Annotated in this window: 43 protein-coding genes; 14 read left to right on the forward strand and 29 right to left on the reverse strand. The window is 38.8% G+C overall.

Annotated elements, in window-relative coordinates; translation table 11 throughout:
- Positions 1-418 precede the first annotated feature (418 nt).
- Entirely contained in the window at positions 419-1,735 is a 1,317-nt protein-coding gene (gene envZ / locus DO88_RS08560; protein WP_007376426.1) for a two-component system sensor histidine kinase EnvZ, read from the reverse strand.
- 5 nt (positions 1,736-1,740) lie between these two features.
- Positions 1,741-2,460 (reverse strand): osmolarity response regulator transcription factor OmpR, encoded by a 720-nt coding sequence (ompR, locus tag DO88_RS08555; protein ID WP_007376425.1) that lies wholly within the window; start codon positions 2,458-2,460, stop codon positions 1,741-1,743.
- A 195-nt stretch (positions 2,461-2,655) separates the two neighbouring features.
- Here ompR and greB point away from each other — a divergent pair, with 195 nt between their 5' ends.
- From greB to DO88_RS08535, 4 genes are all read left to right on the forward strand, one after another.
- Complete coding sequence (gene greB / locus DO88_RS08550) at positions 2,656-3,135, forward strand: transcription elongation factor GreB (RefSeq protein ID WP_007584978.1); 480 nt, start codon at positions 2,656-2,658, stop codon at positions 3,133-3,135.
- Positions 3,136-3,251: 116 nt separating this feature from the next.
- Entirely contained in the window at positions 3,252-3,563 is a 312-nt protein-coding gene (locus tag DO88_RS08545) for a hypothetical protein (RefSeq protein WP_008138735.1), read from the forward strand.
- A gap of 50 nt (positions 3,564-3,613) precedes the next feature.
- Positions 3,614-4,195, forward strand: a complete 582-nt coding sequence (locus DO88_RS08540) for a CBS domain-containing protein (RefSeq protein WP_007376422.1) — start codon at positions 3,614-3,616, stop codon at positions 4,193-4,195.
- 167 nt (positions 4,196-4,362) lie between these two features.
- A complete protein-coding gene (locus DO88_RS08535) occupies positions 4,363-6,669 on the forward strand; it encodes a Tex family protein (RefSeq protein ID WP_033039592.1) in 2,307 nt (768 codons plus the stop codon).
- A 72-nt stretch (positions 6,670-6,741) separates the two neighbouring features.
- Here the strand turns inward: DO88_RS08535 and DO88_RS08530 are convergent, their stop codons facing one another.
- The 3 genes from DO88_RS08530 to bioH all read right to left on the reverse strand — a co-directional run bounded on the left by DO88_RS08530 (position 6,742) and on the right by bioH (position 8,737).
- Entirely contained in the window at positions 6,742-7,596 is an 855-nt protein-coding gene (locus DO88_RS08530) for a putative metalloprotease CJM1_0395 family protein (protein WP_007376420.1), read from the reverse strand.
- 4 nt (positions 7,597-7,600) lie between these two features.
- Positions 7,601-7,909, reverse strand: coding sequence for a hypothetical protein (locus DO88_RS08525; RefSeq protein ID WP_007376419.1), 309 nt, complete (start codon positions 7,907-7,909; stop codon positions 7,601-7,603).
- Positions 7,910-7,999: 90 nt separating this feature from the next.
- Entirely contained in the window at positions 8,000-8,737 is a 738-nt protein-coding gene (gene bioH, locus DO88_RS08520; RefSeq protein WP_007376418.1) for a pimeloyl-ACP methyl ester esterase BioH, read from the reverse strand.
- Between the two features lie 74 nt (positions 8,738-8,811).
- Here bioH and DO88_RS08515 point away from each other — a divergent pair, with 74 nt between their 5' ends.
- On the forward strand, positions 8,812-9,489 hold the full coding sequence (locus DO88_RS08515; RefSeq protein WP_033030239.1) for a ComF family protein: 678 nt from the start codon (positions 8,812-8,814) through the stop codon (positions 9,487-9,489).
- Positions 9,490-9,502: 13 nt separating this feature from the next.
- On the opposite strand, the gene DO88_RS08510 is transcribed toward DO88_RS08515, so the two are convergent.
- A complete protein-coding gene (locus DO88_RS08510) occupies positions 9,503-12,052 on the reverse strand; it encodes a M14 metallopeptidase family protein (RefSeq protein ID WP_033039619.1) in 2,550 nt (849 codons plus the stop codon).
- Between the two features lie 148 nt (positions 12,053-12,200).
- Between DO88_RS08510 and nfuA the strand changes: the two genes are divergently transcribed.
- Positions 12,201-12,776, forward strand: coding sequence for a Fe-S biogenesis protein NfuA (nfuA, locus tag DO88_RS08505; protein WP_002959571.1), 576 nt, complete (start codon positions 12,201-12,203; stop codon positions 12,774-12,776).
- Between the two features lie 9 nt (positions 12,777-12,785).
- On the forward strand, positions 12,786-13,055 hold the full coding sequence (locus tag DO88_RS08500; RefSeq protein WP_007376414.1) for a hypothetical protein: 270 nt from the start codon (positions 12,786-12,788) through the stop codon (positions 13,053-13,055).
- Positions 13,056-13,068: 13 nt separating this feature from the next.
- Here the strand turns inward: DO88_RS08500 and dinF are convergent, their stop codons facing one another.
- Entirely contained in the window at positions 13,069-14,403 is a 1,335-nt protein-coding gene (gene dinF / locus DO88_RS08495) for an MATE family efflux transporter DinF (RefSeq protein WP_084166028.1), read from the reverse strand.
- Between dinF and DO88_RS08490 the strand changes: the two genes are divergently transcribed.
- The gene (locus DO88_RS08490; protein ID WP_033039597.1) at positions 14,383-15,414 is read left to right on the forward strand and encodes a polysaccharide deacetylase family protein; all 1,032 of its coding nucleotides are present in this window, start codon (positions 14,383-14,385) and stop codon (positions 15,412-15,414) included. The two genes, dinF and DO88_RS08490, sit on opposite strands and share 21 nt — an antisense overlap.
- Here the strand turns inward: DO88_RS08490 and DO88_RS08485 are convergent.
- From DO88_RS08485 to DO88_RS08425, 13 genes are all read right to left on the reverse strand, one after another.
- The gene (locus tag DO88_RS08485; protein WP_033030244.1) at positions 15,411-16,442 is read right to left on the reverse strand and encodes a protein-glutamate methylesterase/protein-glutamine glutaminase; all 1,032 of its coding nucleotides are present in this window, start codon (positions 16,440-16,442) and stop codon (positions 15,411-15,413) included. The genes DO88_RS08490 and DO88_RS08485 overlap by 4 nt on opposite strands.
- A gap of 8 nt (positions 16,443-16,450) precedes the next feature.
- Complete coding sequence (gene cheD, locus DO88_RS08480) at positions 16,451-17,068, reverse strand: chemoreceptor glutamine deamidase CheD (protein WP_007376410.1); 618 nt, start codon at positions 17,066-17,068, stop codon at positions 16,451-16,453.
- Positions 17,052-17,882, reverse strand: coding sequence for a CheR family methyltransferase (locus DO88_RS08475; protein ID WP_033030247.1), 831 nt, complete (start codon positions 17,880-17,882; stop codon positions 17,052-17,054). The genes cheD and DO88_RS08475 overlap by 17 nt, the downstream gene beginning before the upstream one ends.
- A 74-nt stretch (positions 17,883-17,956) precedes the next feature.
- A complete protein-coding gene (locus DO88_RS08470) occupies positions 17,957-20,263 on the reverse strand; it encodes a methyl-accepting chemotaxis protein (protein ID WP_033039620.1) in 2,307 nt (768 codons plus the stop codon).
- Between the two features lie 55 nt (positions 20,264-20,318).
- Positions 20,319-20,804, reverse strand: a complete 486-nt coding sequence (locus tag DO88_RS08465) for a chemotaxis protein CheW (protein ID WP_033030249.1) — start codon at positions 20,802-20,804, stop codon at positions 20,319-20,321.
- The gene (locus DO88_RS08460) at positions 20,801-22,888 is read right to left on the reverse strand and encodes a chemotaxis protein CheA (RefSeq protein WP_033039601.1); all 2,088 of its coding nucleotides are present in this window, start codon (positions 22,886-22,888) and stop codon (positions 20,801-20,803) included. The genes DO88_RS08465 and DO88_RS08460 overlap by 4 nt, the downstream gene beginning before the upstream one ends.
- Positions 22,889-22,902: 14 nt before the next feature.
- A complete protein-coding gene (locus DO88_RS08455) occupies positions 22,903-23,265 on the reverse strand; it encodes a response regulator (protein WP_007376405.1) in 363 nt (120 codons plus the stop codon).
- Between the two features lie 8 nt (positions 23,266-23,273).
- The gene (locus DO88_RS08450) at positions 23,274-23,546 is read right to left on the reverse strand and encodes an STAS domain-containing protein (protein WP_007376404.1); all 273 of its coding nucleotides are present in this window, start codon (positions 23,544-23,546) and stop codon (positions 23,274-23,276) included.
- A 165-nt stretch (positions 23,547-23,711) separates the two neighbouring features.
- On the reverse strand, positions 23,712-24,329 hold the full coding sequence (locus tag DO88_RS08445) for an SCO family protein (protein WP_007376403.1): 618 nt from the start codon (positions 24,327-24,329) through the stop codon (positions 23,712-23,714).
- Positions 24,326-25,255 carry a heme o synthase gene (cyoE, locus tag DO88_RS08440; RefSeq protein ID WP_008138705.1) on the reverse strand — a complete coding sequence of 310 codons (930 nt, stop codon included), beginning with the start codon at positions 25,253-25,255 and terminating at the stop codon, positions 24,326-24,328. The genes DO88_RS08445 and cyoE overlap by 4 nt, the downstream gene beginning before the upstream one ends.
- A 12-nt stretch (positions 25,256-25,267) precedes the next feature.
- The gene (locus DO88_RS08435) at positions 25,268-26,257 is read right to left on the reverse strand and encodes a COX15/CtaA family protein (protein WP_033039603.1); all 990 of its coding nucleotides are present in this window, start codon (positions 26,255-26,257) and stop codon (positions 25,268-25,270) included.
- 28 nt (positions 26,258-26,285) lie between these two features.
- On the reverse strand, positions 26,286-26,780 hold the full coding sequence (locus tag DO88_RS08430; protein ID WP_033030257.1) for a hypothetical protein: 495 nt from the start codon (positions 26,778-26,780) through the stop codon (positions 26,286-26,288).
- On the reverse strand, positions 26,770-27,510 hold the full coding sequence (locus DO88_RS08425) for an SURF1 family protein (protein ID WP_033039606.1): 741 nt from the start codon (positions 27,508-27,510) through the stop codon (positions 26,770-26,772). Before DO88_RS08425 ends, DO88_RS08430 begins: the two co-directional genes overlap by 11 nt.
- Before the next feature lie 14 nt (positions 27,511-27,524).
- Between DO88_RS08425 and DO88_RS19215 the strand changes: the two genes are divergently transcribed.
- The gene (locus DO88_RS19215; RefSeq protein ID WP_081824568.1) at positions 27,525-27,833 is read left to right on the forward strand and encodes a DUF2909 family protein; all 309 of its coding nucleotides are present in this window, start codon (positions 27,525-27,527) and stop codon (positions 27,831-27,833) included.
- Here DO88_RS19215 and DO88_RS08420 read toward each other — a convergent pair.
- From DO88_RS08420 to lexA, 5 genes are all read right to left on the reverse strand, one after another.
- Entirely contained in the window at positions 27,736-28,611 is an 876-nt protein-coding gene (locus tag DO88_RS08420; RefSeq protein ID WP_002959610.1) for a cytochrome c oxidase subunit 3, read from the reverse strand. The two genes, DO88_RS19215 and DO88_RS08420, sit on opposite strands and share 98 nt — an antisense overlap.
- Positions 28,612-28,646: 35 nt before the next feature.
- The gene (locus DO88_RS08415) at positions 28,647-29,177 is read right to left on the reverse strand and encodes a cytochrome c oxidase assembly protein (protein WP_033030262.1); all 531 of its coding nucleotides are present in this window, start codon (positions 29,175-29,177) and stop codon (positions 28,647-28,649) included.
- On the reverse strand, positions 29,177-30,769 hold the full coding sequence (gene ctaD / locus DO88_RS08410; RefSeq protein WP_002959615.1) for a cytochrome c oxidase subunit I: 1,593 nt from the start codon (positions 30,767-30,769) through the stop codon (positions 29,177-29,179). Before ctaD ends, DO88_RS08415 begins: the two co-directional genes overlap by 1 nt.
- Complete coding sequence (gene coxB, locus DO88_RS08405; protein ID WP_033039608.1) at positions 30,769-31,911, reverse strand: cytochrome c oxidase subunit II; 1,143 nt, start codon at positions 31,909-31,911, stop codon at positions 30,769-30,771. Before coxB ends, ctaD begins: the two co-directional genes overlap by 1 nt.
- A 468-nt stretch (positions 31,912-32,379) precedes the next feature.
- Positions 32,380-32,997, reverse strand: coding sequence for a transcriptional repressor LexA (gene lexA, locus DO88_RS08400; protein WP_007376396.1), 618 nt, complete (start codon positions 32,995-32,997; stop codon positions 32,380-32,382).
- Between the two features lie 263 nt (positions 32,998-33,260).
- Between lexA and DO88_RS08395 the strand changes: the two genes are divergently transcribed.
- Both DO88_RS08395 and DO88_RS08390 read left to right on the forward strand, forming a co-directional pair.
- The gene (locus DO88_RS08395) at positions 33,261-34,751 is read left to right on the forward strand and encodes a M12 family metallo-peptidase (protein WP_007376395.1); all 1,491 of its coding nucleotides are present in this window, start codon (positions 33,261-33,263) and stop codon (positions 34,749-34,751) included.
- 234 nt (positions 34,752-34,985) lie between these two features.
- Positions 34,986-35,426: a PaaI family thioesterase gene (locus DO88_RS08390; protein WP_033030264.1), complete on the forward strand. Its 441-nt coding sequence runs from the start codon at positions 34,986-34,988 to the stop codon at positions 35,424-35,426.
- A 10-nt stretch (positions 35,427-35,436) separates the two neighbouring features.
- On the opposite strand, the gene DO88_RS08385 is transcribed toward DO88_RS08390, so the two are convergent.
- Complete coding sequence (locus tag DO88_RS08385) at positions 35,437-35,817, reverse strand: hypothetical protein (RefSeq protein ID WP_007376393.1); 381 nt, start codon at positions 35,815-35,817, stop codon at positions 35,437-35,439.
- A 423-nt stretch (positions 35,818-36,240) separates the two neighbouring features.
- On the opposite strand from DO88_RS08385, the gene DO88_RS08380 reads away from it, so the two are divergent.
- Positions 36,241-38,952: a TonB-dependent receptor gene (locus tag DO88_RS08380; protein ID WP_033039611.1), complete on the forward strand. Its 2,712-nt coding sequence runs from the start codon at positions 36,241-36,243 to the stop codon at positions 38,950-38,952.
- A 192-nt stretch (positions 38,953-39,144) separates the two neighbouring features.
- Complete coding sequence (locus DO88_RS08375) at positions 39,145-39,798, forward strand: endonuclease (RefSeq protein ID WP_033030270.1); 654 nt, start codon at positions 39,145-39,147, stop codon at positions 39,796-39,798.
- 95 nt (positions 39,799-39,893) lie between these two features.
- Here DO88_RS08375 and hmpA read toward each other — a convergent pair whose 3' ends face one another.
- From hmpA to DO88_RS08360, 3 genes are read right to left on the reverse strand one after another with little or no spacing between them, the layout of a single operon-like run.
- Positions 39,894-41,075 carry an NO-inducible flavohemoprotein gene (gene hmpA / locus DO88_RS08370; RefSeq protein WP_033039613.1) on the reverse strand — a complete coding sequence of 394 codons (1,182 nt, stop codon included), beginning with the start codon at positions 41,073-41,075 and terminating at the stop codon, positions 39,894-39,896.
- A gap of 21 nt (positions 41,076-41,096) precedes the next feature.
- The gene (locus DO88_RS08365; protein ID WP_033039615.1) at positions 41,097-42,329 is read right to left on the reverse strand and encodes an NnrS family protein; all 1,233 of its coding nucleotides are present in this window, start codon (positions 42,327-42,329) and stop codon (positions 41,097-41,099) included.
- Positions 42,329-42,598 (reverse strand): hypothetical protein, encoded by a 270-nt coding sequence (locus DO88_RS08360; RefSeq protein ID WP_007584928.1) that lies wholly within the window; start codon positions 42,596-42,598, stop codon positions 42,329-42,331. Before DO88_RS08360 ends, DO88_RS08365 begins: the two co-directional genes overlap by 1 nt.
- A 160-nt stretch (positions 42,599-42,758) precedes the next feature.
- Here DO88_RS08360 and norR point away from each other — a divergent pair, with 160 nt between their 5' ends.
- Entirely contained in the window at positions 42,759-44,315 is a 1,557-nt protein-coding gene (norR, locus tag DO88_RS08355; RefSeq protein WP_033039617.1) for a nitric oxide reductase transcriptional regulator NorR, read from the forward strand.
- Positions 44,316-44,362 lie beyond the last annotated feature (47 nt).

Here is a 44,362-nt window from a genome sequence, read left to right on the forward strand (position 1 = left end):
TTAATCTTCGTAATACCAATCTGCTTAATTAAGTAAGCTATTTTGAGGTAAGAAAACAGTGTCGATAATAAGGCAAAAATTCGTTATTTAGTTGTTCTATATAAGAAATATTTAACACAGTTAGCGTCAAGTTTAAGCTCTCAAATTGCTCAAAGATTATTACGAATTGGTATTAATGTATTAATGATGTAACAGCTCAAAAGCATGCTAAGAAGCGATACAAACACTCTATTTTGCTCCATTATAAAAAGCTCTACGAAAAAGCTGTATACAATACCCTAATAAAAACGATTAATGCCTGACCGTACATAGCACATGTATTTTGAAATATGTGGAGGTAATCATATGGCTTATACCTTGTAAGTCCATTTGGTATTAAACACTTAGTTTACAGTTAGTAACTACACAGCTATTCGCTTTAAACAGCTTGGTTAGTTACTTTTATAGGCAAGTATATTTGCGCACTTAGCCCGCCTTCGGGACGATTTTCAAGCATCACTTTTCCATCGTGCATATCTACTATACGCTTGATAATTGCCAGCCCTAAACCACTGCCTTCGCTCCCTCGAGCAGCATCACCTTGCTTAAATGGTTCGAACACAGACTCTAACTCACTTTCAGGAATGCCGGGGCCATTATCGTTTACTGCAATAACGACATATTTTTTATTTGGACTAAAATAACTAAGTACTTCTATATCATCTTGTGAATAACGCAGCGCATTACCAATCATGTTTGTTATTACACGCTTAATAGCCACAGAGCTTAGCGGTATATTACCAATACTTGGGTTCTCTTTAAACGTAATTACACGTTGATGCTTTAGCTCCGAATGAATAACTTCAGCCACCAGTGCATTTATATTTTCACAGGTTAGTTCTTCACGCTTATGATGGCGTAAGTACTCGATAAACTGGTCGATAATACCGTTCATGTCTTCAATATCGTAAATGATACCTTCGCGTAAGTACTCATCAGCTTCAGCCATCATTTCAGTCGCTAAACGAATGCGTGTAAGCGGCGTGCGTAAATCATGTGACACACCAGCCATTAATAAACGGCGGTCATTCTCAAGTGCAGCAATACCCCGCGACATCTGATTAAACGCGCGCGTTACTTCTATCACTTCTGTTGAACCCTCCTCTGCTAACTTGGTAGTAAAATCACCTTTACCAACTTTTATTGCGGCTTGTTGTAACGCTTTAAGCGGCCTATTGAGGTGCCTTGCAAACAACCACCCACCTAACACACTTAAAAATCCGATGCTTGATAAATAAAAAGTTAAAAATTCTAAATTATTCTCTTGGAAACCAGTTAACGGTACTTTAACCCAGTAACCTGGGGCTTGAGGGGCTTCGACCCAATATATGAGTGGACCAGTTTGGCTAATGCGCACACGCGAGAAGCCATTTAACTGTTTCGTCATACTGCGCGATAACCCTGAATACTCACGAGTTTGCCCTAGCCCATTACGCATTGCCTCACGTTGAGTCATTACTTCAATTCCAGTGATTTCAAAAAACTTTTCTGAAACCTCGTCGTTTATCTCAATGCCGTCTTCCCAATCTATAAATACGGTTTTTATTTGCTTTGCGAGCATTAAATTTACTTGCTCAATTGTAGGCTTTACAACGTATAAGCTTACTGTAACGTAAGACACTATTTGGTTTATTAGTAATAATGCGGCTACCAAAAAAACCGTTTGTCCAAACGCACTACGCGGAAAAAATCCCATATAAATTACTTTTCACCATCAGGAACAAATACATACCCCAAACCCCATACGGTTTGAATATAACGCGGATTGGCAGCATCAATTTCAATCATGCGTCGAAGTCGCGACACTTGCACATCAATACTTCGCTCAAGCGCACTGTAATCACGCCCACGCGCTAAGTTCATTAGCTTATCGCGGCTAAGTGGCTCTCGTGGATGCGAAACAAGCGCTTTAAGCACGGCAAACTCACCACTGGTAAGCGATATTGTTTTGTCCCCTTCACTCATTTCGCGCGTTGCTAAATTAAGCGTAAATTTACCAAAAGCGATCAAATTTTCTTCAGCAGCTGGAGCACCTGGCACTTCTTTTGCGCGGCGGCGCAAAATTGCTTTTATGCGAGCAAGTAGCTCACGTGGATTAAATGGTTTTGGAATGTAATCGTCAGCGCCAAGTTCAAGACCAATAATACGGTCTACTTCGTCGCCTTTAGCGGTGAGCATAACAATAGGGATTTCATTTTCTTTTTGGCGTAACCTGCGACAAATTGACAATCCATCTTCACCTGGAAGCATTAAATCGAGAACCATTAGATGAAAATTTTCACGTTCAAGGAGCCTGTCCATTTGCTCCGAATTTCCTGCGGTTCTAACAATAAAACCTTGCTCTACTAAGTAACGTTCAAGCAAACTGCGTAAGCGCATATCGTCATCAACAACTAATACTTTTGTGGTTTCGTGTCCCATTATCTCTTTCTTATTTTTATATCCAATTACTAGTTAATATAAATGAAAAACTTAATAATCAAAAACTAATTACTTGCTTAGATTGTTACTGAACATTTCAAAGCTTACTTGCTCGTACTTTATTACATTTTACGCTCGACAAGTTTTGGCAAATTTAATAACGTGCACACCATTAGAGTTAATAAAGAATTGGCCATGAAAACAAATTTAGTTACCCGCGAAGGTTACTTACAATTACAACAAGAACACGACCAACTATGGAACGTTAAACGCCCAGAAGTAACAAAAATAGTCAGCTGGGCGGCCAGTCTCGGAGATCGCTCTGAGAACGCTGACTATCAATATAACAAGCGTTTGCTACGCCAAATTGACCGTCGTGTACGCTATTTACGCAAACGCATACCTGATTTAAAAATCATCGACTACTCTCCCGTTCAAGATGGAAAAGTGTTTTTTGGTGCATGGGTCGAAATTGAAAACGAAGAAGGTGAAACTAAAAAATTCAGAATTGTCGGACCTGATGAAATTTACGACCGAAAAGATTACATATCAATAGACTCACCTATGGCGCGTGCATTGATTAAAAAGCAAGTAGATGACGACTTTGAAGTACCTACTCCTCAGGGTAAAAAGCAATGGTATGTAAACAGTATTGATTACCAAAAAAAGAAATAAAAAGTTTTGATTCAGATCATGTTAACTTTTGATTGTGTAAATTAGGTCAATAAGCTATAAATGAATTATTCAAGTTGATTTGTTTAATTTGAAAGCAGTTAATTAAGGTCGTGGTTATGTCAAACATAGTACAGCGCATATTAAATAATGCCGTATTGTTTGCACTTTTAATGAGTGTAAGTTTGACGCTGCATGCCAGCAACACTGACGTAAACCTTGATAACGCTAAACTATCTAATCACTTTATTGCTTGTGACATTCCTGACCAGGCAAACCTCGATTTTGACGTAGACTCTCACGTTAATACTATTACCTTTAGGTCGCCTCAACCACTTCCTAATGTCGTAGATTCTTTTTATAAGAGCACTAATCTAAACAGACCTTTTAGCACTGCATACCAACGCGGACCACCTAGCTATTTAATTTAATTCATTATTTTACAACTTAATTAAATTTTATAACGACTAAGGTGACTACTATGTCTAACTTTAAAGAATTACGTACTCAAAGCATTTCTCACGGCGTTATTGCAAGCACATTTGCAGATGACCAACCATTAATTGATTTAGCCTCTCCGGCATTAAAAGTGGTAAATAATTTCACTCAAAAAACACCTGTCCGCGCCCAGTATGAAACAACAATTGAAGCAGCACTAAAACAGATTAGCGCTCAACAATCTGATTTTGTCTTAGTAACGGACGACAACCAAAAATTAATTGGAATAGTTTCAAGTGCTGATTTACAAAGCTCAAAAATCACGATTATTGCCCAGCGTTTAAATACACCGCGTAATGAAGTTAGCTTACGCCACATAATGACACCAATAAGTCAGTTAATGAGTGTAAGTATGCAAAGCTTAAGCTACGCATGTATTGGTGATGCGTTGCAAACAATGGAGCATCAAGGGGTGATGTTTTTATTAGTGACTACAACTGACAATGAAATTTGCGGTTTAATCTCAGCACGTCAAATTACTAAAGCGCTACATATCCCTCTGCATATTACCCCCATAGCTAATTCATTCAGTGAAGTATTAGAAAACATAGAGCACCCTCACTAGGGGCTCTTTTAACGCTATAATTACCCAATCAAGCCAACCATCTTAAAGCAAGGAAAATAGCTTGCTTTAAGAGCTTTTTATTACAACCTCGTGTGATATTATTCAAGCAATTAGTCGTATCAGTTAACTTACTAACTGGTCTTATTTTTGTTTAAAAAGGTTTTTGCATGAGCGATATCTCTGCACGTTTAGCCGGTGAGCTAAATGCACAACAACAGCAAGTTGTTGCTGCAACAAAGTTACTTGATGAAGGTGCTACTGTGCCTTTTATTGCTCGTTATAGAAAGGAAGTAACCGGTGGCTTAGATGACACCCAATTACGACTTTTAGAACAGCGTTTATCATATTTACGTGAACTAGAAGAACGCCGCAGCTTTATTTTATCAACCATCGAATCTCAAAATAAATTAACAGCAGAGTTAAAGGCAGATATTAGTACTGCGCAAAGCAAAACTGAACTTGAAGATTTATATCTCCCGTATAAAGCGAAGCGCCGTACTAAAGGCCAAATAGCAATTGAGGCCGGATTAGAGCCACTTGCTGATGCACTGTTTAAAAATGCTAACCTTGATCCTGAACAACAAGCTGAACAGTTTATAAATATCGAAAAAGGCTTTGCTGATATAAAGGCAGTGCTTGAAGGTGCTAAGTTTATTTTAATGGAGCGCTTTGCTGAAGACGCAAAACTACTTGCTAAATTTAGAAGCCACATTAGCCAAAATGGCGCAATTCAAAGTACCGTTATTAAAGGCCAAGAACAAGCTGGCACTAAATACCGTGATTACTTTGAACACCAAGAGCTTCTAAAAAAAGTACCTTCGCATCGCGCACTTGCAATGCTGAGAGCTCGAAATGAAGGTGTACTTCAGTTAAATGTTAACCCTGAGCCTAGTGCTGAAAATTCAGCGCAACTTTGTGCCAACATGATTGCTGAGCATTACCGTTTAGATATTAAATATAAAGCGGCAAGTCCTTGGTTATTAAACGTTGTGCAATGGGCGTGGAAAATTAAATTAGGGCTGCATTTAGAAAACGAATTTTTTGCAGCCATGCGCGAAAAAGCAGAAGCTGGTGCAATCGACGTATTTGCTAAAAACTTAAAAGATTTATTAATGGCAGCACCTGCAGGCCCTCGTACTACTTTAGGTCTTGATCCAGGCCTTCGAACTGGCTGTAAGATTGCCGTTGTTGATAGCACAGGTAAATTACTAGCTACACAAACTATTTTCCCTCATGCACCACAAAATCATTGGGATAAATCAGTGCGTACGTTAGAGCAACTTTGTCGTCAGCATAAAGTTGAGCTAATTGCGATTGGTAACGGTACTGCATCACGCGAGTCAGATAAGTTAGTTGCTGAACTTATCAAAGCAAACAGCGAACTTAAACTTAGTAAAATTATGGTTAGCGAAGCGGGTGCATCGGTTTACTCAGCTTCTGAATTTGCAGCTAATGAATTTCCAGATTTAGATGTTTCTATACGAGGCGCTGTTTCTATTGCGCGCCGCCTACAAGATCCTCTTGCTGAACTTGTTAAAATTGAGCCAAAATCAATTGGTGTTGGCCAATACCAACACGATGTATCGCAAAGCCAATTAGGCCAAAGCCTTATCTCCGTTGTTGAAGACTGTGTAAACTCAGTAGGCGTAGATTTAAACATGGCATCGGTACCGCTACTTACACGCGTATCTGGTTTGAACAAAACATTAGCGCAAAATATCGTTAATTATCGCGATGCTAACGGCACATTTACTAAACGTAGTGAGCTTAAAAAGGTTGAGCGTTTAGGGCCAAAAGCATTTGAACAAGCGGCTGGTTTTTTACGTATTAACAATGGTAGCGATCCGCTAGATAACTCATCAGTTCACCCTGAAGCTTATCCTGTTGTTAAACGTATTTGTGAACGCAATAGCGTCGATGTCAGTAACCTAATTGGTAACAGCGACTTTTTAACTAAACTTGCTGCTAACGATTACACTGACGAAAAATTTGGCTTACCAACCGTTACCGACATTATTACTGAGCTTGATAAACCAGGTCGAGATCCTCGTCCTGAATTTAAAACAGCTGAGTTTAAAGCCGGTGTTGAAAAAATTAGTGATTTAAAACCAGGTATGATTTTAGAAGGCGTGGTTTCAAACGTTGCTAATTTTGGTGCGTTTGTTGATGTAGGTGTTCACCAAGATGGTTTAGTGCATATTTCAGCAATCACGAATAAATTTATATCAGATCCGCGCGAAGTAGTTAAAGCTGGTGATATTGTAAAGGTTAAAGTAGTTGAGGTAGACGCTGCACGTAAGCGCATAAGCTTTACTATGCGCTTAGATGACGAAATTGACACAAGTAATAAGTCAGCAGCTCCAGCTACGCAAAAGCCACAAACTCGTGCTGCAAAGCCTAAACGTGACAATGGTAATGCGTTAATGGGTAATGCATTTGCCGATGCGTTCGCTAATGCTAAAGTAAAAAAATAATAGTTGTACAGCTAAGCTAAAACGAAAAAAACCGCGTAAGCGGTTTTTTTGTGGTTATGTTTTGCTAGATTATTAACTTAACGCTGAAAAACTACTTTGGCTCGCTGGCGATGTCGCCATTTGATAAAAGTTAGCAATACGCCCTGCACGTGCCTCAACATCGGCATCACGTGTTTGCTCGTCACTTTTAGCTGTTTTTGTATCGCTGCTTTCATCGCTAGAGAATGAAGCTTCAAGTTTACTTTTTGCGTCTTCGTCATCTTCTTTTTCAGGTTGTGCAAGCTCAGCCTGAGCCGCTGCTAGCTTTTGCGTAGCATCTGCAGCAATAGAGCGATCAGCTCCCGAAGGCTCAGCAGGTGCTAATGCAGCAGCGCGCACCGTTTGCATTTTATCAATCGTCGCTTGTGGGTCGCCGGGTATTTCTGATACATCAATTTGTACTTCTCCGCCAACTGCGTAATTAGTACCATCGGGCCCGCGTTGATATTCATAACTTGGCGAACCTGCATGTTGTCCACCTACAGAGGCATGCGCTTGTTCGTGTATTCTGACTTCGGTATCTCGAGCCTTTAGCTCTTTAATTTGTAGCTGTTCTTGCTCTAATTGCAGCTCTTCTTGCTCTAATTCTTGTTGCTCACTTGCTTCGTTTTCTTGTTCAGAGCCTTCAGGGTTTTCTGAGTTTTCATCGCGTTGTTGAACTGATTTTTCGTCTGTTGTTTTTCCCGTTGCATCATATGTTACGCTATCACTTCCACCTGGCAACTTCGCTTTTTCAGCGTCACTTTGGGCTTTAGTTTCGGTATTACTTGCGCTACTTGATGCTGGTGCAGGAATGACTTCGCGTAGTTGGTTGTCACGTCGTGCAGTTTCCGTATAAACATTTGCAGTGTTTATATTGATAGATGGAAATGGCGTGACAATATTCATAATACTAAACTTTAATATCGATTAACGTGCCAAGTACATCATCGGCGGTTTGAATTGATTGCGTATTTGCCTTGGCATTAAACTCTTCAACTTTTAAGTTAACAAGCGCTTCATCAACACGAGCAGGCTGTGCTACAGGTGCAGTAATAGCTTCTTCAGGGCGTGCTGCCGTAAGCTGACGTTGCTGCGCTAACTGCGCGTCGTCTTGCTGTTCAATATTGGCACGATTAATCTCAGCACTGGCCTTTTCGATACCTTGGCTAGCACGATTAAATCCTTCAACACCGTTATTAAATACAGATCCGATTGGCATATTAAAACCTCCACCAAATTAACATTGCTTAATTATCGCTCAGGTTATGCACAAAATAAAGCTTTAAACTGCGCTATTTTCAGCTCAATTTTAAAGCATTGATTTAACGACAGATAAAAACTCTCTCTTATGAGAAATAAATGGGGCGTGCGATGCTTTATCAAGCACTTCATATTCAAACTCAGTATTTAGTGCTGATATTTCCGCAATCACTTTATAAGGTACAAGTGCATCTAAACGCCCGAATATACCTTTAATAGAGACCGGGCAACGAGTAAATAACTCACGCAAGTCTTCGTTTTTTAAAATATCCAAACCTGCCATAAGCGCTTCAGTATTTGGTGCGCTGTACTGATTTAGTAATAGTTTAAGTTGCTTTATATCATCCCTTGCCGACTCACTTCCCATCGCTTGAATTGCTAAAAATCGCTCTATCGTTTTTTCTCTATGATTAACTAGTTGGTCTTTAAATTGTTCTAATACTTTGGAATTAATACCAGGCCAATCTATTTGCTCTGCAAAAAATGGCGTTGATGCAACCAATATTACTTTTGACACTTTTTCAGGCCAATGCTTAGCAATATACAGTGCAAATAAGCCTCCTAATGACCAGCCCATTAAAATTGATTGTGGTTGTAGTTGTTCACTCAAAAGTGCGGCTGCATCATGGAGTGTATAAGGGCTTGGGCAAGCAATACTATTACCGAACCCAGGTAGGTCAAGGCTGCGTACATTCCCTGAATATAAAAATTCAAGCTCTGGCTGAACCAACTGCCATACCCCCTGATTCATTCCCCAACCATGTAATAACACTAATTCGTTTTGCATATTTGCCTAACCTTTACCAAACTTAAGCTCATAATAACGATTAAAGAGATGATTGCAATGTACGGTTCAAATCAATGAATAAAGCCATTTTTGATTGGTTATTTCCTACTTATTGCGTTCAGTGCCAGTGTATTATTAACGCATCATTAGGACTGTGTGAACATTGTTTAGAAGACTTGCCATTGTTTAATTTAAACGAGCATACCAATTTACTTCATCGCCCCGATATTGTTGAAATGTTTCCCAATTGTGAGTTTGATATGTTATTTGCATGCGCATTTTATCAACCTCCATTTGAGCACTGGCTTAAGCAACTTAAATTTAATAACCAAATTCATTATAAAAAGGCATTGCAGCAAGTCATTAAAAAACAGCTTGTACAACTGTTTGCTCAGAGCCAAAACTTACCTGATGCTTTTGTTATTTTACCACTGCATAAAAATCGTTTTTTGGAGCGTGGATTTAATCAAGTCAGCCAAGTATGGTATCCATGTTTAACTAATTACTTACCATTGAGTAACGTACTTATTCGCGACAAAAAAACACAGGCTCAGTCAAAACTATCAAAAGCAAAGCGTATGAAAAATTTAAAAAATGCCTTTATTTGTACACAGGATATGCGCGGTAAAACCGTCGCTATTGTTGATGATGTAATGACAACGGGCGCTACATTAAATGCAGCGACTCATACATTAAAACAAGCTGGCGCTAAACAAGTATGGGCTTTTGTAACCTGTTTAACGCCAATTTAGTAATTAAAAAATACTACCCACCATTTGCGCGAAACGTGTGACCAAAAAATAAAGCATTGCTTAGCAGTCGACTAGTACCATACCAGTAACCTCTAAATACAGGATCGTCGGTCATACCTATCACTGTACCTCGCCCGTATGAGTGTGCAATTAAACCGGCGCCGCCGGAAACTTGCTCAACATTAACGGCATCAGTAAAACCTGCCAATAATGGTTTTTTAGTGTAGGTAAGTACATTTACGAACGGCGCATCGGAAGCTTCAAGTAACCATGTGCTGTTTTTAAATACCGGTAATTTATTACGATTAAGTGAAAAACTAAGTGGGTGAGTTAAATCTACATGGGTATTAAAAATGGCACCTGCAATGCGCTGACGTCCAGCTAAATGATCTTTGTCGCCATAACTTAAACCTGTCGTATTAAATGCGCTCGCTACATCTTGTCGTGATAGATAACTTGCTTTAAGAATTTGCTGATCAACTAAAAATTTAGCGCCGCCTTTGTGACCCCAAATAACACCACCTTTTCTTACCCAGCTTTTAATTGCCACTTTATCAGTGTCAGATAAGCTATTGTAATTGCCATGAGCAAGTACAATATGGCTGTAATCACTTAGCTCAAGTGAGCTAAAGCGGTTCATTTCAACAATTGTTGGCGCTGCGCCAACAAAGCGATCTAGGTAATACCACACTTCGCCTACTTCGTACTGGCTCGCGCCCTGCCCACCAATAAGCAGTACCTTTGGCGCACTAACAACGGCCATTGATCGTGAACCTAAATCAGCGCCTTTACTTGTTAAACCTGATGTAATTGGTTTAATTGCAATACCAAATTCACTTTGTGCTTTACTAAGCTGGGCAACCCAATCGATATTTGTTTGTAGGCCAGCTGGAATAATAATACTACCTGGTTCGAAGTTTACTTCCCCCGATGTTGATTTAGCAGTTAATGAGCTCAATGCAACGCGTGCTTTAATACCTTGTTTAAGTAAAGTATTGAGCATTTTAGGGGCTAAATAATCGTCCCATGCAAAACCAAAGGCATAACCATTTTTTAAATCGGAAAAAGATGTTTTTACCGCTTTATTCCAAGCAGTATCTGCAACATCTAAGCCCCAATTGCTTTTAACTTTTGCAAACGGTAAATTAAAAGCATGCGCTAGAGTCCAACCCGAAACATCATAGAATGTATTATCAGCAAAGTTTTTTTGCTCACTAAAAATAGCTTTTACTAAACGGTATTGCGGTTGCGCTAATGGCACAAAATAACTATGAGTACTAAAACTTTTTCCATTTGCTTTTAATGGTTTAGTAAGTGGGTAAGCGTTAATTTGATGCTGTTTTAGTAATTCTAAAAAGTGCTTAGTACGGGTGTTGTCGCTCGCGCCTTCAACAACATAACCTTCAAAGCTCTCGTCACTGGCTAAATCAGCTGCCTGATTATAAAACTTCGCTTGGTAATCTAGTAACGCCTGGCGATTATCAATGGCTGCTTTAAAGGTTGATAAGCTCGTTAATAGCTGATTTTTAATAGTAAATGCAAAGCTTAAAGGTCCGTTTATAGTTTCTTGAATATGCCCACGAGAACTCGCTTGCTCGAATAAAATGCCTACACCACCATTTACGTCGGGATAAGTTGAGCCTTTTCCGTAATAAAAATCGTCAAAACTTTCTTCTGTAAAATAAAGTGCGTTATTTTCATCTAAAGTTTTTGCATGATAGTTGGCAATCGCTTTCGTTAAAGTTACATTTTCATCTGGTGTTATTGGGTGTTTACGACTTGGGATACCTGGCTGAAAAAAGTAACTGCTATTTGGCCCCATTTCATGAAAGTCAGTTAAAATATTTGGTTTCCACTGATGAAATTTGGCAATTCGCGCGCGCGATTCAGGATGCTGTAGTAATAACCAGTCACGATTTAAATCAAACCAATAATGGTTAGTACGGCTACTTGGCCAATTTTCAACATGTTCACGGGTCTTAGGATCAGACGATAAGTTCATACCTCGGTTACTGTTGGCCCAATTAGCAAAACGAGCAAGCCCATCAGGATTAAGTGAAGGGTCGAGTAAAATAACCGTATTATTTAATAGCTCATCTATTTCAGCACCTTGAGCAGCTGCTAAATAATAGGCTACCAATAATGAAGCGTTGCTGCCCGATGATTCATTGCCGTGTACACTATAACCCATCCAGACAACAGCAGGTTGGTCTTTAGTTTTGTCACTGTTGTTACTTAAACGCGCCAAATGAGCTTGGCGAGTTTGCTCTATGTTTGGCAACTTGTTGGCGGCAGTAATTGTTAGCATCACAAGCGGGCGTTGCTCATGTGTACGGCCAATAATTTCAAAGTTTATGCGGTCACTTTTTTTCGCAAGTACCTCCATATAGCGCACTAACTGGTCGTGTCTTACATGCCACTCCCCCACTTGATAACCTAGCACTGCTTCAGGGGGGGGAATGGTAGGGTCAAATTGAACATCTTGCTCAAAATAATAAGATAGTGGCTTTGCCATACTTGAAAAACTCAGTAGTACCACCATTATTGTTAACATGAACCGCATATAAATCACTCTAAAAATGTTTGTTAATTGCACGCTACCATTGCTTAAAATAGATGCCAACTTTTTACGCTCAACACTAGCCGCAACACGATGAGCGGAGTATGATATGCAGTATCCGAGTAATTTAGTCAGGTATAAAGCCGTTTTTATGATTTCTATTTCCGAAACAGCGCAAGCGCATTTTGCTAAACTATTAGCAGATCAATCACAACAAACCAATATTCGTGTTTTTGTTGTAAACCCTGGTTCATCACAAGCGGAATGTGGTGTGTCTTATTGTCCAGAAGACGCTGTTGAAGCCAGCGATATTCGTCTAAATTTCAATGGTTTTGATGCTGTTGTAGATGCAGAAAGTGCGCCATTTTTAGAAGAAGCCGAGATCGATTTTGTTACTGACAAAATGGGCACTCAATTAACGCTAAAAGCGCCGAATGCTAAAGCTCGTAAAATTGGTGATGATGCATCATTAAATGAACGCGTGCAGCACATGCTTGAAACTGAAGTAAACCCGCAACTAGCAAACCATGGCGGCCAAGTAAGTCTAGTAGAAATAACAGCTGCAGGCATTGCTATACTTCAGTTTGGTGGTGGTTGTAATGGTTGCTCTATGATCGATGTAACGCTAAAAGAAGGCATCGAGAAAGAAATGATCGCTAAATTTGAAGAAATCACCGGTGTTGCTGATATCACAGAGCACGAAGCGGGCGATCACTCTTACTATTAATTATTATAAATGCTAAAGCCACTTATCTATCGTTTAGGGAGTAACCCTAAACTTAGCTTAAAGCGCTTTTTTCGCGGCTTAGCACTATTTGTGCTAGCCGTGGTATTTATCTCCCTTGGGTATTACACTCACTACAGTTTGCAAATAATTGGCGTTGCAATTTTAGTCCCTGCACTGTTTTTTGCAGCTTGGGGTTATTGCGGGATTTTTGCTAACCGCTTTTCACAAGTCATTAAAGGCATTGGCCCAAAAAATCACGATCCCGATTTATGGAAATAAATAATCATCGCACTTAATCTAATAGTTTGTTATTTTCTTTAAGCCTTTGGTATTTAATAATCAAAGTCACGCCCCGCATTAACATAAAACAGCTCATAGCTAACCATAGTCCGTTATTTTGTAATTCGTTAAATATCCAAAACACCCCAAAAAATCCAACTGTAGCCGAAAAAAGCATACTATTACGCATATCTTTTGCACGTGTTAAACCCACAAAAACACCATCAAATAAAAAACAACTCATAGCAAGTAATGGAAGTGCAATAACCCAAGGCAAATAAAGCCTCGCCTCATTAATAACCTCTGGCACATTGGTTAAAAGCATAATAATTTGGGCACCAAAAACGGCAAAAAACAGGCTATACAACAATCCAAACAACATTCCCCAAAATACACTGATTTTTACCCATAACTCGATATTACTTACACTTTTCTGGCCTTTTGCTTGCCCTACTTTTGCCTCACTAGCATATGCAATACCATCTAAAGCAAAACTAACTAACATTAAAAAGTTAAGTAGCACAGCGTTAGCAGCGAGTGTCGTTTCGCCAATACGTGCACCATAAAATGTCATAAAGCTAAAACATAATTGCAGTATTAAAGAGCGAATAAAAATATCGCGATTCAAACTCAATAATTCAGCCATTTTGCTAATACTCAACCAATTCGGTACATTTAGCTCAATATCTTGTTTTTTAGCTAGTTTAACCACTAAAAAAAGTGCAAAAATTAGTGCGGTATAGTCAGCAATAAGTGACGCCCATGCAGCACCAGCAACCGCCCAATCAAGGTAAACAACAAAGTAAATATCGAGTACTATATTGACTATGTTTGTTACTAATAATAAATAAAATGGCCCTCGCCCGTAATGTACACCAAGCATCCAACCCAGTAACACTAAATTACACAATGCTGCTGGAGCACTAAAAATGCGGATACTAAAATACTGATATGCTTGTGTGAGTACATCGCTATTAGCAGCAGATAAAAATGCAATAGCATGTTTTATCAAAGGAGATAAAGCGATAAGTATTACAGCAACAAGACTTGCAAGTAATAAGCTACGTTTAAGTAAGGCGGCTAATTGAGTTAAATCATTTTCTCCGTAAGCCTGAGCGACCATGCCAGTCGTACTCATTCTTAAAAATCCCGCTAGCCAAAATAAAATAGAAATAACAGCAGAACCAAGCGCAATACCCGCTAAATAGTGAGCGCTCCCTAAGTGCCCAATGACAGCAGTATCAACAATTCCTAACAGTGGTACTGTGATATTTGATAGAATCATCGGACCGGCTAACAACAACAAGCTTTTATGGTGTGCTTTATTATGTATAAGAAATTGTTTCATTTAGTATTATTTTCTCTCATTAGTGTATCTCTACGCGTTCAAGCTGCTGTTATTTTACAATACCATCATGTTAGTGAAAGCCTTCCTGCCGTAACGAGTGTTAGCGCGAATACATTCACTAAACATTTAAGCTATTTGAAAGAGCATAACTTTAACGTTATTCCTCTTAATGAACTAATAAATGCACTTCAGCAAGGTAAAACATTACCTGAGAAAACCATCGCAATCACTTTTGATGACGGTTACAACAACAATTACGACGAAGCAGCGCCAATTTTAGAGAAATTTAATTATCCATATACTATTTTTGTAAATCCAAAATTAATTGATGAAGGCCAAAGTTATGTAATGGGCTGGGATAAACTCAAAGAGCTTAGCAAAAAGGGCGCGCTTATAAGCAACCACAGTGCTCAACATGATTATTTGCATATTAAACTTGATAACGAAACGGATGCCCAGTGGAAAATACGTATCAAACAAGATATTTTGTATTCACAACAACGTATAAAAGAAGAGGTTGGCCAAGACTACAAATATTTAGCCTACCCGTATGGTGAATTTAATAACGAATTACAAGCTCTTGTGACTGTTCTTGGCTTTATAGGTATTGGTCAACACTCTGGGGCGGTGAATAAAAACTCAAACTTCAGTCGCTTGCCGCGTTTCCCAGCTTCTGGGTTTTACAGTAAACTAGATACGTTAATCACAAAACTAAATTCTCATGCTTTTAATATTACAAAGTTAACGTATCAAGATAGCGTGACAACACAAAACCCACCAACACTAACCATAGAGTTTGAAATGGGAGATTTTCATAAAACACAGTTTGCCTGCTATGTCTCAAATATTGGCCAAGCAAGCTTAAATTGGATAAGTAAAAATACGGTTGAAGTCACTTCTCCAAAAGAGCTAAATAATGGCCGTTCTCGCTTTAATTGCACTGCGCCTTCGATTAAAAACCCGAGTGACTATTATTGGTTCTCACAGCCGTGGGTTATTGAAAATAATTAAACTTTAATAGCCTGATTCAATAGCCGCTCAGTTACCTTATCCAACGCAACAACTTCGTTTGCTGCGTTTAACTCCACAGCAGCTTTTGGCATTCCCCAAACCACAGACGAAAATTCGTCCTGAGCTAGTGTGTACGCGCCACCTTCCCTTAAAGCGAGCAATCCTTTTGCGCCATCACTCCCCATTCCGGTTAACAACGCTGCCACAACATTCTTAGCGTTAATTTCTACTAATGAATTAAACAATACATCCACTGCTGGTTTATGCCGATTTACAGGCTCATTATCATCAAGTTCACAATATAAGTGTCCCCCATATTTTTTAATGGTTAAATGCAAACCACCAGGAGCAATATAAGCGCAACCTGCGACTAGCTTATCACCCTGCTCTGCTTCTTTAACACTAATGATACATGTACGATCCATCCTTAAAGCGAACGAAGTACTAAATACAGGGGGAATATGTTGAGTAATAACAATCGGCGGGCAATTAATAGGCATTTTTATTAATACTTCTTTAATCGCTTCAGTACCCCCGGTTGATGCGCCTATAGCAATAACTTTATTTAATAAAAACTGAGCATTGATAGGTAAAGGATCACTCGATGGTAACGCTTTTTTATAACTTCTAACTCTTGCACCAGCGGCTACTCGTACCTTTTGCTGAACTAAATACGCATATTGGCTTATTTTATCTTTTATATTAGCCGTTGGTTTAGCTATAAAATCAATCGCACCGAGCTCTAGTGCCTCTAATGTAATTGGTGAACCTTTTTGTGTTAATGTAGAAATCATCACTACAGGCATTGGCCTTAGGCGCATTAGATTTTTTAAAAAGCTAATACCGTCCATTTTTGGCATCTCTACATCCAATGTAAGTACATCAGGGTTAAGTTGTTTAATCATTTCTCGTGCTTTATATGGATCTTCAGCACTACCTACCACTGTAATATCTTCAGCTTGCTGTAAAACGTCAGTGAGTAATCGCCTAATTAAAGGAGAGTCATCTATTATGAGTACTTTAATCATAAACACACCTAAAACAGTTCAATATCCGTAACTACATCTTGTTTTTTAAGGCTTTGTAAATAACGAACTTCACGCTTCTCAATAGTATTGTTATGTAGGTTTTTCAACTTTTTCATATGAACTTTACCAGTGTGGGGATGAAAAAATATTTTCCTTGGCCAAGGGCCTCCCATATCATGCGCCACTAAATTAAGGGCTTCCTCTTGAACATAAGCGGTAGCAAAACTAATATTACCCAAACCGATATCAGTCATCGCGCTAATAATTTTCCCCCCACCAAACAGCTTAATTTTTAAGTTTCGACGTGAAGCTCCATTTTTTAGCACTTCGTTTATTAAATATTCCATAGCCCAGTTACCGTAACGACAACTTAAGCTATGTGCATTATTAAGCTCCACTCCTTTTTGAATTGGCAGCATAAAATGGTTCATCCCGCCAATTCCTAGTACTTCGTCATAAACGCAAGCCGCAATACACGAACCGAGTACTGTTGAGATAAGTTCATTGTTTTTTGACACATAGAACTCACCAGGGAGCACTTTGGCAACAACGCTCTGCCGACCTGAATCCCAATACCGCTTAATATGCTCAAAGCTAGGTAATACTGTTCTAAATTCCGCGTGCATTACTGCCCTTTTGATACATCGTTTTACCTAAGTTTTTATATTGAGAATGCTCTTTACCCATACTTTCTGAGTGACCTAAGAACAAATGCCCTTGCTCACTCAATATATTAGCGTAGCGTTCAAAAAGCTGATCTTTCGTTTCTTTATCAAAGTAAATAACTACATTACGACATAAAATAAGATCAAAAGGACCCTTCATTGGCCACTCTTGTAATAAGTTTAAACGTTTAAACGCTATACATTCCTGCAATTTTGGCTTTACTTTATATGCCTCACCATCCTTACTTTTTAAAAACCAACGCTTGAGCTGCTGCTCACTGAGTCCATTAACATTTGCAGCGGTATACATGCCACTTTGCGCTTTTGCTAACACGTTTGAATCTAAATCTGTGGCTAAGATCTTCACATCCCAATCACTCGGAAATGCAGCATTTAATGTCATTGCTAAACTGTAAGGCTCCTCCCCAGTTGAGCAACCAGCAGACCAAAATCTCACGCGTTTGCTGTGCTTATTTGTTTTTAAAAGGACAGGGATAAGTTCAGATTTAATAAATTCAAAATGATGAATTTCACGGAAAAAAGATGTTAAGTTCGTTGTTATAGCATTAATAAAGGCATCGAACTCTTGATCTTTATTCTTTTTCAAGAAAGCTAAATATGATTTAAAATCAACAAGGTTTCGCTCTCTAATACGTCTTGCTAAACGCGAATAAACCATTTCTCGTTTATGTTCACCTAATACAATTCCGCATGCGTTATAAACAAGATCGGCAATCTCTTTGAAATCTCGGTCGGTAAATAAAAACTCTTTCATTATTCACTCTCAATCAAGCCAACAAGCAATGCCTCAATGTAATTACATAACAACGAGGCCGAGAAGGTGAGTTGTTAAAACTCTTCCCATTCATCTGCCGAGTCAACAAAATTATCTCCTCGCGTTTTACTGCGAATATAATTATTCTGCGGCCTTTGAGATAGCGTTGGCGTTCGCATCGTAGGTGAAATCATCGCTATATCTTGCTGACCTAAAGAGAAAAAGTTGAGTAACCGGCGCATTTCATTTGCCTGCTCAGCCATAGACTCGCCAGCGGCAGAGGCTTGCTCTACTAAAGCAGCATTTTGTTGAGTCATTTCATCCATTTGTGAAATAGCTTTATTTACCTGTTCAATACCGGCGCTTTGCTCTTCGGATGCTTCTGTAATATCAGAAATCATTTGTGTGACTCGTTGTACTGAAACAACAATTTCTTTCAGTGTAGCGCCTGATTCATTAACTAATTGAGAACCATCAGCGACCTTACCTACACTGTCTCTTATTAATTCTTTAATTTCTTTAGCTGCGCCTGCTGAGCGCTGAGCTAAGTTACGAACTTCCCCTGCAACAACCGCAAAGCCTCGCCCTTGTTCACCAGCTCTAGCAGCCTCTACAGCAGCATTAAGCGCCAATAAATTGGTCTGAAATGCTATTTCGTCAATAACCCCAATAATGTCAGCAATTTTTTTGCTTGATTCATTAATCGCCGACATACTCGTGACAGCTCTGTTAACGACTTCGCCACCCTGTATTGCTTTTTCACAGGTTTCTTCTGCCAAATCATTTGCTACTTTTGCGTTATCAGCATTTTGGCGAACGGTACTGGTCATCTCTTCCATGCTTGATGCTGTTTCTTCAAGTGACGAGGCTTGCTCTTCTGTTCGCTGACTCAAATCAGCATTGCCTTGAGATATCTCTTCAGCGCCACTTGCAACTAACGTAGCCGATGAATTTATCCGATTTATAACTTCGGTGAGCTTATCTGCTGTCGTATTTGCATCACGTTTGAGTTTATCAAATGAGCCTTTATATTCTTTCTCGATTCGTTTTGACAAATCACCATTTGCCATAGCATCAAGCATATCTCCAGTATCGGCGACAGCATCATCAACAATTTTAACTAAACTATTTAGCCCTTGAGCTAAACGTAAGAAAAATCCTTCTTTTCCATTTTCAATAACTCTTGTATCTAAATCGCCTTTACCTGCTGCACTAATGAGCGCCGCAATTTCTTTTTCTATAGCAACTTCAGCAGTCCTATCTTCCCATTCCACAATTGTGCCTAACTTTTTACCTTCTTGACTAATCCAAGGTGAAGCTATTAAGGTAAAAGTAACACCTGCTAAAAGTAATTCAGCTTTATGTGGTTTATCCAAATTTTTTAGTAACTCACGTTGGTGCGCAGGGTGCTTATGAAAGTCATCAACGCAGGTACCTATAAGATTATCTACAGAAAAGTTTGGTAATACTGTTTGCAGTTCTTTTTCTCGTATTTTAAGCATTTTTTGAACGCAATCGTTCACAAAAATAATATTAAGCTCTTCATCGGCAATCATTACATTTGCCTGGCAAACTTTTAGGGCATTAGCTAAATCGGCTGCCTTTCTAGAAGCTTTTTCAAGCTCTTTTTGCGCTGTAATATTTGTAGCGTACTTAATAACCTTAAAAGGCTTACCATTCATATCATAGATTGGGTTATAAGAGGCTTGTATCCAAATTTCTTGGCCTTGCTTTCCTATTCGTAAATACTCACCTGAATCAAACTCGCCTCGACCAAGTTTAGTCCAAAACTCTTTGTATTCATTGCTATTTGCATATTCCGGTGCGACAAATAATCTATGATGCTGACCTTTAATTTCATCAAGCTGATAACCAAGAGCATTTAAAAAATTATCATTAGCGCTAATAATACTGCCATCTAAACTAAATTCGATAACCGCTTGGGATTTACTAATTGCACTAATTTGTCCGGCAACATTTGCCGATACCAACTTTTGATCTGTGATATCTGTAGCAAGTTTAACGACTTTGAGTACTTGGCCCTCAGAGTTAATAATTGGATTGTAAGTAGCCTGAATCCAAACCTCTTTACCACTTTTAGCAAAACGCTTAAATTCATCGGAAATAAACTCGCCATTACGAAGACGCTGCCAAAAATTTTTGTAGTCATTACTTTTAGCATCATCATAATCTACAAATAAAGAATGGTGTTGTCCTTGTACGTCTTCTAATTGGTATTCCATTACGCTAAGAAAGTTAGCATTTGCGGTAATTATTATCCCGCTTGGCTCAAACTCAATCACAGCTAATGACTTGTTTAATGCGCTTACAATTAAATCATTACTTGATTCTGACTGTTTTGGATTACTAAACCATCCCATGCCCATCACCACCTTTAAGTTTATTTTTTATTACTTTATTTAGTTATTTTATAAACTAAATATTCATTGTTTTTTGTAAGTCGATCAACGCCACCATTTTATCGCCCACATTGACCAACCCAGCAACGTACTCACAATTATTTGATTCAGATAAACTAGGAACAGCTTTAGCATCTTGCTCTACAATACTGTAAACATCAGAGACTGCATCTACTGCAATACCTATAATTTTACTGCCCTGTTCAAACTCTATTTTTATAACAATAACCACTGTCAATGGTCCATAATCAGTACTTGGTAAGCCAAACCGTAAACGTAAATCAATAATTGGCACAATTGTACCCCGCAAGTTAATTACGCCTTTTACAAACTCAGGTGCGTTAGGTAGTACTGTAATTTCCTCCCAGCTACGAATTTCTTGTACTGTTAGAATATCAACGCCGTACTCTTCATCAGCCATAATAAAAGTTAAAAATTGCTTCACTCCTTGCTGCTGCTGCAGGTTTAATTGGTTACTGAGCTGGCTTTGCGCTGAGTTCATAACGCCTCCAAAGTGGCTTGCGTTTCAATGGTTAGTTCTTGACTGCCTGGTTTTTTTAAACCTGAGAGCTTTATTAAGCCACTAATATCCACAATCAGCGATACGCGCCCATCTCCTAAAATAGTGGCACCCGATACGCCATCAACTTTGTGATAGTTAGCTTCTAAACTTTTAATCACAACCTGTTGCTGAGACAATAAATCATCAACTAAAAGTCCTACTTTTTGGTTATCAGTTTCAACTACTACGAGTAATGTTTTATCTAAAGACTCAATCGCATTTTGATGATTAAAAATAGCGTATAGACGTAAAATAGGAATATATTCATCTCGAAGTCTGAGTACATCAAGGTCTTTACCCACTCGACTTACTTTTGTGATATCAATTTGTAATGACTCAACAATCGAAATGAGCGGTATAATATAGGTATGTTGAGCGACTTTAACGAGCTGACCATCTAAAATAGCTAGCGTAAGCGGTAATCGAATTGTGAATGTTGAACCAATACCAGGGGCCGATGTTACTTCAACTGAACCATTTAAAGATTGAATGTTACGCTTAACAACATCCATGCCTACACCTCGACCCGATAGCTCACTCACTTCATCCATAGTAGAGAAGCCAGGCATAAAAATTAGTTCATTGATTTCATTGTCCGTTAAATTACTATCGGCTGTAATTAACTCATTTGCGATTGCTTTTTCTTTAATTTTTTTGGTATTAAGGCCTTGACCATCATCCATTATCTCAATAACAATATTACCGCCTTGATGAAATGCATTTAACGTGACAATTCCCACTGGATTTTTTCCTGCAAGCACTCTTTGATCTACGGTTTCTAACCCATGATCAAGCGAGTTTCTAAGCAAGTGCACCATAGGATCTGAAATTTTTTCCATTACGGTTTTATCAAGTTCGGTTTGCTCACCAATCAACTTAAGCTCGACTTTCTTATTTAGCTTTTGTGCTATGTCGCGTACCAATCGAGGAAAGCGACTAAATACAAAATTAATTGGTAACATACGAATACGCATTACGTTTTCTTGTAAGTCACGTGTATTGTGTGCAAGTTGCGCTAAACCCTCTTTCAACGACGTAATCGTAGTTGATGTTATTTCCTGTTCACTTAGCTGATTCAGCATAGCTTGAGTAATTACCAGTTCACCAACCATGTTTATTAATGAGTCAACCTTATCAATGCCAACACGGATTGAGGTTGACTCTGGCGCACTAGCGACTTTTTTATCTTTATTGCTACTTGGTTTTGATTTGGCGGGTAAGGTTGTTATTTTTTCTAATTTTTCAGGTTGTTCTGAGAGAACTAAATCATGGTTATGATCTGAAATACTAGCTGGTTGTTCATCATCAAATGAGCTTACACATAATTCAACTGTAATCTCTGCATCATCTTCTACCCATTCAAAGACTTCTTTTATCGCCTTTTCGTCATGGCTTGTATTTAAAAAAAAGCGCCAGTGTAAAAAACATTCATCATAACTTAACTCCGTAATATCAGGCACTGAATCATAAAAAACGGTTGTTTTTAATTCACCTAACTCAGCAAGTTCACTGATCATGTACAGCGGCTCATTTCCTGTTTTAAATAAGTGATGATGAGGCTTAAAGTTAATTTGATATGTGTTGCTAGTCGATAGCACAGCTTCGTTTTGTGGCTTACTCTCCAATACGTTGTCTTTTTTCTCTAACACATGTTCAAATTGCATCCGCAAAGCATTAGCTTCAGTTAAATCAGTCGCTTGATCTGCTTGAAGCGCGGCAAGTAAACCTCGCAAGCAATCAACTGCTTTGAGTAATAAATTAACGTGTTCAGTGCTAAGTTCTCGCTCTCCTTGGCGGATCTGGTCTAATAGTGTTTCAAGTACATGGGTAAAATCAGCAACAGAACTAAAACCAAAAGTACCACTTCCCCCTTTAATTGAGTGAGCAGCTCTAAAAATAGTGTTGATAGTTTCTAAGTCTTCCTCACCTGGCACTAAGTTTAAAAGCTCAGCCTCCATAGTATCTAGGCCTTCAAAACTCTCTTCAAAGAAAACTTCAAAAAATTGACTCAAATCTATACTCACACAATACTCCTTCGCTAGCGAATAACCTTTTTAATAACGGCTAATAGCTGTTCTGGGTTAAACGGTTTAACTATCCAACCTGTTGCGCCAGCGGCTTTACCTTCTACTTTTTTTTCTAAGCCCGACTCTGTAGTGAGCATAAGTAATGGTGTAAATTTATAATTAGGTAAGCCTCGCAGCTCTCTAATCAACGTAATACCATCCATTATTGGCATGTTTACATCCGAAATTACGACATCAAAATCTTGTTGTTTAGCGATAGCTAACGCTTCACTTCCATCTTTTGCTTCAATTACATCAAACCCTGCTGTTTTTAGAGTAAAACTTACCATTTGACGCATTGATGCTGAGTCATCAACCGCTAAAATTTTTTTCATATGAATTCCTAACCTTTACTTTCAAGTATTAAGTAATGACTTAAACCGAGTTGCTCAATTGAATGTGTTAATGCTTCACTCGCCCCTACCCAAATTATTTTATGCTTAATGATAAGCAGATGTTTTTGCAAAGCACATAAAAGTTGAATTGAGGCAGTATCGGCAGACATTACATCGCTAATATCAAGACAAATATCATTATTACTATTGAGTTCTTTTAGTAAATCTTGATGCAGTGTTTCAGCTTGCATAATGACAAGTTCACGTGGAAGTTTTAACATTTAGTAAGTGCATTCCTTGTCAATTTATTTCATAATAAAAGCTTAGACCTAGTTATTAAAAATGCCATAAAAGGGCCTAAAAAAATTAAATTAATTTTTGTAACAGGAATGAAAAACAAAAAAAAGGAGCATAAAGCTCCTTTAAAATACATGAAAAGTTAAAAACTAGTTTTTATAGTAATCGGCTATTTTTTTAAACTCTTCAGTTAAAGTCGTCGCATTAATTAATGGCACACTACCTTGTTTAAATTCGGGTTTAAAAATAGCTCTTACGGCTCCATTTTGATCAACCATAGCGACCGAAGCACTATGATCAACTGCATATTCTGATTCACTACTATCGCTAATGGCGTAAATTAAGCCAAGCTCTCGAACAACAGGAAAAAGGTGTTTATGTTCCCCTGATACAGCTAAAAAATCAGGGTTAAAGTAATCTATATATTGCTTTCGTTTAGCTGGTGTATCGCGTTTTGGATCAACCGATAAAAACCAAACTTGTAGCGGATAATCTGCCTGTAAGTTTTTATAAACAGCATTTAACTTAGCTAGTGTTAATGGACAAATATCTGGGCAGCTTGTGTAGCCTAAAAATACTAAATTCCACTGTCCTAAAAATTGTTGCTTAGTCACTAATTCGCCGCGCTGATCGTTTAACGTAAAATCAGACAGTGGCTTTGCATTTTCGTAAACTAATGCATCTACATCTGGTGGACTATTTTCATTTGAACATGCTGATAAAAACAAAACTAAAACAACAATTAATCCAAGCCATAACTGCTTCATAAAGGGAGCCATTTATCTATAAATAAGATTACAAAGAGTACCATTAAATGAATAATCGAAAAACGAAATAAGTCCATTGCAGTCTCATCATTTCCAGCAATTTTTAATTTGACCGCCTTATATATAAACACTGCATTTAATACACATGCGCCTATTAAATAAATTACTCCAGACATACCGATTAAATAAGGCAATACGCAAACAACAGCGAGTAAAACAGAATAAGCAACAACGCAGGTTTTACAAAAATCGATACCATGGGTTACTGGTAACATAGGGATTTTAGCGCGTTCATAATCACTTTTTCGTGCTATAGCCAGCGCCCAAAAGTGTGGCGGAGTCCAGGTAAATATTATCATTACAAGTAACCAAGGGGCTGCTGCCATTTGGTTTGTTTCTGACACCCAACCTAATAATGGAGGCATTGCGCCAGCCAACCCACCTATAACAATATTTTGCGGTGTAGCACGCTTTAAAAATGATGTATAAACAAATGCATAACCTACCAATGCAAATAACGTTAATATAGCGGTTAAGGTATTAGCCCACACCATTAGCATAATAAAACCCGCAACCCCAATAACAGCTGCAAAACTAAGCGCATGTGTTTTACTTAAACGCCCTTTAGCCACAGGACGATGACGAGTCCTTGCCATTTTTGAGTCTATCTCACTATCAACCACGTGATTAATAACCGCTGCAGCAGCAGAAAGTAGCCCTATACCTAACAAGCTAATAAACTGTACAGCCATACCACGTCCTACATCGGGAGCCAGCGCTAAACCAACCCAAGCTGTTAGTACCAGCATGGCTACCACTTTAAATTTACTAATTGCTAAGTAGTCTTGCAGCAAACTATGAGTACGCGAAATTAGCGATTGAGTATTAACGGGTAGCAGTATTTTTTTATCAATTATAAGTGCCATTATATTTCCCCTTTATGTGCGTGATTTTAGGTAATAACACAACCTAACCATGCTTAATAACAGTATGGCAGCCATCAAATTATGCGCCAGTGCAACTCCCAACGGAATATACAAATGTACTAAAATAAGCCCTAAGCTAATTTGGCAAAGCAGGACAAGTAATACGCTCACAACGCAATTTTTAATTTTTTTAGAGTACGCTTGGCTGTATATTTTCCACATAATTAGCGCCAGAACGATGCAAGTAACCAGTGCCCAAATACGATGTAATAAATGAATAGACATACGCGCTTGCTGCGATAACACACCAAACTCATAATTACTGTGCTCAAGTGGTAATTGAAATACGCTACTTAATGAAAACGGTTGTGCGTAATTACACAATGGCAAACCACTACAATGTGGAGCGGCGTAATTTGCAGCCAGCCAACCACCAAGTGCAATTTGGATAATTAATACACTGAGCGCTACTAAACTTAAACCGAAATAGCGTTTTGCGCCGCTATCGCCACCCATAATGGGTTTTGCGGTTAGCCGTAAATATAAAAGCGTTATAAGTGACAAAATACTAAAGCCACCTAATAAGTGGCCCATTACAATAAGCGGCTGAAGGTTCATGGTTACTGTCCACATACCAAGGGCAGCCTGAAACATCACGAGTAGAAGTAAAGCCAAAGGCAATTTAACTGGCGTAGTTGGATATTGGCGCTTTAAAAAAGCCAACACAAATAAACCTAAAATAAGTAAACCTAAAGCACCTGCAAAGTAGCGATGAATCATTTCTTTCCACGCTTTTGCGGTTTCGAACATCATATCGGGGTAGCTTTGAGTTGCTAAGGCTATGTCAGCCTCATGCTTAGGTACCGTTAAAAAGCCATAACAACCAGGCCAATCGGGGCACCCTAAACCTGCATCACTTAAGCGGGTATACGCACCTAAAGCAACTACAATCAAAGCGAGCAATCCTGTTATTAATACTAAGTTTTTATAATTTTTATACATCAGATACTCCAACTTAAGCTCAACTTAATTAGCTAGAACGAGAATAGTTAAGTAATTTTTTTAGATCTTTTAATAACCCTTTTTGTACTAAACGGTTTTCTTGTGGCTCGGCCTTAAAGGGATATTCAAGTACCACTAACCCCATATGATCAATTAAATATAAACTTGCAGGATTTAAGCTCTGTTGCTCGGTAATAATTTTCCATGGTAGATTTTTATTGTCAGGGCTTCCCATTACAGCCATATCAACCTTGCCTTGGTTTTTACCAAGTGCCACATATAAATTATTAAGTGCATTGAGCTGTTCGCTGCATGGGGTGTTACATTCGTTTGAATAATTAAGTGCGATAGTCCATTGTTTGGGATTATTTTGCGGCCAATTTTTAAGTTTTATTTCTTGGCTTAAAAACTCGCCATTATTAGTAATTGCAGTAGGCAACCAATCAAACTTTAATGCGCCATATGCCAAAACCAATGGGATTGCGCAGCAACCTACAAACAACAAAAGGGGATTATTTTTCATTATGTGTCCTTTTTTTACTCGCAAAAATAGCCACAACAGCACATGCAACAGCAATTAAAAACCATTGCACAGCGTAGGCATTATGCTTTTGAGGGCTCATAACAACGGCCTCATAATGAGGTGTTGCAATCTCATCACCAGTACCTTGTCTGTAAGCCATAAAATTAATTAATGATTGCTGGCTTTGAGTGCTCAGCATATTCAAGTCGATAGATTGGATTCTTGGAGGTAAGTCGTTATTTGTAGTTTCATCTTCAAGCGTAAAGTTACTTAAGTTATTTTCTTTTATTTGCGCTTTAAGAATAAAAATACCTGTAGGCAGAGTAACCTTTGGCAGTGCATCTCTAGATATAGGCGCTTTTACCCATCCTAAATTAACTAAAATCACTTTTTCTTCGGTGTCTGGCTTTAGTAAAGCAAGTAAGTCGTACCCTACTTGCCCGTTATAAACTTGATTATCTAAAAGCCAATATTGGTTTTGCACAAACCGCCCTTTTAACTCAACCAATACACCAGTTTTGTTCCAGCTATCAGGCAGGTTAAGTAATTGAGACCAGCTCATCACACCACGAGTCTGTTGCTTAGCAATGGCGGTTAGTTGTTGCTGCTTTTGCTCACCTCGCTCCAACTGCCAAAACCCTAATCGCACACACACAAGTACAACAACCACAACCATACAAAGTGTGATTAGTGAGCTAAGCTTTTGTTTGTGCCATAAAACTAACTGCATAAAGGGTCAACTCAGTGATTATTAAAATTATTATCGTACTGTTGTTAATATTTATACTTTTTAACTTATTTAGAGCATTGTTTATTATGGTGTCAGGGAAAACTGAGGGACGACCTATGTCTCACTTTTTAGGTCGTCGCGTATTGTTTTCGGTCGTTGTTTTAGTTGTTGTTATTGCAGCGCTTAAACTTGGTTTTATTAAAGCAAATAATTCGCCAATAAACGCTACAGCACATATACAAATACAAACAAACACAGCCACACCACATCTACAAAGTGCCAATACCAAGCAGCTGCTTGAAAAGCAAAGTGCTTATCTTTAGTAAAGTGCCCTTTTAATATCCGTAAAAATATTACAAATAAAAGTACGGTTCCTAGCGTTACATGCATGCCATGAAAACCAGTCAATAAAAAGAACGTATTACCGTAAATGCCCGCATCTAGCGTTAGATTAAGGTCATTATATGCATGCATGTACTCCTCAACTTGCAGCCCTAAAAAGCAAACGCCCAATAAAATAGTAGCGCCTAAAAAAACCTTAAGTGGAGTGCGTTTATTGTTTTCCATCGCTACGTGGGCAAAATGTAAAGTAACTGAGGAAGTAAGCAGTATTAAGGTATTTATAAGTGGTAAGCCTTGCCAGCCCATAGCTTGAGTAGTTTCGCCAGCAGGTGTTGAAACTAGCGGCCAAACGGCTTCAAAAGTAGGCCATAATACCTCGTTAGTCATTGCATTATTGCCTGCGCCTCCAAGCCAAGGTACCGACAATACCCGTGCATAAAAAAGCGCACCAAAAAAGGCCATAAAAAACATAACTTCAGAAAAAATAAACCAGCTCATACCTTGTCTAAAAGAGCGATCCATTTGTGCTGAGTACAAACCTTGGTCCGACTCACTAATTACATTTTTAAACCAGCTAAACAACATATACACAAGTACAGCAATACCGGCATAAAGCAGATAAACCCCGCTACCACCTTCTTTACCTACACTCATAACTGTTAAGCCTGCCCCTACTGCAATAAAAAACAATGCAACAGCACCTACAATAGGCCACGGGCTTTGCTCAGGTACATAATAATGCTCATATTCTTGATTCATTTTATTTACTCCTAGTTTCACACTAGTTTAAAAAGCTAGTTATTACTTGCCACCAGCTGTTCACTAATATCAAATACGGTATAAGATAAAGTTAATTCTTCAATATCGCTTGGCAGTGCGGTATCAACATAAAAAAGCAATTTAAATTCAAGTTCTTCCCCTGCTTTTAGAGGTTGCTGATCAAAGCAAAAACAGGCTATTTTATGTAAATACTTTGCCGCTTTACCTGGTGAGACTGATGGTACAGCCTGCATTACTTTATCTAGGTTGCTGCTATTTTTAGCACTAAACATTACCTCACGCATTGCACCTGGTTTTACCACTACACTGTATTCTTTTGATTTAACTTCAAACGGTGCACCACTTTGTGTGTGAGTAGTAAAGCTAACGCCGACTTCTCGGTTTTGTACTATTTGTGTACTTTGCTCTGCTTGCTCAAGCGAAGGCTTTCCATTAAGCCCTGTTACATCACAAAACACGTCATACAAAGGTACTAAAGCAAAGGCAAAGGCAAACATGCCTATGCAAATAAGTACCAAACGTTTGAGTAGCGGTGTGTGTGTCATTACTTAATAACCGGCGGCGTAGAAAAAGTATGATATGGCGCTGGAGAGTCAACTTCCCACTCAAGCCCTTCTGCCCCTTCCCATACTTTTGCAGGCACTTTATCACCGCCACGCGCGCATTTAATTACCACAGCTACAAACAACAATTGCGATAAACCAAAGGCAAACCCACCAATACTTATGATTGCATTAAAGTCGGCAAATTGAAGAGCGTAATCGGGAATCCGACGCGGCATACCGGCAAGCCCTACAAAATGCATAGGAAAAAACAGTACGTTCACGCTCACCAGCGATAGCCAAAAATGCCATTTAGCCAATGTGATATTAAACATATTGCCTGTCCACTTGGGCAGCCAGTAATAGGCCCCCGCCATTATCGAAAATACAGCCCCTGTTACTAATACATAATGAAAGTGCGCCACTACAAAATAAGTATCGTGATATTGAAAGTCAGCAGGTGTAATTGCCAGCATCAATCCCGAAAAACCACCTAAGGTAAACAGCACAATAAACGCAATACTAAAAAGCATTGGCACTTCAAAAGTTATTGAGCCTTTCCACATTGTGGCAACCCAATTAAATACTTTTACTCCTGTAGGTACCGATATAAGCATGGTCGCGTACATAAAAAACAACTCGCCAGCGACCGGCATCCCAGTGGTAAACATATGATGAGCCCATACAATAAAGCTCAATAGTGCTATGGAGGATGTGGCGTATACCATTGAGGCATAGCCAAAAAGTTTTTTACGAGAAAAGGTAGGTACTATTGTAGATATAATGCCAAAGGCAGGAAGAATCATTATGTACACTTCAGGGTGACCAAAAAACCAAAAAATGTGCTGAAACATCACCGGGTCGCCACCGCCTGCAGCATCAAAAAAGCTGGTCGCAAAGTACTTATCGGTAAGTACCATAGTGACAGCCCCTGCAAGCACTGGCATTACCGCAATTAATAAAAAGGCAGTAATTAACCACGTCCATACAAATAAGGGCAACTTCATCCATGTCATGCCGGGGGCACGTAAGTTCACTATGGTTACAATCACATTGATTGCGCCCATTATTGAGCTAATCCCCATAATATGTACGGCAAATACAAACAATGCAGTATTATCATTACTGTATGTTGTGGACAATGGTGCATAAAAAGTCCAGCCAAATGCAGGGCCCCCACCAGGCATAAATAACGATGCCAATAGGATTAAAAACGCAAACGGTAAAATCCAAAAGCTCCAGTTATTCATTCTTGGCAATGCCATATCTGGCGCGCCAATCATGAGTGGTATCATCCAGTTAGCAAGGCCTGTAAAGGCGGGCATAACCGCACCAAACACCATAATTAAACCATGCACTGTGGTCATTTGATTAAAAAAGTGAGGGTCGACCAACTGTAAGCCTGGTTGAAATAATTCAGCCCTGATCACCATAGCCATTGCGCCACCAATTAAGAACATGGTCAGCGAAAAAATTAAATATAAACTACCTATATCTTTATGATTAGTTGTGTAAAGCCAGCGTTTAAAACCTTTAGCTGGGTGATGAGCATGATGAGCTTCATTGGCGTTAGGTTGTTCTACTATGCTACTCATTAGTTCGCCTCCACTTTGGCATCAAGTGCTGTCTGTATTTGACTCGGTTGAATAACATCACCCGTATCATTACCCCACGCATTACGTTTATAAGTAATAACCGCAGCTAATTGCTTTATAGATAACTGCTTGGCAAAAGCTTGCATTGCCGTACCGGGTCGTCCATGGATAACTACATCAATGTGATCTTTTATATCGCCAAGCACTATCGGACTGCCTTTAAGTGCAGGAAATACACCCGGTAACCCCATGCCCGTAGGCTGATGGCACGCTGCACAATTAGCCATATATACTTGTTCGCCTAAAGTCATTAACTCTTCTTTTGGGAGGGTTTTATCAAGTAATGCGGCATCTGCTAATGCTGCTTTCTGCTTCGCCTGCTTTGCATCTGCAAGCCATGTTTTAAAATCAGCCTCAGATTTAGCGACCACCACAACGGGCATGAAGCCATGATCTTTACCACACAGCTCGGCACATTGGCCTCGGTAAGTACCTTCTTCGTTTATGTTCGTCCATGTTTCGTTTATAAAGCCGGGGTTCGCATCTTTTTTAACTGCAAAATCAGGTACCCACCAAGAGTGAATAACATCGTCAGAAGTCATTAAAAATCGTACTTTTTGATTTATTGGCAGTACAAGAGGCTTATCAACCTCAAGTAAGTAGTTAGGGTTTTTATCTGCAAGATTCGCGATTTCATCTTGCGGGGTAGATAAAATAGAGTAGAACTCTACATCTTCGCCCATATATTCATAATGCCATTTCCATTGCGAACCCGTAATTTTAATAGTGAGATCAGCTTTGCTGGCATCTTCCATTGCAATAAGGGTTTTAGTGGCTGGTACTGCCATAGCAATTAAAATAACAAACGGAATTGCAGTCCAAAGTATTTCTACTTTAGTGCTTTCGTGAAATTGGGCAGGTACAGCCCCTTTAGATTTACGGTGATGAATAAGTGCCCAAAACATAATTGCGAACACTATCACCCCAATCACACAACATATTATAAATATGGTCATGTGCAGCTGATATACATTATTGCTTATATCGGTTACGCCTTTGCGCATATTGTATTGGCTGTTCGCCAAAACTGAGTGCGAAAAAACACATAATATAAGCCACAAGGTAGAGGTCAGTTTACCCATGTGACGGCTCCTTTGATGCTATTGCGAATGCAAAGCGAAGAGGCATACGGCTTAAACGCCAATTCGTTATTTTTATTTTTTTAGCCAATCTTATTTAATATTGATTGGTTTTGCTGCGCCAACAACGAGTTTGTGTATATTGTGTGTTCTCAAAACTAAAAAGCTGTGAGTTATTATTAGCTCAGCACATTAATAATTAGCTAAAAAATGAACAACAAGCAAGTTTTAGTATAAAAAACAATCAGGTGATATTGAGTAATTAATAAAAAGTCAGTAATCAACTAGTCAACAAGAAGTTCAAAATATGAGCAAAACAAAGGGGTTTAACGCATTCGGAGGGAGAAAATATAAGTGCAAAAAAATTTACAGCTAAAATAATTAGTTGGCTGTTTACGTCCTATTTTTAGTGCTAATGTTAAAACAAAAATGCGTGCTAAAAAGCACGCATTTATAAAAATAAATTAAAAACTACATCCAATCAGCGTTACGAATAACTCCAACGGCTAAACCTTCTATATTAAAAGATTCATTTTCTAGATCAACTTCAATTGGCGAAAAGTCGTCATTCTCAGCATGCAATAATACTTTTCGGCCTGCTTTTTCAAACCGCTTTACGGTAACATCATCATCAACACGAGCAACTACAACTTGTCCATTTTCTGCAACTTGAGTTTTATGCACAGCTAACAAATCACCATCCATAATACCTATATCTTTCATGCTCATACCGTTAACGCGCAATAAAAAATCAGCAGCCGGTTTAAACATTAATGGATCAATTTTACAATGACTCTCAACGTGCTCTTGCGCCAAAATAGGCTCTCCCGCTGCGACTCGCCCGATAAGAGGTAAACCTAACTGTTCAGGCTCTTCTTCCTCAACAAGTTGAATACCTCGGCTTGCACCTGGTTTCATCTTAATAGCACCTTTTTTAGCAAGCGCTTTTAAATGCTCTTCAGCAGCATTGGCACTTTTAAAGCCTAATGTTTGTGCAATTTCAGCACGTGTAGGAGGCATACCAGTGTCTTTAATAAAAACTTTAACTAATTCGAGAATTTGAGCTTGGCGCTTCGTTAATGGTCGCATACAACTGGTTTTCCATACAGTACATTTAACTGTGAGTATATACAGTTAAATAAAAATCGCAAATTTAAATTACACTGATTGCTTGCTGTTAATAAATCACTTTTACACTTATGTAGAAACAACGAATGCTTACATAAAATAAACATTTGTATCTTTATATTTACGATTAAGGGCTAATTTGATGACAGCCACATGTTAATAAATTGAAAACAAATTATTAACATGTACACTTTATGTGTACAAACACTTAAAAGGATTATCAAATGAAAAAATATTCACCATTGTTTATTGGCTTATTGTTTAGCGGCTATGCGTATGCCCAAGTCCCACTTTTCGAAGTGCAGCACTCTAACTTTACGCAAAACATTAATAAAGAAGGTAATGCTCAATCTCAATTTGGGCAACCGCTTTTCGAACTAAGCGCAAAAACCAATGCATTCTTTTTACCTGTTCAGGGAAGTGACATTGAATTTATCAAAAGTACAGCAAGTACATCAGCAACTGGTAACTTAATCTGGGTAGGTAAAAGCTTAGATGGTGACGAAGTAACACTGATAAAATCTACAAAGGGGATTTCTGGTACGATAAAGGTAAATGAACATGTTTATAAATTGCAACCGAATAAACATTCTGGTCATAATTTTATTGAATTAGATCCTGCCAAGCAACCTGCTGAGCATGCACCCGATTATCAACAATCTAATAACACTATTTCAATCAGTGAACAAATTTTAACAGAACAAAGCTTCCAAACAGCTATGGCAACTAACGCGCAAAGCAATATTAGCTTACTCGTTTTATACACCCCAGCCGCAGAACAAAAATCTAGTGATATTAATAGCTTGATTGATCTTGCAATAGTAGAGACTAATCAGGGTTACCAAAACTCAGGTGTCAATGCAGTTGTTAGTTTGGCCCATGTAAGCCGAGTTAATTATACTGAAGCTACAAATTCAGGTACGGATTTAAATCGTTTAGCTGCCAAAAACGATGGTTATATGGATGAAGCGCACACACTACGAGATCAATACGGTGCTGATGTAGTCATATTAATAAACGACGTTAACGGCTACTGTGGCCAAGCCAAAGCAATTGGTGCAAATGCTAACAGCGCATTTGCGATGGTTGATTATGACTGTGCAACCGGCTATTACTCTTTCGGTCATGAAATTGGTCATTTACAAGGTGCTCGTCATAACCCTGAAAACGATCCATCAACATCTCCTTATTCGTTCGGCCATGGTTATCAGCAACCTCAATCACAATGGCGTTCAGTAATGGCTTATAACTGTACAAATAACTGCACAAGAATCAATTACTGGTCAAATCCAAACAAATCATACAGCGGAAGTGTTATGGGAACTCCATCAAAACACGATAACGCTAGAGTCTTAAATTTAACAAACCCAACAATTGCAAATTTTAGATCTGCATCTAGCCCACCGGTAAATAACAATACACTGCAAAATAACCAATCTATCGTTGTTAGTGGTGATCGAAACAGTGAGCAATTGTTTACTTTTACAGTGCCAAGTGAAGCTGAGCAAGTCACATTTTCGACCTCTAATGGCACTGGGGATGTTGACCTACATGTAAAATATAATGCAATTGCAACGAGCAGTAACTACGATTGCCGACCGTATAAAAACGGAAATAATGAAAGCTGTAGCGACACCCGCACTGGTAATTACTCTATTATGATTAAAGGCTACAGTGCTTTTAGTAATGTCGAGTTAATAGCTAGTTACCAATAAAAGATCTGGCTAAGTATAAGCAAGTAACATTATGCTGCTTGCTTATATTTAGCCTAGGGCGATTTCTTCTTTACTGCTCGATTGTATCAATAAACTACGATATCCCTATTATTACTTCTTACTATCCGCCTCACGCTATCTGGCTATAAATTTAGATCCACTTTTTTATTTTCATTATCTTAACTTTATGAAAATATAAGCCATATTTTTACTACTATTTTAAAAGGTAAGCTTATGAGTATTTGGTATCAACCTGTTACTTTAGAGTTTTGCAAACAGCTAGATGAGGGTATAAACGGCCAAGGTACACTAATGAAAACCATGGGAATTGAAATTACCGAAATTGGTGATGATTACCTCGTAGCAACTATGCCTGCCATACCAGCGCATCACAATCCAATGGGCATGGTGCATGGAGGAGCCAACGTAGTGCTTGCCGAAACAGTAGCAAGTTATGCAGCTAACTTCGTAGTCGACTTCACTCAGTTTTATTGTGTCGGACAAGAAATTAGCGCCAGTCACTTAAAAGCATCTCGTAATGGTACTTTAACAGCCACCGCAAAAGCGTTTCATATTGGTAAGCGTAGTTCAGTCTGGGAAATAAAAATTACTAATAGTCGAAACGAGCTTTGCTGCGTATCAAGAATGACCGCAGCCGTAGTAGAGCGAAGATAATTACTTACTGTTACTTTTCGATTGGGTAAATTGTAATTTCCATACCCGCACCAATAGCAGATATACGTAATAATGTATCTGCATCTAAAGCTTGGTTAAAACACTTAGGCGATGTGCCTGATTCAAAACCAATATCAAATGTTCTACGTGAACAACTTAGCCATTGCTTTAACGCATTACGCGAACACGATTCTATAAGCTCACAGATATGGTTAATTGCTTTATCTGGTGTACCTACTTCACCTGTAGCTTCAATGCGGGCTAACTGACGGTATTCGTCTTTGTCATAATGTAAAACTGTAGCGACTTTTTTTAAGTCTGCCACTAGCACGCTAATATCCTGCTTTGATTCAAGCTCTAGATCTACATTTAAAAATTGAATTTCCGACATTGTTTGGTATTTATCCTCTAATGATTACACCGCAAACTTTAACGCAGTTTTACTTTTATACCAAATCAACTATGTAATATAAGCTGTTTTATATGGTAAATAGATAGTTTTACGCATTTATAATCCATTATTTAATATTTATCATTTTTAAGTACAAACAATACTTTTTTATAAACTCCATGGCCTGTTGACCTTTGAGGATTAAAATTAAGTGAATTATTGTTTAAAAAAGTATAAAAAATAACCTTGACTTTCATATGCCACCGGTGGCATTTTAAATGTGCGGGTTAAATACACTGTTTAAAGAGGTGTATTTAAATAAAGCCAAACACACCTCACTCATATTTACGCTTACTTATAACACAAAAAATAAGTGCAAAATCTGAACTGAGTGGCATTACCTAAATTCAGCAGGAACACACAATGAAAACGTCAAAAAGATTCACTCTCAGGCCACTTAATTACATTATTAGTGCATTATTAATTAGCACGACAGCTCAAATCAGTGCTGAAGAAGCCGAACAAACAAATATAAAAAAGAAAAGTGAAATTGAGTTAATCGAAGTTACAGGCTTTAGATCATCACTTAATAAATCGCTGGCTACCAAAAGGTTTGAAGTAAATACCACGGAATCAATTGCAGCCGAAGACATTGGTAAATTTCCAGATTTAAATATCGCAGAGTCACTACAGCGAATCCCTGGTGTCGCAATTTCGCGAGAAGGAGGAGAAGGACGTCAAATTACTCTACGTGGTTTAGGCCCATCTTTTACCCGCTCAACCCTTAATGGTATGGAAGTTCCTGCTAGTACAGATGGGACTGATTCGGGTGGTGGTGTAAATGGCGGCAGAGCATTTGACTTCAACGTTTTTGCATCAGAGCTATTCAATCGCGTTGATATTCAAAAATCACCAACAGCTGCAACCGAAGAAGGAGGTATTGCAGGTACTGTCGATATGTATTCAGCAAAACCTTTTGATTCCCCCGGTCTTCATGTAGCTGCGTCGGCACAGGCAGGCTATAACGATTTAACAGAAGAGACAGACCCTAGAATGGTATTTATGATCAGTAATACATTTGCTGACGATACCTTTGGGGCTTTATTCTCTGTCGCTAAATCAGAGCGCACAGTTCGCCAAGAAGGTTTTGGTACTGTTCGCTGGACAACCCCCGTCAAAGACGGCGGCGGTGTCTATGCTGACACATCAAATACTGACGTTATTGGCACTACTGATGTGGGAAATTGTGAATTTGAAGGTGAGCAAGTTGATGATGTAAATTGCCTATGGACTCCTCGACTTCCCCGCCCTGATTTTTTTGGTAATGAACAAGATAGATTAGGTTTTACAGGCTCATTACAGTATGCGCCTAACGATGACTTAGTAATTACCTTCGATACCTTGCATTCTACCCTCGACAACAGTCGTACGATGTATAATTTCTTCGAAATGTTCAGAAATACATTTAGCGAGATCACTCCAGACTCTATTACAGTTGCCGAAAATGGAAAACAAATTCAGGCAGGTACATTTAGTGGAGTAAAGTCCCGTGCAGAAAGCCGTCAACAGGTATCTAAAACAAAATTTAAACAGTATGTGTTATCTGGTAAATACCACCTATCTGACTACTTAAAATTAGATGCAATGATCGGCACCGCTGAGTCAAATGCTCGCTCTGAGCAATATCGTTATAATATGACCAGCAATACACCTCATACCGTCTCAATTGATTTTGGAAATAGCGCAAATACTGCAGTGATGGATTATGGCTATGATAATTTAGATGCAAGTTCATTTAATTTAACAGATGGTCGACTTCGTGCTACGGATGTGCTCAGAAAAAATGATACTGCCAAATTAGATTTAACTTACGAAACAGACTTTATGAGCATTAAAGGTGGGGTTGCTTATAACGATAGAACAGTAAACTATGATGAATCGCAAATTAATGGGTTTCCGGATCAAGAGTCAGCCATCGGCTTTTCACAATTAATGCCTTACGATGATTATGGTTCAGGCTATGATGGTACGTTGCCGCAATTTATTGTGGCCGATTTTGATGCAATTGAATCACAACTACTCAATAAAGAGTGGACGGCGCGAAGCGCACAAAGCTGGGAAGTTGAAGAGGAAACCATCGCTGCTTATATTCAATCAGATTTTGAATATGAAATATCTGATATGCTCCTACGAACAAATGTAGGCTTACGTTATGTAAAAACAGAAACAACATCAACGGGCTTTATTCAAAGCGATCCTGTTGAAATTGAAAATAGTTACGATAATGTTTTACCTGTTTTAAATTTAGCACTGGATGCAACGCAAGATGTTGTTGTACGTTTAGGGTTATCCAAAACCATGACTCGTCCAAGCCTTGGCTCACTAAACCCAGGTAACCCATCATTCTCCTATTTAAATGGAACAGTCAGTGCGGGTAATCCATTTTTAGACCCATTCACCTCAACAAATACTGATTTAGGTATCGAATGGTATTTTGATGAAGAGTCGCTACTTGCTTTAACTGGTTTTTATAAAGATATAGGTACTTTCATCACCAGCTCAACTGAAGAAAAATTAGTTGACCCTGCATACCTACCTTTCATTGATAACGATCCGCAATACGATCCATCAAGTGCACTTGACCCAAGAACAACACCCTACACCCATTACGTACCTGTAAATGGCAAGGGAACTGTTGTTAAAGGTATTGAGCTAATATATCAACAGCCATTTAGCTTTTTACCGGGGTTATTAAAAAATACCGGTATTGTTTCTAACTACACTCACGTATCCGCAGGAGAAATAACGGGGCTTTCTAAAAATTCATATAATTTCACACTTTATTACGAAGAAGAAAATTATGGCGCTCGCGTTTCAATGAATAAACGCGATAACTACATTACTGATTATACTGGCAGTAATGGTAATGCTGAAGAAGCAACAACAGGTCCAGCACATTATGACCTTTCTGCTTTTTATAACCTCAATGACAATGTAACCGTAACATTTGAAGCTATTAACTTAACCGATGAATACGAGCGCTTGTATACCACTGGTGACGGAACACTTAATTTACCACGAGAGTATAACCATACTGGTAGGCAATTCTTTTTAGGTATTCGCTATAGTATGTAAGTAAATATCTTAACCAAAGCTCAGGTTAAATAGCTTATACAAAGCTGATAGTTTCCCCGTACTATCAGCTTTTTTACAAAAATAAAAAGAGCAAGTACCAGTAACCATTTCAAGCTAAATTCTAAGTCTCCTTTATCTTTTTTAATCAACAGCTTAAACTAGCCATTCCTGTAGTTCACATATGTGATGGATATGACTCGATTTATTCTGGCCTTATTGGCTTGTTTTTTGTGTGTTTCGGTATCGGCGGAGCAGTTCACCCGTTTTTCTACTGCAAAAAAACACCTTATTAAAACCCTACCTGACAACGCTAAAAGCATCTACTGCGGCTGCGACATTAAAAAAGAAGGTAAAAAACTCGTTCCAGATCCCGCAAACTGTGGTTACGTTCCGAGAAATACGCTTACACGCTCAGGTAAGATAAACGTGCGAGCACTACGCATTGAGTGGGAACACATTGTTCCGGCGTGGGAATTTGGTCATCAACTACAATGTTGGCAAGATGGCGGGCGAAAAAATTGTAGAAAAGTAAGTGCTAAATTTAGAAAAATGGAAGCCGATATAAACAACTTAGCGCCAGCTATTGGCGAAATTAATGCCGATCGCTCCAATTATCGATTTGGCATGCTTAGCGAAAACGCCACACAGTATGGTCGCTGCGAAGTAAAAGTAAACTTTAAACAACGTGTAGTTGAACCGCCTGTTTATGCGCGAAAACGTATAGCCGACACCTATGCTTATATGCAAAGAACCTACGGTTTAAAGATATCAGATAAGCAACAAAAGCTCTTTAATGCATGGCAAAAACAAACGTTTGCAGCGCAAAGTGATACTAAAAAGCTATAATTTAATTGGTTGCGCACTATTGAGTAAACCTTATAGTGCGCGATTAAGTTAGTAGGCTAAATACTTATCTAAAATATGCCCACTTTTAAACGGTATTATAAGTCTTGATGCGGGCCAAATATTTCGTAATGAATATGCTCACTTTTAACACCGAGCCCAAGTAATTGGTTTTTTATAAATGCCATGAACCCCGCAGGGCCACACAAGTAAAAGTCGCCATTACTCAATGGTAGCTGTGCTTGTACTGCGTTTAAGCTCATCAACCCTGTAAAATCAGCGCCCTCTGTCGCTTGATTAAACCACGTTATTGTTTGCAAGTGGTTATTCTGCGCTGTTAAATCATTTAAATATTTTGAAAACGAGTGCTGCTGAGTATTTTCGCAGGCATGTAAATACATAATCTCTTGATTAGAATTATCACTTAATAACGTTTCAAGCATAGCCAGCATTGGCGTTTGCCCAACACCTGCTGAAATGAGTACCGCTGGGTTTGTGTTATTGCGTAAAAAGAAGTCTCCTGCCGGCGGGTATAACTCAACAATAGTGCCTTGCTCTAATGAGTGTAAATAATTAGACACCATGCCAGGCTTTGGCTGTAGCTCTTTTTTAACACTAATACGGTAGTTTTTAGCGTTACTTTTTTGCGAAATAGAATACTGGCGAATTTCTTCATATTCAGCGCCCTCTGGCTTAACTTTAATACCTAAATACTGCCCTGGTTTATGTTTAATAACAGCTTCGCCATCAACTGGCGTAAGTGTAAAGCTTGTTACTAGTTCTGATTCGGCCTGTTTGTTGGTTATTTTAAATTGGCGAGTTCCCGCCCAACCACCGTGTTTATTTTTACTGTGCTCATACAAAGCAGCTTCTTCGGTTATACAAATATCAGCAAGTACGCCGTAAGCTTCGCGCCAAGCGTATTCAACATCGGGAGTAAATTGCTCAGGAAGAAGCTCTTTAAGCGTACCAATTAAGTGTGCACCTACAATAGGGTAATGCTCAGGTAAAATATTCAAGCTGGTATGTTTATGATTAATACGTGTTAGCGCTTCTTTTAATATGGCTAAATTATCAATATTTTGTGCATACGCAGCCAATGCATTAAAAAGTGCAAATTGCTGACGACCTGTATCTTGATTCGCCATATTAAAAATATTTTTAAGCTCAGGATTATGGCTAAATAAACGCTTATAAAAATGATCAGTAACAACCGTACCCGCCTGCGCTAATAACGGAACAGTACTTTTTACGATCTCAATGGTTTTATCAGATAACATATGTGTTTTCCTATGGGTAAACTAACCACGGCGCCCATCAACACGACGCCGCGTTAATATAGGTGTGCAGTGAATTAAAAATAATGAAAAAGCCACTAACCAAAGCAAAGCACTTATTTGCCAAGCAAGGTGAGGCCCAATAATAAAAGGGAGTAATGAACGAGTAATGGCGGCCACGAGCAAAAACGCAAAAGCAACAGTCATGTAATGAGGAATAGCGAGTGTACGCCCTGTATGACCATGCGATACACGCGTCATCATTGCTAAAATCATCATACCTATTGTGCCAATAGTGATTAAGTGCAGCGCATCTTTAAATTGTATTGCACTGCTATAAAAGCTTATTGCCACCAGCATCAAACCAACACCTAGAGCAAGGTACGAAAAATGCAAAGACCATAACAAAGGTACTCTCAATACCTTGCTATCCCACCAACAACCAGCCCTGACCAGATGAAGCACAGCAACCGTTGCAACAACCAACGCAGGATTAATCGTGTTCAAAAACAACTTGTCGATAAAAAATAAAGTGATAGCCACAATAGATAAATACATCACCGCTTTATCTATTTTAGGAGTGCGAACTTGCTCGGTTAAACCCAGACCTTTAGCGGTAAAAAATGGTAAAACGCGACCCGCAACAATGCCAACTAGTAAAGTAATAACCAGTACTGCGGTATCAACCACACCAAGTGCAAGTTGCATGTTTTTCTGTAAAATGAGTATTAAATACAATACATTGAGCCCACAAAGCACAGCTAAAATAGCTAAAAATGGATAGTTACTTTTGCTATTGGCTTTTAATAACATATTAGCCAACGCGGCTATGGCGCCTAACCACCAAATAACTTGTAATGTAAGTGCAGCATATAAATTAAAATGAGCAATATCAGGCAGTACTACAAAAAATGCTAAGCGTGCTGCAAGCCATATAAACGCAAGCCACATAAGAGCTTTGCCACTTATGCTCGGTACACCTGTCCATGTTTGTGCAGCGGTAAGTAAAAAGCCAACAGCTACAACTCCCGCAAAGCCAAACAGCATTTCGTGCGCGTGCCATAATGTAGCGGGTATAGATAAGTGCCAACTTGCATGGCCTGTTAAAATAAGTAGCCAATACCCCACCGACAAAAATGCCAATAAGCCACCGCCTAAAAAGAAAGGTCTAAAAGCGAGCATCCATAATGGCCATTGAGATACTTGATGAATAGCAACGCGTGCTGGCATTGGCTCAGTTAAGTTTATAGGGCGCATTATCGTACCTCCTGCCCTAAACCATGTTGTGCAACACAGCGCAGTACGTAACTTACTTTTAAAATAGCAGCAATAACAATAGTCCCAATATGAGCTGATACTTGCACCGCCATGGAAAAGTACTCAGCAAACGGGTAGCTAATTAAAATACTTGCCGTAATACACACTAAACTCACAGCCAATGCAGTATTGGCAGCAAATAATACTGTTTCGTATAGTGAACTAAACTGTGTTTGATTATTTAAATTATTCAGCATTAGTGTGTTCATAGCGATCTCTGTAACTAACTACGTTACTTAGCTATTACACATACTGTGCCAACAAATTTAATTAATTAAATTCAATAAGTTAAATTAAATCACTTTACAGTATGAGTCTTTATGACCTACTATAAATTAACTCATAAGAACACAAACAGGTCATTTTGACGTGAACCAGCAATTCAACCTTACACAAGTTGCTCTAGAGCTTGCTCAAAGTACACTACACGAGCATAGCTTTGATCAATTACTAGCAACGGTTGAGCGGGTTATTCCTAGTGATGCAAGTGCGTTATTAGTGCTTCAGGGCGAACAATTAAAACCCCTGGCAATTAAAGGATTAATGCCCGACAGTTTAGGCAGACGATTTAAAATAGTAGAACACCCTCGCCTAGAAGCTATTTGCAAAAGCACACTTGCGCTTCAATTTGCGCACGACTGCCCACTACCCGATCCATACGATGGATTGCTATTAGCTAAAACCGGCGACATACCGGTACATGCATGTTTAGGTCTACCTCTTTATGATAAAAACGCGCTACTTGGCGTACTTACGTTTGATAGCCTTAACGCCAATGCATTTAACAGCATAAGCGCCGATACACTCAATACCTTACAAACGCTGTGTAGTGCGCACTTTAAAACGGCCTTAGAACTTGCCCACTACAAACAGCATGCACAGCACTCAAGTGCATTAGTACAAGAACTAAATCGTGAAGCATTAACACGGGACGGCGGTGAAATTATTGGTCAAAGCCCGCTAATGCAAACACTTAAAAACGACATTAAACTCGTTGCAGCATCTAACTTTAGCGTGCTGATATTAGGTGAAACAGGGGTAGGGAAAGAACTTGTTGCGCGTAACATTCACTTAAATTCAGCTCGAAAAGATCAACCGCTTATACACTTAAATTGTGCATCACTTCCCGAAAACCTTGCCGAAAGTGAATTTTTTGGTCATGCAAAAGGGGCTTTTACAGGCGCACAAAATGCGCGCCAAGGTAAATTTCAATTAGCTGATGGCGGCACGTTATTTTTAGATGAAATAGGCGAACTACCCCTTGCCATGCAAAGTAAACTATTACGAGTGCTACAAAGTGGCGAAATACAAACGGTAGGAGAAGACACGCCAAAATACGTAGATGTACGCGTTGTTGCTGCCACTAACAGAAATTTAAAAGAAGAAGTAGCTCAAGGTCGCTTTAGAGCCGATTTATACCATCGCCTCAGTGTCTACCCTATTACTGTGCCACCACTTAGTAAACGCGAGCACGACATAACACTCTTAGCTGGTTATTTTATTGAGCAAACAGCCCGTAAATTAGGGATAAAACAATTAAAACTAAGCCCCGAAGCGCAAGCATTACTTAATCAGTACAGCTGGCCAGGTAACGTGCGCGAGCTTGAACATGTCATTAGCCGCAGCGCCCTAAAAGCAAAACAAAGCCAATGGCAAAATCCAATAATAACCATTACAAGCGAGCACTGTGATTTAACCCCAAGTGCGCCGCAAAACTCTCTAGTAGCAAGCCAAAGTACAACCAACACCTTAATCAACCAACCTTTAAAGCAAGCTGTAGAATCGTTGCAATACAACGTAATTACTGAGCAATTAAAGAAGCATAACTACAACTGGTCAGCAGCAGCAAGAGTACTTGAATTAGATAGAGCTAACTTAGTACGCTTGGCTAAACGCCTAGGGATAGAAGTAAAAAAAACACTATAATCATTTAAAACATAGCTAAAATGCGGCTAATACCAATCTGCTTATAT

The organism is Pseudoalteromonas sp. S3431 (assembly GCF_000690035.1).
Lineage (GTDB): Bacteria > Pseudomonadota > Gammaproteobacteria > Enterobacterales > Alteromonadaceae > Pseudoalteromonas > Pseudoalteromonas fuliginea.

Bases quoted from the DNA above. Each gene is read 5' to 3' on its own strand.
- DO88_RS08535 (WP_033039592.1), top strand. From the start codon at position 4,363: ATGAGCGATATCTCTGCACGTTTAGCCGGTGAGCTAAATGCACAACAA.
- coxB (WP_033039608.1), bottom strand. From the start codon at position 31,911: ATGGGTAAACTGACCTCTACCTTGTGGCTTATATTATGTGTTTTTTCG.
- DO88_RS08360 (WP_007584928.1), bottom strand. From the start codon at position 42,598: ATGAACACACTAATGCTGAATAATTTAAATAATCAAACACAGTTTAGT.
- envZ (WP_007376426.1), bottom strand. From the start codon at position 1,735: ATGGGATTTTTTCCGCGTAGTGCGTTTGGACAAACGGTTTTTTTGGTA.
- DO88_RS08540 (WP_007376422.1), top strand. From the start codon at position 3,614: ATGTCTAACTTTAAAGAATTACGTACTCAAAGCATTTCTCACGGCGTT.
- DO88_RS08425 (WP_033039606.1), bottom strand. From the start codon at position 27,510: ATGCAGTTAGTTTTATGGCACAAACAAAAGCTTAGCTCACTAATCACA.
- DO88_RS08385 (WP_007376393.1), bottom strand. From the start codon at position 35,817: ATGTCGGAAATTCAATTTTTAAATGTAGATCTAGAGCTTGAATCAAAG.
- greB (WP_007584978.1), top strand. From the start codon at position 2,656: ATGAAAACAAATTTAGTTACCCGCGAAGGTTACTTACAATTACAACAA.
- DO88_RS08420 (WP_002959610.1), bottom strand. From the start codon at position 28,611: ATGAATCAAGAATATGAGCATTATTATGTACCTGAGCAAAGCCCGTGG.
- ctaD (WP_002959615.1), bottom strand. From the start codon at position 30,769: ATGAGTAGCATAGTAGAACAACCTAACGCCAATGAAGCTCATCATGCT.
- DO88_RS08510 (WP_033039619.1), bottom strand. From the start codon at position 12,052: ATGCGGTTCATGTTAACAATAATGGTGGTACTACTGAGTTTTTCAAGT.
- DO88_RS08365 (WP_033039615.1), bottom strand. From the start codon at position 42,329: ATGCGCCCTATAAACTTAACTGAGCCAATGCCAGCACGCGTTGCTATT.
- DO88_RS08375 (WP_033030270.1), top strand. From the start codon at position 39,145: ATGACTCGATTTATTCTGGCCTTATTGGCTTGTTTTTTGTGTGTTTCG.
- ompR (WP_007376425.1), bottom strand. From the start codon at position 2,460: ATGGGACACGAAACCACAAAAGTATTAGTTGTTGATGACGATATGCGC.
- DO88_RS08450 (WP_007376404.1), bottom strand. From the start codon at position 23,546: ATGTTAAAACTTCCACGTGAACTTGTCATTATGCAAGCTGAAACACTG.
- DO88_RS08485 (WP_033030244.1), bottom strand. From the start codon at position 16,442: ATGATTAAAGTACTCATAATAGATGACTCTCCTTTAATTAGGCGATTA.
- cheD (WP_007376410.1), bottom strand. From the start codon at position 17,068: ATGCACGCGGAATTTAGAACAGTATTACCTAGCTTTGAGCATATTAAG.
- DO88_RS08455 (WP_007376405.1), bottom strand. From the start codon at position 23,265: ATGAAAAAAATTTTAGCGGTTGATGACTCAGCATCAATGCGTCAAATG.
- nfuA (WP_002959571.1), top strand. From the start codon at position 12,201: ATGATTTCTATTTCCGAAACAGCGCAAGCGCATTTTGCTAAACTATTA.
- DO88_RS08475 (WP_033030247.1), bottom strand. From the start codon at position 17,882: ATGAAAGAGTTTTTATTTACCGACCGAGATTTCAAAGAGATTGCCGAT.
- DO88_RS08490 (WP_033039597.1), top strand. From the start codon at position 14,383: ATGTATAAGAAATTGTTTCATTTAGTATTATTTTCTCTCATTAGTGTA.
- DO88_RS08435 (WP_033039603.1), bottom strand. From the start codon at position 26,257: ATGTATAAAAATTATAAAAACTTAGTATTAATAACAGGATTGCTCGCT.
- DO88_RS08525 (WP_007376419.1), bottom strand. From the start codon at position 7,909: ATGCCAATCGGATCTGTATTTAATAACGGTGTTGAAGGATTTAATCGT.
- DO88_RS08415 (WP_033030262.1), bottom strand. From the start codon at position 29,177: ATGACACACACACCGCTACTCAAACGTTTGGTACTTATTTGCATAGGC.
- dinF (WP_084166028.1), bottom strand. From the start codon at position 14,403: ATGAAACAATTTCTTATACATAATAAAGCACACCATAAAAGCTTGTTG.
- DO88_RS08500 (WP_007376414.1), top strand. From the start codon at position 12,786: ATGCTAAAGCCACTTATCTATCGTTTAGGGAGTAACCCTAAACTTAGC.
- DO88_RS08445 (WP_007376403.1), bottom strand. From the start codon at position 24,329: ATGAAGCAGTTATGGCTTGGATTAATTGTTGTTTTAGTTTTGTTTTTA.
- cyoE (WP_008138705.1), bottom strand. From the start codon at position 25,255: ATGGCACTTATAATTGATAAAAAAATACTGCTACCCGTTAATACTCAA.
- DO88_RS08545 (WP_008138735.1), top strand. From the start codon at position 3,252: ATGTCAAACATAGTACAGCGCATATTAAATAATGCCGTATTGTTTGCA.
- DO88_RS08470 (WP_033039620.1), bottom strand. From the start codon at position 20,263: ATGGGATGGTTTAGTAATCCAAAACAGTCAGAATCAAGTAATGATTTA.
- DO88_RS08530 (WP_007376420.1), bottom strand. From the start codon at position 7,596: ATGAATATTGTCACGCCATTTCCATCTATCAATATAAACACTGCAAAT.
- DO88_RS08395 (WP_007376395.1), top strand. From the start codon at position 33,261: ATGAAAAAATATTCACCATTGTTTATTGGCTTATTGTTTAGCGGCTAT.
- DO88_RS08430 (WP_033030257.1), bottom strand. From the start codon at position 26,780: ATGAAAAATAATCCCCTTTTGTTGTTTGTAGGTTGCTGCGCAATCCCA.
- hmpA (WP_033039613.1), bottom strand. From the start codon at position 41,075: ATGTTATCTGATAAAACCATTGAGATCGTAAAAAGTACTGTTCCGTTA.
- DO88_RS08465 (WP_033030249.1), bottom strand. From the start codon at position 20,804: ATGAACTCAGCGCAAAGCCAGCTCAGTAACCAATTAAACCTGCAGCAG.
- lexA (WP_007376396.1), bottom strand. From the start codon at position 32,997: ATGCGACCATTAACGAAGCGCCAAGCTCAAATTCTCGAATTAGTTAAA.
- bioH (WP_007376418.1), bottom strand. From the start codon at position 8,737: ATGCAAAACGAATTAGTGTTATTACATGGTTGGGGAATGAATCAGGGG.
- DO88_RS08515 (WP_033030239.1), top strand. From the start codon at position 8,812: ATGAATAAAGCCATTTTTGATTGGTTATTTCCTACTTATTGCGTTCAG.
- DO88_RS08380 (WP_033039611.1), top strand. From the start codon at position 36,241: ATGAAAACGTCAAAAAGATTCACTCTCAGGCCACTTAATTACATTATT.
- DO88_RS08390 (WP_033030264.1), top strand. From the start codon at position 34,986: ATGAGTATTTGGTATCAACCTGTTACTTTAGAGTTTTGCAAACAGCTA.